This is a genomic window from Vibrio sp. 10N.247.311.47, from assembly GCF_041467535.1.
GTDB classification, from domain to species: Bacteria; Pseudomonadota; Gammaproteobacteria; order Enterobacterales; family Vibrionaceae; genus Vibrio; species Vibrio crassostreae_C.
The window spans coordinates 1-47795 of sequence record NZ_JBFSUR010000037.1 but is presented as its reverse complement, the minus strand read 5'-3'; the positions used below and the strand labels follow the sequence as shown (position 1 = coordinate 47795).

Here is a 47795-nt window from a genome sequence, read left to right as displayed (position 1 = left end):
ACGCTTACCTTTCGCAAGTCCTTGCAGGGCAAGGGGCTTCGTAATCTTGCCCTGAGGTCGAGCTTAGACAATGTCGGGTCGGCCTCAAGCAGTAACTCAAGCATCTCCTGCTGTGTTAAACCTCGCTCCTTTCTGGCTTGTTCTAAGAAGTGTGCAAACGTGAGTGGCATTCTTTGTCCTCGATAATCTCTATTATGGTAAGTATTGTTCGATTGCTTATGTAATTCAATCTTCTTTTATTAGAATTTAAACTATAGCTTATCGGGCAGGTTTTTATTATAGATGTAGATAAAACGAAGGTAGGTATTACTAGCTTTACTGTTGATGGTTTTATCGAATCGGCATTTTCGGCAAATGGAATTTTCAAATGCCCAATATTTCTTTTCCAGTGTTCCGCATAATTTATTTCGTCCTGTCACCGATGAGCGTTAACAAATTTAAACGCAGGAGCGGGATTACTAATTTATGAAATATTTAATCTTTAAAGGAAAGTAAAATGTTTAACTTCAAAAAAAGCGCACTAGCATCAGTTCTTCTTATGGGTATGGCAGTAAGTGCAGGTGCTAACGCATCTTCAAATGCTACTGTTGTATGGAGTGGCACTGTTCCAGTAACTAACGCATCAGATGCACTTATCATCACTGGCCTAGGAGGTGATACAACAGCGCTTAACGGTACTATCACTCCAAGCACAGACGGTGTGTTTGAATCAGATACTATCGTACTTGAGTCTCACTTAAATGATGGTGATGCTGTTACTCCTGTTGTTGGTGCATTAGCTTCAGCTAACTGGACTCTAGTTGATGCATCAGTAGCTTTTGACGGTGTGGCAAACCCATCTCAAGCTGTTGAGATTAATGTAAATGGTGCACCAGTAGCCGTTGGTGATGTTGTTTCTGGTGAAGAAACTATTTCAACTAAAGTTAAGCAGACTGCTGTATTACCTGAATCTGAAGTAGGTGGAACTACTGTTCAAGCATCAGTAACGGTTATGGCTGACCTTGTTTAATTTGTAGAAAATTCCCGATTCAAAGGCTCGTAGTAATTACGAGCCTTATTTCTCTACGATGGCAGTCAATATGAAAAAAGTTTTAATACTATTGGCTTTCATGAGTATGAATGCCAACGCCGATTTCAAAGTGCTTTACATTACTACGAGCCTCGATGTAGGCAAACTTTATACAAATTCAATTAATTCTGTTGAATTTATTCCGGCAGTTCTGGAGTTGACGTCAAATCAAGACAAAACAAAATTTGATGATGTTAATACCACATTAAGAATTGAAACAGATATACCTTTTGAGTCTTCGGATATTCCTTATATTTCAACGTTAACAAAAAATACGTCAATTTGTACGGACTACTCTGGAGTGAGCAATGTTCAGGATGATTTCGTTACATTAACGATTGACGGGATAAGTTTGTCAGAGGGTGAATCCGTCTCTTTTTCAAATTTCAATTTAAATGATGGCGACAATAAGTATAGTGAGCATGACATTATATTAAGTTTTCAGTCATTTAAAGATATCATCACAGCGGGCCAAGCGGAGAGGTGTAATGGTGAGATAGAGTTCAATATAGAGGTAGATATATAATGTTCAGGTTCAAACTCATAACAATGGCAATTTTAGTGTTATTGCCTGTGTATTCGTATTCAAGTTATAGTCAAAATGTTCTTGAAGGTTTTGAAGAACTGTTTGAATTGAAAGAGTCAACAGTCCGTATACGTAACTTAGATGGTTCCCTTACTTCACCGATCCCATTTTTAACGTCGTTTAACACGTTAAAATTAGACTCGAATAATAAAAAAGCGATCGCACAGGTATCTGACTATTTAAATGATAATACAGTGTCGGCTGAGTACCAGCAGAAGATCATAGATCAATTAATGGTTGGCATACAAGATCAGTCTGAGTGTTTAGGTAAGCTCGATGAGTGTGAGTTGTACCCAGAAACGTTTGAGATCGTTCATAACTATAACGATCAAGAAGTCTATCTTTTTGTATCTCCACAGGTGTTGTCATACTCGAATCTCGATAAAGAACTGGTATACCACTCGTCTCTGAGTCAACACAATGGGTTAATCAATTCATTTGATCTGTACGTGAGTGAATATCAAGATCAAGACTCAATCGTTTCTTTAAATAATGAAACGACACTGGGGCTACCTTACGGATACCTCAAAACTGATTTCAATGCCAACAACAGTGATAACGGTTCTGAATTGTATGAAGCGGCATATCATTTAGATATCGATTCTTACTCAATAAAAGCGGGTCATTTTGAATTTGAGCCAGAGGTTAACTCAACTGACTTCCTGAATAACACCGCTCGAGTTGCTCAAAACTCGCTCACGGTAGGTACCTCTAAAAAGTTGCTCGTAGGCGGACATAATAACGACAAAGTATTGAGCTTTTATGCGCCAACAAGTGGCGGTGTACAAGTTCTTCGTGATGGTCGATTGATTTTTCAAGATAACGTACCAGAAGGGCAGAACTCAATTCCTTACAGCAAGTTACCATCTGGTCGCTATGAAGCTGTACTTGAGGTGACAAGTGGTGGGCAAGTTGTTAATACCCAGACTTATCAAGTATATAACACCAAAGGTGACTCTCTGACTCAGGGGGAAGTGGATTTCGTTGCCACTGCGGGTATGTTTTCAGGAAGCCATTACGACTACACGGAACATGGCATTAAAAATATTGAAGACGATGTTTATGGCAAGGCATTAGCTAACTACCAACTCACCCGTTCGTTGCAAGTAGGCTTGGGCGGCTTGGTCACGGACAGTGGCACTATGTACACCGTTGGTGGTGCATACAATCTGATTGATTGGGATTTGAGTACTGAAGCTGTGTACAGCCAATTCGAAGACGCATCTCACTTTAATGCTAATATCGGTATCCCTTATTTAAGTCTATCTTATGAGTCTCTCGATAATGAACTTGGTGATCCAGTTGCTTCTTATATGTACGGATATGCCGATTATTCACGTCTATCGTTGAATTCTTCGTACAGCTTCCGCGGTGGACAATCTATGTATGCGGTTTACTCGCTTAATAACGACAAGCAGTTAGACAATTTAGGTAACTCGGATGAACAGGAACAGCAGTTTATTTCCGTTGGTTACAGCACGCCCACAGTTTTAGATTCTCGAGTTAATATTAACGTCGATTACTCTGAGGCGACGGACGACATATCAGTTAATTTGTTATGGAGTGTCCCGTTGTCAGACACAGTAGAAACTATCGTGGGCCTGACGAGTGATAGTGATGACATTAATCAATTTAAAACAACAGTAAGACGAAATCAGTTAATTGACTCAGACTCCTTTAATACGTCGCTTGAGGTGAGTAACACCTACGATCGACAACAGGATGATATGTATCAAGATGCGTTATTGGCGACCAGTGGCACGACTAAATACGCTCGAATGAATGCCTCCGCCCATACGTCCACCAATGGCACGAGTGGTATCAATGCTGGCTTGTCTAGCACTCAAATCGTGACGACAGACGGCGTTTATATTACCGATAAAGCGGCAACGTCTTATACGCTTGTCGATATTCATCAGTCGCAGAATACAGAGCAGACGTTTGATGAAAAAGGTTACTTCTCTCTTAAAAAAGAAGGGCGAAACAACAGTAAGTTCATCGTATATAACGATGAAACCGTTGTGCCTTTGGAAGACTATAGTCAATATCGTGCGAAATTTGATTCAGAGAGCGTTGATCTTTACAACTCTGGTGATAGTAACGTAACCGTGTTTACACACCCAGGTACGGTTGCTTCTATTGAGCCAAGAGTTAGTCGCGTCGTTTCGTTTGTTAGCGCCTTTAATGACATATCAGAACAGCCGATTACAGAAGTGAAGTGTCATGGAGAAGGTTGTATTGAAGTCAATGAAATGGCCGACGGTGTTTATAGAGTAACCGTATTGGAAGGCATGAACTTTGAATTGTCAGCGAAAGAAAGCCAATGCTTACTGCCTTATGAATTTACTTCAACAAATCAGATGAACTTTGGTCAAAACTATTGTTTGCCAATAGCTCAAGAAAAGCAGATAGATTTGATTGATGCAGGTGAACGACTACAAGCGATGTATTTAGGTGCATACGAAAGCTCGATTGAACTGAATAAAGCGCTTAAAAAGCTCGAATTACACGGTTATCGAATTATTCAGAAAGAAGTGGGTTCGTTTAAGGCAATTTATATAGCGCATGAATCTATAAACATGGCGGAAACAATAGCGCTTCATAAAAGAGATATCGATCAGTTAAAACTGTTGGCAAAACGACTTTATCGCACCAACGCCATTACATACCCAGTCGCACAAGTTAATTAAGGAGTGGGAAATGAAATCCAATAAAGTTCTACTAAATTTAGTATCACTCACCGCTATATTGTTATCTATAAGTGTACAAGCTTTTACGGTAGATAAAATGGTTATTGTCTCTGATGATAAAGGGAACGGTATCGTTACGTTAACCAACGACGAGTCTCACCCAATTTTTATCCAAGCAAAGGTGGATGAAATAAATATTATTGATGGAGAACAGGTAGAAAAAAAACAATATACAAGAGACAACTTAAACGATTGGAAGGTGTCATTAACGCACCAGAAGGTAGTTTTGAACCCTGGTGAAGAGAAAGACATTGGCATACGTAGTTTATGCCACAACGCTGCATGCGATAATTCAAAAGATTTGATGTTTATGCTGTCTTTTTCTCCAAGTAAATACAGACCTGGTGAAGTAGTGAGTGGTGTGGAAATTAATTACGGATTCGCACCTGTTTATATTATTCCTACAACACAACCGAATTATTCTTACGAATTAACCAACAACGGTGATAGCCTTAGAGTCGAAAATAAAAGTAATACCATGCTCAATTTTTTTGTAGATGCATGTGTTGCTGAAAACAAAGCCCAATGCAAACAAAAATTTACGGTTGTATCGGGAAGGAATAAGACGTTCCCTTTAACCGAAACTATGCGAAATAACGAGTTGACCATTACCGTGACATCTCACGACAGAAGCTATTCAAAGAAAGAAATGGTGACGAGAGGTAAAATATAATGCCTAGACCTATCCTATATATTGTAGCGTTTATTGCATTAATGACGACAAGCATGGCTCAAGCTGCGTTTGAAGTTCGCGCGGAAGTGAAGGCTGGTGGTGTTCGTTGGGACAATGTGACACGTTACAATGGCAAAATGCTGCCAAGTACGTGGGAAACTCCTCCTATGTTGCAGGCTTCAGAAGCTTGGGCGGCCGCGACATTTTCGGGTACACCTCCAACAGAGATGACTTTAATTGGGGGAAATGGGAATACTTCACCGTCAATATCGATCGATATATCGGGCGTTCAATACAATACTACTGGAATTGAATTTGCCCAGTCAGCGAATACGGTAGGTGGTGGGTGCTCATTTGATGAAGTGTCACTACCGATTGTGACTGTTGAAGGTCCAAACTGTGTTTCGTCTGTTCGATTAATTAATAAACAAAAATCGAGCCCATTTATTTTCCTGAGACCTATTTTCGATATTAACGAAAGTGAAATAGTGTCGGCATTAAGTGGGCTACCAGAGGGGCAATATTCAGCTTCAGTGCCGGTAAATATTCGTTACTACTATGAAAATGACGGCATTATGACTTATCGCAACATCAATGAAGTGATGTTGTTTTCATTTGATTATCAGCCTGTTCAACTCGACAGTGTTTTTGTAAGTGGAGATGGTGTCATGACGCCAGTCTACGACACAATTGGCAAAAGAATAACATCGACAACGTCATTTGATATTACAGCGAACGGCTATTTTAATGACGGAATTGTTTTAACAATGCCCTTACAGTCATACGAATTGGTTAATTCAAGTAACCCTGGTGTGGTTATTCCTTACAGCATTCATTGCGATCAGTGCAGCTCTGGTAACTTAGTTGATGAAGGACAATTAATGCATCAAACAACGGCTATTTCAGAAGGAGCTGGAGTGCAAACAAGTATTAACTTTACTTTAGACTTTGATTACGATATTGAGGGCAGTTCTGCTGTTTCCGGAGATTATTTTGATGAAGTAACGATCATGTTGGAGCCTGGTATTTAAGATGAAAAAAATGAACTTAATGTCATCGATTATCGCTGTGTTCTTATCCATAAGTGTATCAGCAGAGGAGCTGCCTATCCAGATGAGTGGTGGCATGACGTTTTCTGCATTTGATGACAACATGGGACAGACTGAAGCACTTGGTTATAAGGCGGCGGTTGGATATAACATTAGTGAAAACGTACTATTTGAACTTGGCTATGCTGATTATTCTGCTTTTTCTGATTCGGAAATAGATAGTTTACGTGCGGTAATGGTTGAAACCGACTTATTGCTACCCGTCAGTGAATTTGCCTCCTTGTATGCAGGAGTCGGGGGCGCGTTTTCTAGTGACGACACCAATTTTACGGCATCGCTTGGTCTTAAATACCAATTGAGTAAAAATTGGAGCGCCGACCTTGGTTACCAAGGCGTCTTTGATTTAGCTCGTCAACAAGACGATCTATACGCATTTAATGCACTGTTGGTTTATCGTTTTTCAAGCAATGAAGCCGCAGAAGGCCTTTCAGATATTAACCCAAGGCCCAATGTTGACCAGCTTGTTGAAGAGTCGACCCAAGTATCAAGGCCGAAAACCCAATTGGCGTCTATTGTCCCAATTAAGAAGGCGCCATCGTGTCAGCAGCGTTTAGTTGAATACCGAGTGGTTCCTGGCGACTATTTGCTCCGAATTGCAAGAGCATTTGATAGCTCACTTGATGAATTAGTCGAAGCAAATCCAAATCTTAATAATCGTGATTTGAATTTGATTTACCCTGAAGAGAAAATACTTTACCCGAAAGTTAGCTGTTTAGATTAAATTGCCTTCCTTGAAACAGAAACACTGCCAATTTTTTGGCAGTGTTTCTTTGTTTGTAGCAGAGAGTATCTCGCCAATGTAAATGATATCTACACTTGTTTAGCTATCTCGCATCTTGCGTTTTTGAAATTCAAGAGTGCCCAATACCTTCAAACCTGAACGCGCGATACTGTTCACCAATCGAGCTACTCACCTTTATCGTTTGGGCTCGTAAATATGAAAACTAATACCTCAATTATATGCATGAAGGTCAAATATAAGAGAGCGGAGTAATGATCGGACCAAATATTTTAAACATGTATGTACTCATTCTTTTCGCGCTTGGTGTTATATACGCGCTGAGCAAAATAGACGAGTAGTATCCTAAAATTTATTATTTTTAGTAGAGAGAAATATGAAAATTAAATATAATCTATTAACAGTATTCGCAATTTGTTCAGCAATGACTTCTACTGCTGCCAATGCTTTTAATGTCGACAAGATGATTGTCGTCGCGGATAAAAAGGGCAATGGTGTCGTGACACTTATTAATGATGAGTCTCACCCGATTTTTGTTAATGGAAAAGTACAAGAAATTCAGTTTATTGATGGCGACAAAATCGTTCGTAATAGTTATACAAGAAACAATCTAGATGCTTGGAAAATATCTCTTACGCACCCAAGATTAGTTTTAAGACCTGGTGAAGAGAAAGACGTGGGTGTTCGTAGCTTATGTCACAACACGTCTTGCGATAACAGCAAAGATTTGATGTTTATGCTGCCATTTACTCCTAGTCGTTATAAAGAAGAGGGAGAGAAAATTCACGGTGTCGAGATAAACTATGGTTTTTCACCGGTTTATATTCTGCCTACGACAAAGCCAAGTTTTGATTATAAGATTTACAATCAGGGCGAGAATTTACGCATCGATAATAATAGTAATACGCTAATTGATGTTTATGTTAACTCATGTACAACAGAAAAAAATACGCAATGCAAACAAAAGTTCACTGTTGTATCTGGTCGGGATAAAACGTTTTCTCTTGCGGAATATACGCAAAGTGAACAACTTAATGTAACCGTAACATCTTACGATAAAAAATACTCTAAAGAGATGCAACTGCCTATTCAGTAATAGGAACGCTGAAAATAGACATAATTATAGGCCTTCAATGATTAATGCTAATCAAGGACGATCAGCATTCATTACCCATGTTCAGTGCTAATTTTAGCCTACATGGCATCACTGTTATCAGCAAAGTGTAAATGCCCAATACAACATTAAATACAAATCATAAAATCAATTTTGAAATCAATAAAAAGTAAAGAGAAGTAATATGAACCTTTTAAGCAATAAGCCAGGAGGAAGCATTCCCCTGGGTTTTGTCGTCGCTACTACGCTTACCCTTTTTGGGTGTGGTGGAGAGGGCAGTGAAGGAAGCTCAGCAAGTGTTTCCCCTAATACTCAAAGCGCGACGCTTTCCGCTCAAAATGCTACCTACTCGACTGGCTATGCTGAATCGTTCGAGGTTGACCTGTCGTCAAAGGTATTTTCATCAACGGGTGGTGGCTTTGCGCTGAGTGAAGTCGAGGTCTTGTCTAATGATGATAGCTGCCAAGTAGAAAGTATGACGGAAACAGGGTTTGTAATTCAGGCCTTTGATACCAAGGTGTGTGACTATCGATATCATGTGACTCCTAAAACATTGTCGCCAATGAGCCGTATGGCTGAAGCGCCAATGAGTGATAGTAGTAGCTCAGAAGGTTCGAGTTCTGCGGTTACGCGCATTGCGGTAAGTAGTAATCCTAGCTCAACCGAACTGGTTCCAGTAAGTGCAACAACACTGATTAATGAAGATGTGAGTGTTTTACTGAAGGACGAATTGGAGAAAGTCGGCTTTACGTTAGGTGACGAGTTTGTATTAACGGAGCTTACACTACCGTACGGTCGCTCGAGCTCAGTTCAAATAAATAGTACAGATGACCAGACTATGGATTATACCCCGCCGTCAGGTTTTACCGGCATTGACCGTGTTCTTTATACGTTAGAAGACTCGGTTAATGGCCTTGTGCTGATGGGGGTTTTAGATGTTGCGGTGGGCTACGAAGCTAACCAAGGTTTTACGATTGACGATAATATTGTATATCCAGTTGTTGTCTACGTATTGACCGATGAAGAAATCGACATCAGCGGCTTTGTTTCCTCGGACGATAGTGATGATTATCAATTGGTGTATGTTGAATCGTTTAACGCAAAAGCGGTACCTAAAGATCCACTGGACACTCAGAATAAAACGATCGTCTTTCAAGCGTCACAACCAGGTTACCACTATATTAGTTTTGCGGTTAGTGATCATAATGGAGTGTATGACATGGGTTTGATTCGTGTTGAAGTGACCGATCCTAATCAGTCATCAAAATGGGACGACATTTCTCATTTGTTGGATCTCTATATTGGACCACCCACCGCACTTGATGCAGCCGGGCAAGGCTCGCCTTATGATATAAAACTGAACGATGATGGCTACAGCCCAGCGATTGATATGGCTGGTTTTCGTTATCCGTCGGCCGTAGCATACTGCGACACCATCGGTGGTTCAGTGCCGACGTTTGATCAACTTAAGCTGATGGCCACTGATACCGATGTTCAGGCGTTACATAACTGGCCTGTTAAAGCGCAATACCTCGCTTATGATGACGGAGCAGATCTGGTTAAGTGGGTGGATCTTAAAGATGGCAGCACCCTTACAGGCGATGTCGATCCAACATCGGCTTATTATGTGACATGTGTTAAGCAAGGTTTAATTACTGTATTGCCTACCTCAAGCACGGAAGTTGTCGCGGATGGAGTTGATGTTGGTTCTGTATTTGTTGAGTTAAAACTCGGTCAAGAAGTAAGACCAGATACCCTTGTGACGGCTTCTGTCTCTAGCCCAAATGTGACATTGGACAGCGATAACGTTACCACAGACAGCTATGGTATTGCCGAGTTTCGCTTAACCAGTTTAAAAGCGGAAACCGTCACATTAACCCTTGATGTGGGTGGCATTACTCAAGACTATGAAGTTAAGTTTATTGGTGATGAAAAGACGGCTGCAGTGTCATCAGAAGCAACGATTGACACGGTACCTTATACGTCAGTGGAAGGTGGCCAGGTTACTGCGACCTTGACCGATCAAAATAGCAACCCAGTAGAAGGTTACTCAGTCATTTCAGTGGTAAGTACAGAACAGCACCCAGACACCGCAGAAATGGTTACTCCTATCCTTGAAGCGGAAACGACTCAAACCGATGAATCAGGTGAGCAAAAAGTGCGGGTAAAGTGGGATACAAACTATCAAACCCCAACAACGACCATGACCTTTGATGTGGCGTCATCTTACACCACAACAACCAATACACAGACTAATGCGATTAGCCAAGTTACCTTTCATGCCTTATTGTGTGGTGGCCAAGTTGGGGATGATGATCAACAAAACGCCGCGGGTGCCTGTGTTAAAATTGCGGAAAGCGATGGAAAGTTGTTTACCGGTACTCCAAGTGAGAGCTTTTTAAACGCTGTTGGCTATAGTAATTACAACGGTAGTCATGTTGAAATTAGCCCTGATGATGGTCCTTCAGGATCGTTTGCAATGTTTAGTTTTACTGAAGCACATAGCCTTTGTGAACATTATAATACACTTGAGCTTAACGGGAGAGATGATTGGGCTTTAGCAAATATGGATGAGTTGATGAGTCTTTCTAATAACTTTGGTCACATGTACACCGCGAAGGGTTGGGCGACCGGCAGCTTCTACTGGTCGTCGACGGCTAGTGGTTCCGTCTACTACCGCGTGAACCTCCGCTCTGGCACCGTCAGCAGCAGCGGCCCATCCAATCTGTTCTACGTCTCGTGCGTATCAGGTTCTTAGGGTTCAACGTTCAGAGTTTGCGGCCCGCAGGGCCGTTTTTTCTTTTTATAGAGGGTAGCGGTTTATTTTCTAAACTCAGTAAGGATTAATATGGATATTGAAACAAAACTCAAGCTTAGTCAGCAACAAGGCTTTGTTTCCTAAATCAGGGAACTAATGCTTAAAGCTACGATCAGATCATCTAAGTTCACTCACATACTTAGAGCAATGCCAAAGCCTCGCTACAGAACAACTAACTGGAAACAATATAACCAAGCCCTAATCAATCGTGGTTCACTGACATTCTGGATTGATGAGGAAGCGATTCAACAGTGGAAGCAACTCAAGCAAGGTAAACGAGGTCGACCTCGATTGTTTAGTGACTTAGCCATTACGACCGCCCTCATGGTTAAACGAGTATTCGCGATGCCGTTGAGAGCGTTACAAGGATTCATCGATTCTGTTTTCAAACTCGCTCAACTCCCGTTGTCATGTCCTCATTATTCATGCATCAGTAAACGAGCCAAAACGGTTAATGTGTCATTCAAGACAAAGACCCGAGGCGCAATACAGCATTTAGCCATTGATGCAACAGGGCTAAAGGTCTACGGTGAAGGTGAATGGAAAGTAAAAAACATGGTACTGACGGGAAGCGTCGAGTTTGGCGTAAGCTCCATTTAGCCGTAGACACTGGCACTCATGAAATCATTGCGGCTGAGTTAAGTTTATCGAATGTCACTGACGGTGAAGCTCTTCCTAATTTACTGAATCAAACTCGTCGTAGAATCAATGAGATATCTGGTGATGGAGCTTACGATACAAGACAATGCTACGAAGCAATACGTATTAAACAAGCTGTTCCACTTATTCCACCGAGAGAAGGTGCTGCTTTTTGGTTACGAGGTCACCCCCGTAATCTGGCGGTAGCTTGCCAGAAATTATACGGCTCAAATAAACATTGGAAAAAGAAGTACGGTTACCATAAACGGTCACTTTCAGAGACGGCTATGTTCCGTGTAAAGACACTGTTTGGTGGGCGATTAAGTTTAAGAAACTATAATGCTCAGGTTGGTGAAACCTACGCCATGATTAAAGCGTTGAATAAGCTCACAGGGTTAGGTATGCCTAAAACGATAGAAATAGCCTAATAATCACCCATACTGGCCGTTTCTATCTGAGATCCAATTAGGAAACAAAGCGACGGGAGTGTTTAAATTCACTGCAAAACACATATTTTGTCAGTTTTATTTAAACTATAACCTATCTTGTAAATGGTATTGATTTCTATCCATCCACCGAGCCTAAGAAGCTTCTTTCTTAAAGACATGATCACCATATTCAATGCATTGTCACAGACGAATGAATTGGGCCATCCCATTTTTAGTAGATGGTGTTTGGTTAAATGCTCCCCTTGATGAGTGAGTAACTCTTTTAGAACTAAAAATTCACTGAGTGTGAGCTGGATGGGTTTTATCGTTGGGTGGTCGGCTAGCGAAATTCTTAGCGACCCTTTATGTAAGATTAAGTGCATAAACAAACAGCCAGTTTAATTATCATACCCGTATTATTTATTTGCTGCGATTACATGCAAGGTCAGGTTGAATATTAATCTGGCTATTATGCCTACTTAATGGGTTTTCCTTTCATATTACACATCAAACGAAACCATTTTATTTGCTGTTTTTGTATTAGTTATTTCAGTTTGTTTAAGTTCAACCTTACAACGTTCGCTTTGTGAGTTGAACGCGACTTGATTGCTAATAGGGTTTGAAGCGCAGTCAGAAGTCGGTACTTTCCCTGTCCAACGCACAGTGACATTTGCGGCCGCCGACTGAAAAGAGATAAGAGTTGCTAATACTGCTGTTGAAATAAAGATTAATGAACGCATATTTAGGCACCTTTTATTAGTGTTGTGTTGATATGCCTAGTTTGGTAGCGATAGGGCAGGTTGTAAAATAAATAGTTATAAATTCAGTTGCATTAAAACTTGAATGGTAATTTGTAGCAGAGGGAATAGTAGGAAACCAAAATAAAGGCTGGCAGTGAAAATTAAAACGGAGTGGGCGATCAAATGAAAGGGGAGGCTAATTTAAAGACGTTAAACTTGAGTGAAATCACTTAAGGACAGCGGGTTAGCCTAATGAGCCGTAGCTAGGAATAGCCACGGCATCAAATTGACCGCATTTGGATTTAACAAGAATCTAAGCTTCGTTAAAACAATATAGGCTAACAATAACTTTGAGCTTGGGTGCGCAATGCATTTTTTAGGTTCGTCGGCAGTTGTGAACGGTGTATACCCTGGATTGCACCCTCTAACGACCAAACTAACTCGATGGTTGGTTTATGGTGGGTATGCTGTTGGATAGCCTCTACAGCACCAATCGTGCCCAGGTTTTTGAGTTTCTCAATGGAGTTTATACCCGCTTTCTCAAGAAGTTGCTCAGTTGAGAATCGCATGTTGGGTAAGTCTTTGAGCCTTTCGGGAGCAGAAATATAACTGCTTCGTGATCTCTTTATTTGCTCTAGTGCGATTTCTGCTTCACATAGAGTCAAAGAATACTTGCTCCAAGGGTTTGCTGGCAACTTGTAATAATCCGCATTCTGACTTACTCCAAGTACGCTCGCATTCACCTTGGGGTAGCCCTTGTTAATAAAGTAGCCTTTTTGTGCCGGTGTTCCTCTGAGGTACAGCTCCCCACTTTTATGTAGAACGAGCAAAACGTGATCTACATAGAAGGCCGTTACGCCAAATATTTGTTTTATAGACACTCGACCTAATTGTTCCAAGCGTCTAAAAGTATGTCTGAAAAGTTGAGCCATTATTTTCACTCGATAATCATAAAAAGTGTGATCTATTGTCCAAATGTAGCCAGCAGTGAATATGGCATAAGCCAAGTTAAAAAACAGACAATGCCATTGGGCATTCCGGTTATTTAAATTCTCGATCTGCCATATCAGTTTTGTAACAGACGGTCAAAATTAAGGGGGGTCACGAAGGCGGGAGAAATTGGTATGTATAGCATCGACACAAATGTATTTTTAATGGCGACGGGTTGTAACTTTCAATCGGATATTGGCGTTCGATTTCGTCAGATTGCTATTAGAAGTTTGCACAAGGTTAATGATGATATTCTTCAAGGAGGTGAGTCCAATCGAGCGCTCGCCCATAAAGTGAAAGGCATTGCGTTATCTTGCGGGGCTACAGAGGTTGCAAGAATTTGTCTTAAATTGGAGCACTACGACGCGGTAATCAATGAAAGTGCCGGAAAAAAGATTTTGATGGATGTGTCTAACGCCATGATTCAACTTTTTGACGCTTAAGTTGGAGGATATGAACGTGTCTTTTAAAAATAAAATCATTTTCACCAACGCAACAATACTGGTTCTATTTGTGGTGTTGCTTACGTACTCCGCTATCGAAATCGTTCAGGTTTCTTCACAAAACCAATTTGAAGAGATAAAGGAGAGCATTACGGGAAATAACAAAAAGCTTCTACTTACCTTTGTGAAAGCTCAAAGTGTAACCCTTGATAAAGAGGTCGAGCTGATCACTGAGGAAGTGGAGCATGTAGCGATTGATTTTGCTCATGATTTTGTTAATGAATCGAAAAACGAGGCACTTCGTAATAAACAACTGGCTTATATCAACACAGAGCGTAAGCCTTTTATCAAAAAGGTGCTTTTTATTGACACTGAACGCAACCAAGAAGTCTCTATCACCGAAAATGGTATTGTAAGCCGCTCTATTTCTGTCGATTTTAGTCGCATGATCCACTACAAGAATTTCTATATAGGGAAAGAAGTTAAAGTGGGGCACGTCACTAAGTTTGCCATTTATATCCGTCCAGAGCACTGGGATAACGCGTTACTCAAATTTGATTTAGATTTAGAGTATTTTTCTCGTTCACTGACTTTTGAAAATATGATCGATGAATTCCAATACCGTTATTTCTTAGTAGACGACAGCGGCAAGCTTATCGCGTCGAATCTACAACAGAATGTCGACCAATTGATGTCTGAAAGTGTTTTTGATGAACAAATTCAAAAGAGTGTCGGAAGCCATATCATGTCACATTACTTGGGTAGTTTTGTGGTAAGTGGCGAAAAAGGTGTTTTCAATGTCACTTTTGTTCAGAACCGTCAAACCGGTTGGAGGTTGATTTTAGTCACGCCAGAGCATGTGATTCGTTCCAGTTATGCGACCACCAAAGAGCTGGTTTTATCTGGTGATAACTCGTTGATCAAACGCCTGTTCTTTGCTTATATCCTTTTGCTTGGTCTGTTTTTAGCTATTAACTCAATCGCGGTGAATAAGATGCTGATACCTATTTCTAAATTGATCGCACAAGCTAAATATCTAAAGCAGCGTGATTTTAATAAATCCAGACATACTGTTTATAGTAATGGAGACGAAATTGAACAGCTTTCAAAGGCTTATTCTGAGGCTGGGATCCAGATTCAAAATTTGATTGAAGGGCTTGAATATGAAGTTGAAGAGCGAACGAAGCTGTACGAGATAGCAGCGCAAGAGGCGAGTGAGGCCAATAAACAGAAATCGGTGCTGCTTTCAAATGTGTCCCATGAGGTTCGCACGCCACTGAACGCGATTATTGGTTATACACATATGCTAAGCCATAGCAAAAACTTTGACGAATATCGCCATCAGCTGAACGGTATTTCGAGTGCGAGCAATACTATTTTAGGCATTGTGAATGACCTATTGGATTTTGAAAGAGTAAAAGCAGCAAGCTATTCATTAAACCCTAAATGCCTGTCAGTAATGAGTTTGATGCGCGAAATTGAAAATACGTTTTTTCCGCTTAGCGAGTCTAAACAATTGTCGCTTGATATTATATGCAATGTCGATGCTTCGACAACATTGATGATTGATGAGCTTCGTATTAAGCAAGCAATCAATAATATAGTTTCGAACGCATTGAAGTTTACAAACAAGGGAGGGGTGACAATAGAAGTTTCAACCGACGATAGAGCATTCAATATCTCCGTAAGCGATACTGGAGTCGGTATTCCCCAAGATAAATTGGATGCGGTGTTTAACGGCTTTGAACAGGTTAATCAAGAAGACCAACAGTTTGGTTTTGGCTTGGGCTTGGCGATAACTAAAACCATCGTAGAGTTAATGAAGGGTTCGTTGCGTGTTGAGAGTGTGCTCGGCACCGGTAGTACTTTTGTTATCTCACTCCCAGCTCAAGAAATTATGAATGTTCTTGAGTGTTCTAACGGTGTTGCTGAACAGGTATATAACGTTAGAGAGCGCTTAGACTGCACAAGTAAAAAAGCCTTGATCGTTGATGATGTTGAGTTCAACCGAGAAATTCTAGAGTTCCACTTAAACGAGCTAGGTTGTGAATGCATGACCGCGAATGATGGTTTGGAGGCTTTAGCACTCGCTTCTGAACATGACTTTGATGTTGTACTGACGGATATTTCAATGCCGGTTATGGATGGCATTGAGCTTGCTTCTGAGTTGGGAAAGCGTAAGCCATCGTTACCTATAATTGCCGTTACGGCACGAGCTACCATTCAAGAAGAGGCTCGAATGGACCAATACTTTTCGTGTTATCTAACCAAACCGCTCAACCCGAGCGATCTAAAGCTAAAGCTTCATTGCGCTTTATCAGGTGGTACTTGCTAACTTAGTTAAATACTCCTACCTATAACCTGAGGGTAAGCCATCTTCGGATCTTCATGTATTATTTTCATCTGTTTTTCTGAGAGTTATGGGCATTGTCATCAAGATAATGCCCAAACTGTTATGAAAATAACTATCATCCAATAAGTGTTGAGAGTAGCTGGGCATTTTCAAATTATTCAATCACAGCTTGCCCTTAGCTTTTGTTCGTATTTAATTAAAAATAAGCTAAATCACAATAACGAATAAGAAAATAAAGCTATGTTTGGAAATATTATACGTACGTTTCGTGTTAATAATGGTTTGTCTCAAACTAATTTTGTTGATGCGATTCAAAGAAGTAACTCTAACTTTAACAACCTGGACGTTGTGACACTAAGCCGTTGGGAAAGAGGAGTAACAACTCCCCACTTAAAACGTCAAAACGAGTTACTGGACCTTATTGGAGTCAACATATTTGATGTTTGGGAGGCAAACGACTCACAAACAGTTCTCACAGGGTTAACGAATAAATTTAATAATAACGGTTATATTGATATGAACATGCACGTCCAAACAGAAGTTACGGTGATTAACTCAAATAATTCATTCCTTCTTGGGAAGATTACCAAGTTAATTGATGTCATCTTTGAATATGAGGATAACGTTATGCTCAGTAATTTAGAAGATTTAGGTCTGAGTAGAAAGGTAATTATTGAAAAAATAATAAATCAATATTCTGGAGAGTTAACGCTCGTCACGGTTAATGGGCAATTAATCGGACACTTATTAAGTGCTAACTATAATCTTGCAGCAGATTTTTTGGAGCAAGTCTTAGTATCTAAAGAAGATAGAGCACATTTAGTTGTTACTTTTAACTGCACTCATTATTCGTCATTTACAGACACAATGGGCAGAGAGGCGTACAAGTATCTACAAAGCTTAAATCCAGATAAAGAGCTTTATATACTACTGAAAAGCAAAAGGATTTTTGATCTGTTTTTTTCATTGGGCTGCGAGTATCGAAGTGTAAGAAGTAACGATAGATCAATGAAGGTCATGAACTTGGATTCAAAGAAAATGAAATCACAACGCACTTGGATGGATATTATTGCAAACTATAAAGGTGAAGAGAATGAATAACACAGTATTGATTGTTGACGATGTTGAACTATCGAGAGAGGTCATTAAAAATGCGGTCTCTTTATCTAATAAAAAAACATCTGTACAGTTTGCAGAAAATGCGTTCGATGCAATGAGCAAAATGCAAAACGCATCATTTGATTTGGTGATTATGGACATCATGATGCCCAATGGCGATGGATTTGAACTCTTGAGTATGATGTCGCAACAAAATGTTGAGTCTAAAATAATCATTATTTCAGGTTTGGATAAATCCATTGTTAGCTCGGTGAGTATGCTTGGAAAGCTCTATGAGTTAAATGTTGTCGCTTCACTAGAAAAGCCTATTTGGGCTAACCAAATAAGTGAGTTGGTTGATAAAGCACTTGAAGTTGAAACCATAACCAAAAGCGAGCTTGGCTTTGGTAACCGTGCAACAATCATCGATGACGATTTTCCCATCAATCTGGTTTATCAGCCGCAAGTTGTTTCGGATATAAATGTTATTTCGGGGTTTGAAGTGTTGTCACGATGGTCTGATGAAAACGGGACCTTACTTCCACCGAGCTATTTTTTGCCAGTAATTGAAGAGCTAGGAAAGCAAAAGGTTTTTACCAATATCGTGATAAATAAATTCATTCAGGATTATCATCTCCACTTCAGTGAACTTGATAAATCGTTGAGGTTCTCAATTAATATCGATCCTAATTTACTGACTGATGAATCTGTTGTCGATAATCTACTCGAGATCTATAAGCAAGGTATTGAGCATACTATCGTTGTAGAGCTGACTGAAAAGGGGCTTTCAGGCAATATTGAAAAAGAATTGTTGGCAAATATTTTACGGCTAAGGTTGAATGGTTTTGAGATCTCTATAGATGACTTTGGGATGGAAGCATCGAATATTGAACGTATTGTCAAACTGCCTATTAGTGAGATAAAAATAGATAAAACCATTACATGGGGACTTTGCCATAACATTGATTACATGCAAAAAATCGATGAAGTTAAGAAGCTCGTTTCGGTAAAAAACGCACGTATTATCTATGAGGGTGTTGAAAATAAAGACACCTGTGCATTTCTGGAAACTCTAGGCGGCTTTAACCAACAAGGTTTTCTTCATGGGGTTCCATCACTACCTGAAATTGCAGTTGAGATGCTCGCAGAGCAAAAGGAGCTAGATTACGTCGCTTCTGAATATACTTCTAATCATTAACAACGTATTAGGGTAACGAGCCAAAGCCAACTCAATGGGCTTTGGCTCTTTTTATTACTTACCACACACCGAACAATTAGGCATCTTTATTAAATTCATTTCACGCCAGCTGTGAGACATGGCATCGAGAATCAAAAGTTTGCCTTGCTTTGGTTGTCCAAACTTGGCAATAACCTTGATAGCTTCCAAAGCCTGAGCCGCGCCTACCATGCCTACAACAGGTGCCATCACACCGGCTTCAACACAGCTTAGAGCAGCGTTGCCGAATAGAGCACTCAAGCACTGGTAACAAGGTGCATTTTCATCTTGATAAGTGAATACGCTAATCTGACCTTCCATGCGAATCGCAGCGCCCGATACTAGAGGCGTTATTGATGCGTAACACAAACGGTTAAGTTGATTGCGCGTTTCAACGTTGTCACTGGCATCAAGAACAAGAGAGTGTGCTTCGATCAAACTTGCTAGCGCTTCGTCATCAAGCCTGTGATCGACAGTTGCAATCGTCAGATGAGGGTTCAATACCTGCAAAGACTCAGCGGCAGAATCGACCTTCTTCTTACCAATGTCAGCATCGGTGTGAAGCACTTGTCGCTGCAAGTTTGAAAGCTCGACAATATCATCGTCGATCAGTGTTAGCTTACCAATTCCCGCAGTCGCGAGGTATTGAGCAGAGGCACAGCCTAAACCACCCGCACCTAACACCAAAATCGAGCTCTGTTTCAGCGCTTCTTGACCCTCAAAATCAAACTGCTTGAGAATGATCTGGCGGTTATAGCGAAGCATCTCTGCGTCAGACAGTATTTCCATCAGCAAGCCTCGTTAGTAAAGCGTGGAGTTAAACAGTTGAATCTGAACCGTTTCACCGACTTCAACACGGCCACGTTCGCGCTCTAGTACCACAAAGCAGTTTGCTAAGCTCATTGAGCGGAAAGCGCCAGAGCTTTGGTTACCTGTTGTTTCTACTACAAACTTACCGTTTTCAATCGAGTAGATGCCACGTTGGTAATCAGTACGGCCTGGGCCTTTTTTGAATGCAGATTTAGTGATAGCAGGAATCGACTCTGGTGCTGTCCATGCTGTGTGACCAGCTAATTTAGCCAGCATAGGCTGAACTAACACATACATAGTCATCATTGCAGACACTGGGTTACCCGGTAGGCCACAGAACCAAGCGTTGTCTAGCTCACCAAATGCGAATGGTTTACCTGGTTTGATTGCTAGTTTCCAAAAGCCGATTTCGCCAAGCTCTTCAAGAATGTCTTTGGTGTAATCAGCTTCGCCGACACTTACGCCACCAGAAGTGACAACTACGTCTGCCAGTTCTTGCGCTTTTACAAAGGTTTCTTTAAGCGTTGCAGGGCAATCAGGAATAATACCTAGGTCAATTGCTTCGCAACCAAACGCTTCAATCAGTGGTTTGATACCGTAGCGGTTGCTGTCGTAGATCTGACCATCTTCAAGAGGCTGACCTAATGGCTTGAGCTCATCGCCAGTAGAGAAGAAAGCGACTTTAGGTTTGTGTGCCACAGTTACATGACTCACACCGAGCGAAGCAATCATTGGAATGTCACGAGGTGTTAAACGTTCGCCACGGCTAAGAACGATATCGCCTTGCTTGATGTCGTCACCGGTAGGGCGAATGTTATTGTTCAGCTTGATGTCGTCTTGCTGAATCTCAATGCCAGCGTCAGTTTCAGCAGTGTTTTCTTGCATGATTACGACGTCACAACCTTCCGGGATCTTTGCGCCAGTCATAATGCGAATACAGGTGTTTGCTGGCCATTCACCTTCAAAAGGCTGACCCGCAAAAGATTTACCCGCTAATGGCAGTACTTTACCGTTCTCTAGGTCTGCTAAACGCAGCGCGTAACCGTCCATTGCTGAGTTATCAAAAGGAGGTACAAAAATAGGGGAGAGTATGTCTTCAGCAAGAACGTAGCCCAAAGCATCTGCCAATGGCAGAGTTAGAGTCGTTTGAATAGGTTTGATTGGTGACAGCAGCTTATCTAGTGCTTCTTCAATTGGCATTAAGCCCGGAGCGTCGCAACAGCCCATAATTGAAATCCTTTGATCGTTATTGTTTTGATTTTGTGGTTGGCAATGGTGGTTCAATAATGATTAAAACACGCTTTTCGTCAACGAAATTGAAGCCACTTTAGCACAGTTTAGCCCCCGTAAATAATGACCTCCCTTAAAATATGGGTGTATTTATTCAAAATTCCGAGTATCCTTGTTTGCCATCCAGAAGGGGTAACAAAAGAGGAAGTTCAATGTCAGGTCTTAGCGAATCAGCGAAGTTGGTTAAAGATGCGCTAGCAAGCCGCGGTCTAGAGACGCCAATGAGTCCTAACCAGGTTAGCCGAGAAGAGAAAAAGGAACGAATCGAGCACCATATGCGTGAGATTCTCACTCTACTCGAACTTGATCTTACGGATGATAGTCTGGAAGAAACACCGCAACGTATTGCTAAAATGTACGTGGATGAAATTTTCTCTGGTTTGGATTACGCCAATTTCCCTAAAATTACGGTAATCGAAAACAAGATGGGCGTTCGTGAGATGGTACGAGTAAAAGACATTACCGTGACCAGTACTTGTGAGCACCACTTAGTGACGATTGATGGTAAGACTGCGGTCGCTTATATCCCTCGTGGGAAAATCATCGGCCTTTCAAAGATTAACCGTATTGTTCGATTCTTTGCTCAGCGCCCACAAGTTCAAGAACGTATGACGCAGCAGATCCTTGTTGCACTGCAAACGCTACTCGAAACTGATGACGTTGCTGTCACCATGGATGCGGTTCACTACTGCGTGAAATCACGCGGTGTAATGGACGCGACTAGCGAAACGACAACAACAGCTCTGGGCGGTATCTTCAGATCAAACCCAGCAACGCGCCACGAATTCTTACACGGCCTGCGTTAATACGTTTCGTTATTGGATGCACGTCATTTAGCCTTTGTAAATTGAAGTTCGTTGAAAATATTCTAAGCCTCGCTTTATGCGGGGCTTTTTTACGCCTGCAATGAAGTCAACTGTAATGGCTGAGAATGCTGTTATTCCCTAAAGTGAAGAATGAGCGACTTATTCACTTTCGCCATTCCCTAAAGTGAGGAATGAACGTAATAGGGAATCTGTTGCGGCCAAGCAGAAAAAGCACGCTCTATATCTTAACGTTTGTTGAAAGCATATAGAGCGTAACTAGAATCAGTCGCTGGTGGAGTGCTTAAGAAAGGTTAAACAAACGCTTTAAGTGGTGAACAATACCGGATGGCTTGTTCTCGGCTTGATAGATGCTCAAACCATCGTAAAAACTCGCCATGAACTCTACGCGAATCTCATCATCACTGCTTCTCGATATACGAGACAGTAGCGTAGCGGCTACAGCTGCGTGATCATTGGCTAGGCTGTAATCCATTCCTAGTCGTCCTTGAATGAACAACCACAAATGCGTGACTAGTTTTAACTGTTGAGCGTTAGAGTTTTGAAACTTGTCGCTGTGCTCAGTTCCCACTGTATTATCGAATACATTTTGCATCGCCTCATTCGCTTCTTTATTGCTTTCAAAGCGATAGCTTGCATCGATATGTTCCTTGGTTAGCAAGCCAAGCAACGTCTGACGTGCAGAGTTCTCCGGCTTGTTCTCGCAAGCGTGTTTAAACAAAGCGTGGTTTTCATCAATAAATGACGACAGCTCTTTCTCGTAGCCTGTCGAGAGCGCTTTGACTGAACCTAAACCTGCTTCTTTTAAACACTGGTGAAGCTTGGTTCTAGCTTGTTGTTTAGCTTTGATTTCTTGCTGCGCGTCGGCTTGTTGCTTGGCTTCTTCTAGCTGGCTAGCTGCTGTTTGCGAACTATTCGGGGTTGGACGCTCAGTCATTACTCTGTAGCTCTTCCCACGTTACTTCTGCCGATTGAGTATCGCTGTTAATGAAAGCAGAGTTACCCGTCAGCATGACTGAAAGATCCATCGTACGTTGTGTCATCGCCGCTAGCTGCTCAATACCATCGTTGTCTAGACGAACGATCTGAGCTTTTAGGTAGCCGAATTTACCTTTGTTCTGCTCCCACCAAACGTTTGATTTAGTGTTGAAGCTGAATACGCGTACTGATTTAGATAGGCGAGTTGCCTTCTTAACACGCTCTGGATCGGGTTCGCCCACATCGACCCATTCTAGGATTTGATCGTCTAACGACTTCTGCCATAAATCGGGTTCTTCAATGCTAGACAATCCTTTAGTGAACTCAAGTTCAGGAGATGCATTGATACAGAAAGCCATGATTCGAGCCATCATTCGCTGTTCTGTTTCAGAAGGGTGTTGTGCAACCGTTAGATTGAAAGAGTCGTAATAGTCGCGATTCATATCGGTTAAAGAGATACGAAACTTGTAGATTGTCGGTTTAAGAGCCATTGAGAGGGTGTCTTAGGTAGAAATAGTGAAGGGGAATATTACCTTAAATCTCTGAATAGCGGGTAAAAAAATAGCCAGCAGAGGCTGGCTATTTTTAGAAAGCTTTAAAATACTAAATTAAAGTACTTTGATGCTGTCAGCTTGTGGGCCTTTTTGACCTTGAGATACTACGAACTCAACTTTTTGGCCTTCAGCAAGAGTTTTGAAACCGTCGCCAGTGATAGCAGAGAAGTGTGCGAATACGTCTGGGCCGTTTTCTTGTTGAATGAAGCCGAAGCCTTTAGTTTCGTTGAACCATTTTACTGTACCAGTAACTGTGTTAGACATGATGATATCCTAAAATTAAATTTTTATTTTGAGCCAATTGTGGCACTGATAGCGCGGAAAAGTTTATTGCTATTGCGTACAACACAACGGGGTTACTAGTAATCCAACGAAATGTTTATATACAAAGAACTTTCTTTCTAGCCGGGAACGAGTCTAAATCAAATCAGGGGATAGTCAATCGAATACATAGGGAAAGGTTGCAGAAACTTGGGGGTAGTCAAACTTTGCATTCCTTAAATATCATGGAGTTACAGTTGTATGGTGATTTGTTGTAGTTTTTGTGAAAAAGGTGGTCGAAATTGATGACGAATTTGGAGTAAATGCACTGTTTTAGCGCATTCATTTTTGCAAATTTAAAGCCGCTAACTGGGCGTTGAGCCCACTTTTAACGGCTTATATTTATAAATGTCGTTGTAAGGTAAGTGCCTTTACTTGAACGAGGTCTCGGCTACTTTTTCAAGCGGTACAGGTTGCCATTATCAGTGCTGAAGAAGATGTCTCCGTTTGGTGAAGTTTCGATGTCTCTTACCCTTTCGCCCAAGTCCTCTAAAATGCGTTCTTCCTCGATTGCCTCACCTTGTTCATTGACTGTCACAATATTGATGTGAGTAAGTTTTAGTGCGCCAGCCAGCAGTTTGCCTTTCAGCTCTGGGTATTTGTCTCCTTGGTAAACAAGCAAACTGCCCGGAGCGATTGAAGGAACATAGACTTTTTTTGGCGCTTCAATACCATCTTTGGTTTCCGATTCGCCAACGCTGATAGGGCCCCAATACTCTTTTCCGTGTGAGGTGACAGGCCACCCATAGTTGGCACCCGCTTTTATTAGGTTAATTTCATCACCACCGCGAGGGCCGTGTTCAATCGACCAAAGCTTTTGAGTCGGGAAATCGTAATACAGACCTTGTGGATTACGATGGCCAAAGCTCCAAATTTCATTGAGCACTTTGTTGTTATCCGTGAATGGGTTATCGCTTGGTGTGCTTCCATCGGCATTCAGTCGTAATATTGATCCGGCGTGAGTCATGGTGTCTTGGCCGTTGTCTCGATCACCACGGTCGCCGATTGAAAAATACAGGTGGCTATCATCAAAGGTGATACGGCTACCAAAGTGACGTCCGGTGTCCGTTCTAGATTTAGATACAAACACGTCTGTCCAATTGATGACTTCATTATTGCTGTAATTAGCAGAAGCCAGTGTTGTTACGCCTTCATCATCGATGTCTTTACTGTAAGTGACGTAGAACTTTCCGTTTTCAAAAGGGGAAAGTGCGATATCTAATAATCCACCTTGGCCTTTCGCCCATACATTGGGCAGCCTGAAGAGTGTGTGTTGATCGCCAGTTTTTAAATCGACATGTTTAATGACGCCTGATTTTTCTGTGACTAGCATGGACTTATCGTTGACATAAGCCAGTCCCCAAGGGATCACGAGTCCGTCGGTGATCTTCTCTGCCTGCCAAGCAAAGGCTGACGTTACAGGACCTGAGGCAAGCAGCGCCAAAGCACATGAAAAAATACGGTGATGAGTGTTCATTGAAGTCCCTTGATTATGAGCATCTAGTGTTAGTCTAGCGCTTGTGGCCGATAGGCGGAAAGCCGAGGTTGCTGAAAAGTGACTATTCACATATTTAGTTGAACGCCTATTGTATGATTATACAAGCTCACGTATGTTTACTCTGCCTTTCTCTATTTGATCCTGTCGGAGCATTATGAACAACTCACCAGCAGCATTTTCGCTATTTTCTCTGTTTTTATGTTGTGAGTTAGATACGCACGATTTTTCTTCGAACGGACCTATTAAACGATGAGTCGTGGATTTGATTTTAAATCGATCTTACTTGCGTGCTTGGTCATCAGTATCGGTCAGCTCAGTATGGGACTGGTGTTTCCATCACTACCTTGGATCGCCAAAGACTTCGATGTATCACTAGAGCAAGCCCAGCTATTGGTAAGCGTGTACCTATTAGGTTTTGGGCCTTCCCAGTTTATTTATGGCCCTATTTCCGATGCTCTTGGGCGCAAGAAAGTGCTGCTGAGCGGATTATTAATCGCCATGCTGGGACTATTGATGATCATTTTCTTCAGCCACTCGTTTACCAATATGGTGATGGGGCGATTTCTACAAGGCCTAGGAACCGGCTGTTGCGCTGTACTTGCTCGTGCCTCGACGCGCGATAGATTCAACGGCGCAGACTTGCCTTTGGCTATGTCTTATATTGCGATGGTTGCCTCTATAACACCTTTGATCGCGCCTGTTATCGGTGGGTTTATTAACTTCCACTTTGGCTGGAGTATGGTGTTTATCTCACTACTTGGCTATGTCTCATTGGCTTGGGTGGTATTGGCGTTCAAGTTTAAGGAAACCGTCACTAAGGTTTCGGCTATCCCTTCACCGAAGAAAATGATTTCTCAATACAAAGAGCTACTCACTTCTCGTTATTTTATGAGCTTTGCGAGTATTGGCTGGCTTAACTTTAGCTTGATGATCACCACCGTATCAGTGATGCCATTTATCATGCAAAATCAGATTGGCATGACGTCAGATGAATACGCGATGTGGGCGGTGATTCCTGCATTAGGCATGCTCGGCGGAACAAGCTTATGTAACCGTATTCGCCCTATGCTGGGCAACAAGAAAACTCTGTTATGCACACCTGTATTACATGTGGCTGCGGCGTTGTGGCTTTTCTTTTGTCCACTTGAGCCACTTTATTTAATGCTTGGCCAGTTCTTGATGATTCTTGGCAATGGTATAGCGTTACCTTGTGCTCAGGCGTTGGTGATGTCGCCTTATAAGAAGAACGCTGGCGCGGCTGCTGCGATGTCTGGCGGAGGGCAGATGGTGGTGTCTTCAATGGTGAGCATGGGGCTGGTTCAGTTAGGACTAGGAGAAGCGTGGCATCTATCGCTTGTCATCATGTTGTTCACACTGATTACCCTGTTTAATATTTTACGTGGTTTCAGTAGTCAAGAAGCGAGAGAGTCCCAGCTTAGCTAGTTATTTAATTATTTAGCTAGCTAGTGAGTGAAAAACGAAAAGGCCATTGAAGTTTATGATTTCAATGGCCTTTATTATGCTTAGAGCTTAGAGCTTAGAGCTTAGAGCTTAGAGCTTAGAGCTTAGAGCTTAGACTGAAATGCCCGAACTATTCACAGACGACTGCAACCTTCTCACTTGCTGCAGTATTGGCTGGCGCTGGATGATCGATCAGTCGGATAGGGGACTCATACAGTGCTGACAAAGCCTCTTCATCGAGTAACTTATCCGCGCTGCCTTCGAACGCAATCTGACCTTTTTTCAGGGCGACAATATGCGTCGCGTAACGAAGCGCTAGGTTCAAATCGTGTAAAATAACGATCACCCCAACATCTTCTTTTTTGTTGAGTTCAGACAGTAAGCCCATTAGCTGAAATTGATGATGAACATCCAGTGCAGAAGTCGGTTCATCAAGGATCAATACCGGTGACTGTTGAGCTAGTAACATAGAGACCCACGCTCGTTGACGTTCACCACCAGATAAGTCATCCGCTAATGCTTGTGAGAATTCAGTAACACCGGTTCTTTCCATTGCTTGCTGGATGATCGACTTATCTTCTGAATTCCAACGGCCTAGTGCGCCTCTCCATGGGAAACGCCCTAAACGAACCAGCTCTTCGACAGTTAAGCCAGCAGAAGCGGGGAGTTTTTGCGGTAAATAAGCAATCTGCTTGGCTAAGTCTTTGCTTTTGAATGAAGAGAGGGAAGCGCCGTCTAGTTCCACGCTGCCATGATCTGGTGACATCTGCCCTGAGAGTAAATTAACGAGTGTAGATTTACCCGAACCATTATGGCCAAGAACGACGGTCAGTTCGTTGGTCGGAATCGAGAGGTCTTCGATTGAGAGAATCGTTCGTTCATCACGAACAATTTTGATGTTTGAAAGCTGAAACATGTCAGTCCTGTGCCTAGACCAATAAAGCGCTTCAGTGAAATTAAACGAGCTTTATTGGCTTTTAAAAATAGAGGGTGTTATTGAGCTGTTTTTTTGTTGTCGGGATGTCTTGGGCAATCGTCGCAATACTTTCTAGAGTCGCACTTATAAACTAAGCAGCAGCTGATTCTGATCAGTTTTAGCATCCCCGAATCAGCGTCTATTTTAAGGCTGTTTAAATGATTTTCAGGTAACTGGCATGCTTCTAACCAAAGCTTAGCTTGTTCAGTGATATAATCGTTGGTTAGGCTCGGTTCGTGCTGCTGTAGTTTTATCAAGCTGCCTAATAATAGATCAGCAAGTAGATGATTGGTAAACCCCGGACGAATACGTGTCCACTCACTAATCTGGCTACGATAAAACTCTGTGAGTGCAAGAATAGCTTCGCCTGCTTGTGGAATCAGTTCTTCTGGTGAACCGTGTTGATGATCACCATTAAAGAAACGGTAGCCTGTGACAAATTCTTTGTACCTAAACTGGCCGATGTTCTTAATATCAGGCAGTGAGTGAAGGCCGTAGATAGATATAAAGGTCACGTAGATTGGTTGCCAGCAAACCAGATCCCACGTTCGGGTTAACCAATAGGCTTTGCCTGCTTCAGGGTGGCTCTGCGCAAGGCCATCGTAAACTCGTTTGATTTCTTTATGGCTATCATCATTCGTTATTGCAATGCTCTTGCTATGCAGAACACCAAAGCTTCCACTTAAATAAGGTGTCACTTGTTTTGAGTGAGCGAAGATTTTCTGATGTAGAGACGGGGCTCTCCGACGAGTGATAATATTGTGCAGCTGGGAAAGCATCATAAACCATTAAATGAGAATCAGTAGCGTTATCATAACGGACATAATCGAGGATAACCATACAAAATGGAGCATCTACTCGGTGCCTCTATCTTTTGGTCATTTTATAGAACACACATGAGCGCTTCTTTTTTTGAGTGATAAAAGCCGTTTTAAATGATAAAAGTATTGGTGAATCGAATATGTCGCTGTCAACTATAGAGAATATGAAAGCTTAAATATGAACACACCTGCATTTGGTCGTATCAGTCGCGTTTTAACCTATATCCATTCGAACCTTAGCTCCTCGCTATCGTTAGAAGATATTGCGACACAAAGCTGTTGGTCTCGTTGGCAGCTTCAGAGAGTGTTTCAAGCCGAAACAGGGCTTACTGTGGCTAACTATGTGAGAGAGCTAAAGTTAAGCCAAGCTGCAGAACACCTGCTTGATGGAAAAGATCGCGTGATAGATATTGCTCTTGGGCTCGGGTTCAATTCAGAAATAAGCTTTAGCCGCTCGTTTAAGCAGATGTTTGGGTCTAGCCCAAGTCAGTATAGAAAAGCAGGTAAAAGAGTCGGGCTAAGAAAGCCGATACAAGTATCTGAAACAGCGAGTACTTCTGAAAAAGGGGCGTTAAGCTTTGTGGAAGTGCGCATTGATGAAAGAGAGTCTTTCCTAGTGAAAGGCATGACATCAGAAATCAGTGGTCTGTTTTCACTCACGCAAGACTTCGCTCAGAAAGTCCCTCAGCTATGGTCACGTTTAGAAGGTGAAGTTGAGATCCCTGACGACAACGTGCTCCAGTTCATTGGCGTGGTTGACCTGACTCAGTCTTGCTTTGACGGGACTAATATTCACTATTGGGCAGGGGTAGAACTTCAGGAAGGAATTTCAATCCCGCAATTACCGAGTATTATCTCTGAAAGATTAGAGGTACTGACGGTTCCTAAGCAAACTTATGCTGTAGTGAAGCACTGTGGTCCAATTGAGAATTTACGACACACCTTGAGTTGGTTTGTGCTGAATTGGATGCCAAGTTCAGGTTATCGTGGCGTCGATGGATATGAGCTTGAAGTGTACCCGTTTGCCTATCAAGCACATGCCTCTGACGCTGAAATGGAGTACTGGGTTCCTATTATTAAATCGTAGTCATATTCCCGCTCACTCTCTTCTAGCAAAGCCTTCCTATCAATAGGGTCAATTGTCTTTTTAATCATCAATTGACCGTTTTCGACTAAAAATAGGTCAAGTTCTTTTTGAATTTGCACCAAATTGTTAATTATCCCACCTCTAGATACATACAATGCAAATGAGATTTATTATTATTTATATTAAGCATTGGTACCGAGGGAATTATGACCACTCACACTCGTTTTAAGTATTCATCATTGGCAGTAGCGTTGCTGACTGCGTTTTCAGCGCAAGCATTGGCGGAAGAAACCGTTACTGCGGCAGATTCGAATATAGAAACTGTCACTATTATGGGTAAAGCCTATCGTAATACAGCCACAAAATCGGCACTTGAGCCGGAAGAAACACCTCAAGGTATTACAGTCATTGATGAAGAACAGTTAGAGCAACGAGGTGTAAAGTCTCTTAACCAAGCGCTTAGATACGCGCCGGGTGTTGTGACTGAGCAAAAGGGCGCATCAGTAACCATGTACGATACGTTCTCGATTCGTGGGTTTAGTAACAATCAGAGTTACTACGATGGCTTGATTCTGCCGTTCCTGACTGGATGGAACCTGCAACCTCAGATCGACCCTATTGCGATTCAGCAAGTTGAGGTGTTTAAAGGCCCTACGTCTGTGTTGTATGGATCGATGCCGCCGGGTGGTATGGTCAACATGATCGCGAAGGCACCGCAAGAAGACGGGTCGACAAAAGTGGGTGTATCTACAGGCTCAAGAAACTTGATGGAAGCGTCAATTGATACTTCAGGTCAGTTAGGTGACAGTGACTTTTCATATCGTTTAGTTGCACTCGCTCGTAAACAAGACAGCCAAGTTGATAACGCTGAAGAAGAGCGTTATGTGATTGCTCCATCGCTAGATTGGCAGGTATCTGATCGAACACTTATTAACTTCAATCTTTACTATCAGAATGATCCGTCAATGGGTACTAACTCTGCAATGCCGCTCGAAGTATTGAAGGCAAGTGATCCATCTGTGTCGATGGGCGACAAGAACTGGAGTACTTTTGAACGTGAAGTCTTGATGTTAGGTTACAAAATTAACCACCAAATCAATGACAACTGGACTTTCCTTCAGAACGCTCGTTATTCCGATGCGTCGCTATATCAAGAAAACACCTACCATCGCGGTACGAATTTTAACGCCGCAACTGGTAGCTTAATTCGAAATGTGTATAGCACGGATGAAGACTCTCAAAGCTTTGTTATCGACAACCAAGTATCAGGTCGCGTCGAGGTTGCTGGGCTAGAGCATAACTTATTGTTTGGTCTCGATTACCTAAAACTGACGGGCGACTCTTTGTATCAAGAGTTCACCGCGAACGCTGGTTTCTACGGATTTAACGCATACAACCCAAATAATGACTTGCTTGATAAGAGTCAGCTACAAGAGAATTATCGTGAATCACATGACATCACGACCGAGCAACTGGGCTTGTATTTCCAAGATCAAGTTCGCTACGACGCGCTGGTTTTACTTGCTGGTGGACGTTACGACATGTTCAAAGCGAGTGACGAAAAAACGAGCATTTATCCAACAAGCGATGGCACAGAAAAAGCGGATCACAATCAGTTCTCTTACCGCGTAGGTGCTTTGTATGAGTTAGATAATGGCATCTCTCCATTTGTAAGTTACGCGACGAGTTTTGAACCAGCTGCTGGTACCGATATTAACGGTAACTCTTTAAAACCTCAGCTGGGTGAGCAAGTCGAACTAGGTGTGAAATACCTGTCTGCTGATATGGCACAGCAACTTACAGCATCATACTTTTACATTACTAAGAAAGATTCAATTGCTGCCGATCCATCGGATCCAACGTATCGCTCTAAGATTCAGTTAGGCGAAGTGCGTTCTCAAGGTGTCGAAGTCGAAGGCAGATGGTTTGTAACGGAAGATTGGGATGTGAACGCGAGCTATACATACGTCGATATGGAAGTAACGGAAGATGCAAACCCTGACCTTGAAGGAACGACACCAATCTATGTACCGACACATGCCGCTAATCTATGGAGCAATTACTATGTCTATGGTGGTGCTTTGTCGGGAACTCGCTTCAGTGCAGGTGCTCGTTACATGGGTGAAATGGAGATGGATGCAACGAATACTCAAGGAAAAGTACCATCATATACGGTTGTCGATTTATCCGTAGGTTATGACCTAGGGGAAGCAAGTGAAACTCTGTCAGGTGCAACGGCTAACTTGCTGGTTAACAACCTGTTTAATGAAGAGTACTACACCTGCTACGACCAATCGAACTGTTGGTTCGGTGCAGAGCAGTCAGTAGAACTCAGCGTGAACTACGAGTTCTAATTCATTTGAATACATAAATCTAAGCAGCCTGTGTAGGCTGCTTTTGTCGTTAAATAAACAATTAAAAAGTGACAGTGATTATATGAAAGCCAACTATTTTACTTCTCGTTTTCCTAAAGTGAGTTCGTTCATTGTCTCATTGAGCTTGTTGTTATCAGCTCAAGCGATGGCCAACTTTCAAGTTGAAGACAGTGAGGGTGTTAAAACCCTTGAAGCTCAGCCTGTTAGAGTGGCTGCGCTGAACTGGGACATAGCCGAACAAGTGATTGAACTCGGTGTTACACCAGTAGCGGTACCTGATATTGCAGGTTATACCGATTGGGTTGTTCAGCCTGCGATTCCAGAAGGCGTGGCGGATATTGGCACTCGAACTGAACCTAACTTTTCGGCGCTTAAAAAGCTAAACCCTGATGTGATTCTTATCGCTTCTCCTCAGAAAGATCTTCAGGAACGACTTTCTGAAATTGCGCCCGTGCTTTACTACCAAACGTACAGCGAACAACACAGCAATGCAGCGGCTGCTATTGAGAATTTCAAGAAGATCGGCCAGTTGCTTGGTAAAGAAGAACAAGCGAACCAAAAGCTGGCCGCAATGGATGAGCGTATCGCTGTTCTAAAAGCTGAGTTAGATAAAGCGTATCCGGGCGACAAACCGAAAGTCACTTCTTTCCGTTTTGCGAGTACTACATCGGTGTTCATTTATGGCGATAACTCGATTCCACAATACGCACTTGAGCAGCTTGGCTTTGACAATGCGATGGATCTTCCTGCAAGTCAGTGGGGCATCAGTCAAAAACGCATGACCGAGCTTAAGAACGTGAAGAACGGCATTGTGCTTTACTTTGAACCTTTCCCATATCAAGACAAGCTAAACCGTTCTCCGGTTTGGAAGAGCATGCCCTTTGTTCGCAATGGTCAATTTAGCCCAGTAGCGGCAAGTTGGAGCTACGGCGGTGCTATGTCGATCTTGTATAACGCAGAAGCCATGGCGCAATCGTTGTTGACGCTAGCGGAGCAGTAATGAAATCCAGTGGTTTTATGATGGGGGCTGCGCTGCTTTGTGCTGCCCTTGTTCATTTATGGTTAGGGCAGTCGGAATTTGGTCCTATTGGTGAGTTGCTTCAGCAAGTCTCACAGATCAGTGACATCGCGACATTCAACTCAATGGTTGATGATTCATTTGAGTTGATGGCGTTAGCCTATGTCAACTTACCTCGCTTGGTGATGGCGATCTTGGTTGGCGCAACACTTGGCACCATCGGCAGCTTGTTTCAACAACTGACACAGAATCGCATGATGTCCCCGTTAACCTTAGGTACATCGTCAGGTGCATGGCTTGGTCTGGTTATTCTGAATGTGGTGGCGCCGATGTTGGTCGCTCAGTATTCAGTTTGGTTTGCTTTGGTCGGTGCGCTGCTTGCGATGGGGCTGATTGTTTCGATTGTCGGAATCAAAAACATGAGCGGCTTGCCAATTGTATTGGCGGGTATGGCGGTCAACTTGTTATTAGGGGCATTTGCAACGGCGATTATTCTGCTCAACGATCAGTACGCACAAAATCTGTTTGTATGGGGAGCGGGCGACCTAGGGCAAAATGGCTGGGAACAAGTGCTTTGGTTGATGCCTAAGCTGTTGCCGATTTTTGCCATATTCTTCTTAGCTCCGCGAGTTCTGACTTTGCTTTCCATCGGCACTGAAGGGGCTGCGGCGCGCGGGCTCAATATTGGCACGACCTTCTTTGTGCTAATGGCAATCGGCGTTTGGTTGGTTTCAGTGTCGATTACCTCAGTGGGCGTGATCAGCTTTATCGGCTTGATTGCTCCGAACATCGCTAGGCATCTAGGTTTTCTAAAGGCTAAATCTGAACTCATCGCGAGTTGTGTATTAGGTGCGCTATTACTTTGTGTCACCGACAGCTTGGCGATCTTCTTGGCGCAATGGTCTTTGGACATGATTCCAACAGGGACGGCAACCGCAGTGATTGGTGCTCCTGCGTTGATCATTATTGCGAGAAAGCAAATGTCTGCTCAAGATCAGTTGTTTTTCTCAATGCCTAAAGGTCCGAAGTCTATTTCATCTTTGGCTTACTTCTTGTTGGGCTCGATGATCTTCGGGTTGTTGGCGTTGAGTACATTGTCACAGCCTTCTTCTGATATGAGCTACTTTGTTATCCCAGACGCATTTGAATGGTCTATTCGTTGGCCGAGAATGTTAACCGCGATATTCGCTGGTGGCGGTTTGGCGGTGGCTGGTGTGATTTTACAAAGACTGGTCTACAACCCGCTCGCAAGCCCAGACATTCTTGGTGTGTCGGCAGGTGCGGTTCTAGCTTTGATTTTCAGCAGCTTGTTTATGGGATATTCGATTCACTCATTGAGCCCTTGGATTGCTTTCTTAGGCAGTGCGATTGCACTGTGTTTATTGCTATTCCTTGGCAAGAAGCATCAGTTTGCGCCATCGATCTTGATTCTTACAGGTATTTCATTAACCGCAGTCTTGGAAGCTTTGGTGCAATTCTCTTTAACGCGAGTGGGTGAGGGGAAATACACATTATTGGCTTGGTTAGCCGGCTCTACTTACCGTGTGGAGCCTGAATCAGCCACTATAATGGCAGTAGTGATAACGGCTTGTATTGGTGTTGCTCTGTTACTGAGCCGTTGGGTGACCTTAATTGCGACTGGACGACAGTTCGCGAGTGCCAGAGGGTTGAATATCAATATCGCATACGTGGCACTGTTGTGTATTGTTGCGATCTTATGCTCGGTCGTGACAACAACCATGGGGCCTGTCGCGTTTGTCGGCTTGTTAGCTCCGCATATCGCTGCAATGGTGGGGGCTCGTTTGGTTCGAGAGCAGATCATCTTGTCGTTTTTAATTGGTGCAGCATTGATGCTATTCGCCGATTGGCTAGGGCAAGTGGTGGTGTTCCCAGCGCAGCTTGCAGCAGGGACGTTAGTTTCAATTATTGGTGGTAGCTACTTCATCTTCTTGCTACTGAAATCTCGAAGAACATAGGTTTTGCTCATGACCGAAAGCCATTGCTAATCAAAGCTACTGGCAATCAAAGCCATTGGCGATAAAAGCTACGGATGAAAAGCAGTGAATGGAGCGATCCATCACTGCTTTTTTGTTGATGTCGTTTGTGTAAAGGGAAAGACGTTAAGCAACACAGGTCTCGCTTCTTAATGTGCAAGTTTGGCATATGTTAATAAAATGTATAACCTAAAGGTCTGACCACTGATAAGGTAGCCACCATGCCAAACCTCGATCGTATTACTTGTTCTATCGATGAAAACCAAATTGCGACGGTTGTGTTGAATCGACCCGATAAGCTCAATGCTATTGATATGGCAATGTTTCAAGGCGTGAATAACATGGTGACTCAGCTGAAAAAGAACACCGAGATTCGTGCCGTAATAGTAAAAGGTGAGGGTTCTGATTTTTGTTCAGGGCTTGATGTTAAGTCCCTATTAACCAGTAAATCTGGGGCGATGAAGCTCTTGTTTAAATGGCTACCGACATTGCCTAACGCTGCACAACGCTTTTCATTGGGTTGGCGAGATATTCCATGCCCTGTCATTTTTGCGATTCATGGTCGTTGTTGGGGAGGCGGCCTGCAATTGGTCAGTGGGGGTGATTTTAGAATTGCTAGCCCGGATGCGAACTTCTCTATATTGGAAGCAAAGTGGGGTCTGATTCCAGACATGGGAGGCGCTATCGCTTTTAGAGAGCTGATGCGTAAAGATCACACCCTTGAAATGGCGATGACGGCCAAAGTGATCGACTGTGAAACCGCTAAAGAATATGGGTTGGTGACCAAGATTGCCGAAGATCCTTACGCTGAAGCCTATGCGTTGGCACTTGAGTGTGCGAATCGGTCGCCAGATGTCGTCGCTGCTAACAAGAAGCTCTACAACAAGACTTGGTGGTCAAGCCCGGGCATGGCTGTATTCTGCGAAACTTGGTATCAGATAAAGGTTGGGTTAGGTAAGAACAGGGCGATTGCTGCTCAACGTGAAATTCATCGAGACAAACCACGCCCTTACGTCGCCAGAAAGTTTAAATAGCGCTTGTACAGGAATAATGGATATTCCCTTTGTTTATTGAGCTTTGCGGTAACCTTAGAGCAATTTAATGTCTAAGGCTAAATGAGCGCTCTGATGAACAAAACTTTTACTTACTCTCTAGCTGCCACTGCAATTTTTACGAGCTTAAATGCATTCGCAAGTGGCCTGTTTTTGCAAGAAGCTGTCGTTGCCAACGCTGGTACTACTGGCGCTGGTGATGGTGTTTACACTCGATCTGCAGCGGCGATGTGGACAAACCCTGCCACTATGTCTCACATGGGCGAAAGCAAAACGACCATCAACACCATGGCATTCGATCTTGAAATGAAGTATCAAGATAACGGTGGTAATCCAGATGGTAAAGCTCATTCCGTAATGCCGTCATTTGGTGCCTTCCACGCTCATCAAGTCACAGACAAATTACACCTTGGTATCGCGCTTGGCGCTGTTGGCGGCTCTAGCCTTGATTACGGCAGTGATTGGGCGGGTGCTGCACTTCTAGAAGATATCACTCTTACTGCAATGCAAGTGAACCCATCACTGAGTTATAAGCTGAATGACCAATGGTCAGTAGGCGCGGGTGTGCAATTCAGTTGGGCTGCATTCCAACAAACAACGTCAATGCTTACTGCGAAGCAAGATACTGACTGGGCATACGGCTATAACCTTGGCGTAATGTACACACCGACAGATAAACTTAAGCTGGGCGCAAGTTACCGTTCTAAGCTAGAGCATAAGTTTAACAATGATGTAAATGGCGTTATTAACCAAGGCGTATTGAATTCATTATCAACTGATATTGCTTTACCTGAAATCATCGATGTCAGTGCGAGCTATGCTTTGAACTCTCAACTTGACCTGCTTGCTAGTATTCAGTTCCATCGTTGGAGTGAATGGGATACAACCGTTCTTGATTTTGGAATAGCAGGAAGTCCAATTAATGGTGTTCCGATTGAGCGTGACTGGGATGACGTTTGGAAATTTGCGGTAGGTGCGGATTATCAATTGAATTCAGACTGGCGTTTGAAAGCTGGCTTCTCTTACGAAACTTCTCCGCAAGACGATCCGTCAATGCAATGGGTTGACCTTCCTGTGGGTGAACAGTACCGCTACTCAGTTGGCGCATCTACCTACTGGGACGACATCTTAATTGATGTGTTCTATGAATACGCTGATTTGGGTTCAGTTGAGATGGATCGATATGGTCGATTTGGTCAAGTTAATCTGTTGAATGGTTCGTTCGATGGCCGTATCCACTTTGTTGGTGTTAGCGCGACCTTCTAATGACATTACGTAATCTACTAATCATTACTTTAGTGTCTTTATTTTCAACGGGTGCTTTTGCTGAAGAGAAGCACCCTGATGATCCGACTAAAATCGTGACAAAAGCTGGCGTTGCTTATAACGAAGATTTGCAGTTCTCAGGCTCTATTGGTTTAGATGAAGCGCGAATGATCAATGCTCGTGTCAATGCGGACGGTGAAGAGTGGCGATTAGGCGGTTCATGGCTGTTGCCTATGGGTATCGTGAATTTCAACTTTAGCCGTTCTGAATATGACAACGATGCTTATAAGAACAACTACAGTATTGGCACATTTATACCACTGAGCTATTTCGATATTGAGCCGTTCGGTTGGCAAATCTTCCCTATGGCTGGTTACAGCTATAATGACGGCGAAGTAGCTGTTTTCGATGACGATAATGTTGGTTCTGACTATGTGTTGATGCCGAGTTCAACACACGGTGGCTACATTGGTGCGTTTGGCTTAAAAACGATTACGGATGAATGGTCTATCATGGGCTTCGGTGGTGGTTCGATGGGGTCTGATGATTATTCAGGGTATTGGGCTGGCGTCGGCGCGAGCTACAAGTTGAGTGATGCTCAATCATTCAACTTCTTCACTATTTTTGCTGAGGACGATTTCGGTGAAAATAACAGTGTTGGCGCGTCTTACACCTATGAGTTCAAATAACTGTTAGCAGGCAGAAATTCGCAGGTGGACACCTCTCGTAAGAACCATTGACTTAGTCCAGATTAAATTGAACAAAGTCGCTTATTAAAACTTAGCGACTTTCTTTTGTTACCATTTCTCCAATCTTTTTTATCTCTTTTTGATGCTTTCTATATCTTTCTCACATGAGAGTGCCGCTCTCTTAATCTAGATTAAGTTTTCGCTGCCTTATTCTCTGTAGTATCCGCCTGAATCAGTGCCCATGCTTAATGGGTAACTTGCGTAACACGATTTTGAGAGGAAGACACTTGAGCACTTTGTTTACAGAAACCCACATTGGCAAGATGACACTAAAGAATCGCTTCATGAGAAGTGCAACGTGGGAAAATATGGCCACCGAAGATGGGCATATGACAGATAAACTGTACGCTATCTATGAAGAGTTGGCTCAAGGTGAAGTCGGCCTGATCGTGACGGGCTACGCGAACATTGTTGAAGAAGAAAAGCCGAATGCAGGCATGATGGGTATGTATAACGACTCATTCATTGAAGAGTATCAAAAGCTGACTCAACTGGTGCACGACAACGACTCTAAAATCGTGATGCAGTTGGCTTATGGTGGCACCAAAACCACGCATGACCTTGGCGAGCGAGTAATCTACGCACCAAGTGAGGTTCCAGAAAAAGGAACTCAAACTCTAGGCAAAGCGATGACCAAAGACGAGATCGACTACATTGTTGATGCGTTTGCTCAAGCGTCTTTGAGAGCACAGAAGTCAGGCTTTGATGGCGTTGAAATTCATGCCGCTCACACTTACCTGATTAACCAATTTCTAAGCCCTTATTACAACCAACGTGAAGATGAATACGGCGGTAGCTTAGAAAACCGCATGAGATTTTTGTTAGAGATCTATACCGCGACACGTAAGCTGGTGGGTGATGATTTCCCTATCTTGGTTAAGCTCACGGCATCCGAGTTTTTTGAAGGTGGCGTCACCTTTGAGGAAACACGTATTGTCTGTAAAAAGCTTGAACAAGTGGGTGTGGATGGCATTGTCGTGTCAGGCAATATTCATGGCAAAGCAGACACTATGATTGGCGAGTCGCACGATGGTTTTACCATTCAAGCTGAAGGCTACTTCCATGAGTATGGTCACGCGATTAGCCAAGACGTTAATATCCCAGTGATCACGGTTGGTGGTCTAACGGATTTTGATGCTATCGAAGCGATTGCAAACAACACGGGCATTGAGTACTTCGCGCTTTCAAGACCGCTGCTTTCTGAACCCCATTTAGTGAAGCGTTGGAAGGAAGGGGATAGAAGCCCTGTTGAATGCGAACGATGCTCTAAGTGTCGTACTAAGCGCGGTAACTTCTGCGTGGTGAATAAAGACAGAAAAGTACAGCTTGCACGCATGTAGTCGCTGAGCCCAGCTCCAAGCGAGCTCCGAAGTTTATAGCTGAGTCTAAGTTTGAGCCTGTGTAATCGCGCAGGCTCTTGTTCATTCCGTATTCCACGAAACGAAATTTGAAACCTTATTAATCACATCTTCCTGTCAAATTGGCGCGACTAAACAGTTACACTACGCCTGTAAATTATCCAACCAAGTTATCGATAAAAACTGAGCAAACTTTGAAACTACTTCCTCTTCTTAAGCAACCTCGAATCCACTGACGTCTCTTTAGTTTTAGCGATATTGCTATGATTTAAGCGTGATACTCACTATTCATCCCAGTGAACCCTGTGTTTATAGGGCGTTAGTTTGTGCACCTTGGATTTGCATCGTCGAACATTTTGATAGTTAACGAATAAAACTTAATAGATCATTCAGAGGTAAAAATGCAAAAGAAGCATTGGTCCAAATTCGAGTTGCTGCATGAAGTCGTAACCAACCCCAATATTCACGTAAAAGGTCAACACAGTTATTACAGCGATTGCTGGGATAATGGGTTCGAGCAATCTGTCGTCCGTTATTTACATGGCGACGACGTCAGCCGCCAGTGGGAGCCTCGATGGGAAATCGACGAACTCCATATCGGCGATTATGTCTGCATTGGCGCAGAGGTTGTGATTTTAATGGGTGGAAACCATACCCACAGAGTTGATTGGTTTTCGCTGTATCCATTTATGGATGTAATCGACGATGCCTACATTGGCAAAGGTGACACTCACATTGAAGATGGGGTGTGGTTAGGCATGAGAGCGATGGTGATGCCCGGTGTGACGATTGGCGAAGGCGCTGTGGTTGCAGCGAATAGTGTGGTGACTAAAGACGTCGCTCCATACAGCATTGTCGGTGGTTCTCCAGCTAAAGTCGTCAAATACCGCTTTGATGAGTCCGTTATTGACGAACTCATGTCATTCAAAATATACGAGTGGCCCTCAGATAAATTTGAAGCGCTGAAACCGTATTTATGTAACTCAGACTTTTCAAAGTTAAAGCAGGCGATAACGGATTACGACAATTGTTTGTAAGGAGCACTTGTAACGAGCGTTTTTAAGGTACGGGTATAGCCACAGATTTGTGTAGAAAGATCTGTGTCATATTTATATTGAAAAACACGTTAAATCAGTCCGTTACCTTGCAATACTCAACATGGTGTACCAATCTTATTTCATAAGCATGGATAAGGATTGTGTATGCCCGCAAGTTCAATGAAAAACAAAGGGGTGGTGGGGAAAGTCTTACTGCCTTCTTTACTCATAAATCTTCTCTCTCTCGCCGTTCCGTTAACGGTTTTGCAAATTTACGATCGTATTTTACCTAACCAAAGTTACGGTACTGCCACTTTGTTGTTGGCGGGTGCAGCGTTGGCTGTTGCCATGGAAGCATTGATCCGGTTTGTGCGTACTTGGCTTTTGTCAGCCGCGGCCAGCAATACCGAGAAAGCGACCTATCAAACTTTGGTTGAAAGAGTAACAACGGCTTCATCAGGCCATCTCCGCCACATTGGTGTTGGCGGCGTGGAAGAGGGGCTTGGTTCTGTATCCAAAGTCAAAGATTGGTATTCCGGTGGTGTGATTGCAGGCTTTATTGATTTGCCTTTTGCCTTGATCTTCTTGGGCTTGGTGGCTTACATCGGCGGTGAGCTGGTGGCGATACCTTTGGCAGTTTGGCTGATTACTCTCGGAATCGTTTGGTTATCTTCTATTCGCGTTAAAAGCTTAAGTGAAGAAGCTTCCCAAGATGAGCAGGAGCGAAAAGCGTTCTTGATTTTACTGAGCCAAACCATTCAAGGAATCAAACGTCAGGCTGTTGAGTCTCGAATCTTCAATCAGTTTAAATCCCTCAATAACGTTCGCTCTCAGTCTAAAGCGAGAGAAGAAGAACAGAACGCCTTTGCCCAAGAATGTATTCAGCTTGCCGCATTAGCCACGTCAGTTTTACTCGTAATTACGGGGAGCTTGTGGGTGTTGGATGGTCAGTTAACTACTGGTGGCTTGGCGGCATGTTCTATCTTATCTGGCAGAGCGGTTGCGCCTTTGAGTGCTCTGGTTGGGGTTAGAATCAAGCTTAATTCAATACACAGTGCCAATCAGGCAATAGAAAAATTGAGTGACTTATCATTATCGGAATCTTCAGATTCTGAGCAAGTTGAGAACCACTTATCTGACTTTGAGACGTTGGAAATCAAGCAAGCGACCGTTGAAAGATATGGTGAACTCTCTCATGCAGATGTCACACTGAATAAAGGTGAGTTGGTTTTGTTAGAGAGTGAGGATCGCCACACCAACAGTCATTTATTGTCGTCGATTGCAGGTATTGATGATCTAAAAGCGGGTGAGTGCTTCATTAACGGAGCTGCAGTTTCAATCGCATCCGTAACCAATATTGCTGCCTACTGTGGCGTTAAAGGGCTGTTGGTGTCGGGTACTATTCTCGACAACTTGTGCGGGTTTGACCCTGAGAAAACGCAAAGCGCCAGTGACTATGCAAAGCGTTTGGGTTTAACCAAAGAGATTACTCGATTACCCGATGGACTAGAGACACAAATTGGCCATACGAGTGCTTCTTTGTTGAGTATGGGTAACGTGAAAATGCTCAATATCGCGGCTCAATTGGCAAGTGATAAACCCATAATCATGTTGGAAAGGCCGGATTCTTCACTTGATTTAGACGCCCTTGGGAATCTAGCTAAGGTGTTGGAAGAAGAAGTAACGGCAGGACGCACGATACTGATGGTGAGCTACCATTCGAAGCTTCGCGAATTTGCTAATCGAATCATTACAGTGGAAAGTCGAGCTATTACGGTCGACAGCGAGAGCAATCAGGAGGCCGTCGTATGAATCGTTTAGATATTGGTAACCCTTCAGGTACGAACAACCGTGCAGATACCAGCGGTCGACAAGAGGTGATGAATCATTTAGAAACCGAGAGCCTTTCCGTTCTTAAGCTGTTGGAAGTTAATGCTAATATCCAGTTGTTCGCACATCAATGGGTCGATGAAAATGGCATTGAATCAATCGACGATATGTTTGCCTTGTTCGACAGGCTTGCACTGCCTTATCGCTTGGTTGCCAACCTAGATGAAGTTGGTGAACATAAATTGGTCTTACTGGTACTTGGTGAACATGAGCTGGTCTCTGGTCATTTGGAATCCAAGCAATTTGTTGCCTTTAATGCCAATGACGACATTACCGATGTCCCTCAGTTTTGTATTGTTATCGAAGGTCCACCACTAGAGAAGGCTTCTCCTGATTGGGTTGGCGAACGACTACATGCGTTTCGCCCCATTATTCCTAAATTGCTGCTAGTCAGCTTTATCACTAACTTATTTGCGCTTGCCGTTCCTTTCATCACGATGTCGATTTATGACCATGTGATTGGTGGTGATGCAGGGCATGAGTTGCAAGGTATCGCCATTGGCGCGGCGTTGTTGTTTGTGATGATGGGTTGGTTGAGAACATTACGTAGCCGCGTGTTTGCTTCAGTTTCGAACCGAGTAAGTCGTGAGATTTCTCAATCCCTCGTGCAGCGTCTGCTTCGTAATAGCTATGCTCAAAATCAGCAAACAGCTTCTTCTAGTCAGCAAAACCAAGTGATGTTGTCAGAGCGTATTTCAGGTGTGCTATCGGGGCCATTAGGAAATGCGCTGTTTGATCTGCCATTCATTCTAATTTTTGTACTAGCGATAGGAGTTTTAGGCGGATGGTTGGTACTGGTTCCAGTCGTTTCTTTAATCCTTTATTACTTGCTAGCAAAACGCTCGATACGCTCTAGCAGCAAGCGCTCGATGCAATCGACAGTCGCAGGTACGAATCGTCAAAACATGACTAATGAGCTGTCATCCAAGCTTGCCTTTATTCGCAGTGCTGGATTCTCAGAGCACTGGATTCAACGTTTCAAAAAAGCCAATCTTCTTGCTTCAACAGTGACCTTTAATCAATCGGTTCTCCAGAGTCGGTACACCTCGATTTACTATTTCATTGGTGTGGGCTCGACACTCGCCGTGATGGGGTTAGGCATAGGACTTATTTTTGAACAAGTGATGACCCCTGGTGGTTTGATTGCTTCAATGATGTTGATATCTAAGGTGACGGGTCCTGCTCAGGTGTTGGCAAACAGTGCGATGCGTTTTAATAGCTTTAATCAATCCAAGCTGCAAGTGAACCGTATTTTGTCTCAGCCGTCTGAGCGTGAATTCAGTTACCAGCATCACCCGTTACCTGTGGTAGCGCCTAACTTGAAATTAGACCAAGTGACGCTGCGCTATCCCAAACAGAGTCGCCCCGCTTTGAATGGTGTGAGTTTTGATATTGAAGCCGGTGAAGTTGTCGCGATTACCGGCCCTTCTGGGAGCGGTAAATCAACATTAATTGAAGTGCTGTCTGGCTTGCAGCCTATCCAAAATGGCATGGTCGAGCTTGAAGGCGTTAACCTCGTTCAATACGACCCGCAGCTTTATCGCCACTGGTGTTTCATTCGAGCCGCATATCCTGATTTGCTTACGCTGAGTATTCGAGAGTGGCTAAACGACGGTCACAAAGTCGAAGATCAGAAAATGATCTCTGCAATTGAAATGGTCGGCGGAAAGCGTTGGTTCGAGACATTATCAGGTGGGCTCGATACTTCCATCAGCAGTATTCAGCCGGACAGCCTTTTTGACATGTTGTCTGGCAGCGTCGCGCAGATCCTAATTGATGCAAAAGCGCTGGTTTATGACTACCCAATGTTCTTAATGGATAATCCTGTGCCTGATGCTCACCCAAATGCTAAACGTATATTTGGTGAGTTTGTGCAGTCGAAAAAAGGAAAAGCAACGGTGATTTACACGTCCCACGATCCGGATTTAATCAAGCTTGCCGATAAAGTGGTGGTATTAAATGAAGGTGCAGTGGTTTATGCCGGTCCATTAGAGCCGGAGCAGTCTTCGAAGCAGGAACAGCCTTCAGAGCCTCAAGCTTCTCAAGAACCGCAGTTATCTGAGCAACCGTTATCTCAAGAGCTACAGCCGTCAACTCAAGAGGCGTCTGCTCAACAAAATGCAGCCCAACAAGAACAATCAGAGTCTAAGCAAGGAGTCGCTAATGACTAAACAATCTATCGAGAAGGGCAAGCGCTACGGTGAGCTTGTTGAATCACAAAATACGGCTCGTACATTGGCGCTGGCCACATGGTCGGTTGCCTTATGTGTTATTGCTTTTGCCACTTGGTCTGTAGTCACTCAAGTTGATGAAATCGCCAAAGCCAAAGGTGCTGTGATTCCGGAAGGCGAGAAGCAAGTATTACAAAGTGCGATTGGCGGTAAGTTAAAGCAAATTCTTGTTAAAGAAGGCCAGTTGGTAGAGAAAGGCCAGCCGCTTGTTGAGTTTGATGCCACTTTCCAGCGTACCGCCCTTGAAGAGCTAAAGTCCCAACAAGTGACGCTTCTAGCCAGTGTGGAACGTATGAATGCGTTGCTTGAGCAACGTGAGCCTAACCTTGCTGAGTTTGAGGTCGATTACCCAGAGATCGTCAGCCAGCAAAAAGCTCAGCTGAACGCGCAAAAAGCCCTCTACTTCCAAAAGCGTGTGGTGCTTGAGAAAGAGAGCGAGCAAATTGCAGAGCAGCTTCGTAGCGTAGAAAAGGCCTTGCCGAGTTATGAGAAAGAGTTAAATGCGACTAAGCAAGAGTTGAACATACTGGAGAAGGGTTATAAAGCGGGTAACATTTCACGTTTACGTGTGCTTGAAATGCGACAAAAATTGGCCAGTATCGAACAGAAAATCGAAGAAGCTCGTGGTAAGAAGTCGGTATTGATTAGACAAGCTGACAGTAATGACCAAAAAATCATACAGCTTCTGGCGGAAGCGAAAGCTAAAGTGAGCGATGATCGTTCTAAAGCCGTATCTGACTTATCAGCATTGAATGCTAGAGTTCGTTCAAGCCAAGCTAAATTGACGAACACTATGTTAGTGTCACCGCTACAAGGCTTGGTGCAAAGCATACCAAGCACGCAGGATGGTGGTGTTATTCAGCCGGGTGGCACGGTAGTTGAAATTGTGCCTGTCGGAGGGAACGCTGACTTCAAAGCACGTTTGTCCCCAAGAGATATTGGTTTTGTGAGTGTTGGGCAGCCCACTCGAGTCAAGATTGATGCGTTTGATTACAGCCGCTTTGGGGCTTTAAAAGGGGCGGTAGAGAGTATTTCACCGACCACAAGTCAAAGCGAACGTGGCGAGATCTATTATGAAGTTGTAGTGTCGGTTGATACGCCTTACTTCCGTGATAACCCTGAAAGCTTTTCCATACTGCCGGGTATGACGGGTGAAGTAGACATCACAACTGGCGAGAAGTCGGTGTTCCAATACTTATGGAAACCGATTTATACCAATGTTAGCGTGGCGTTTGGAGAGAGGTAAAGTCCTCCACTCTGGCTTGCATAAAAAAGGAGCACATGCCGTGCTCCTTTTTTTATCTAACCGAAGGGGTGATGTTCTAGTTATTTGGGTCTATGTCAGGCAGTCCGTCAACGTCATTATGATGGTGTAAAGAATCATCAATAGATGGGTTATCGGTATGGTGAGACAGCCCATCACTCATACCATCGTCAGTTTGCTCAGCCCCATAAGCACTCTCGGCATCACTGAAAATGATATCGATATCATGCGCTACTGGTACATTGTGTGACGGTGAATCTATAGACGGCGAGTCAGCATTAATACCCAGAGCGTCTAGGTAAGCATGGGCACCAGAACGCTGTTCGTGTTCGCCTATCGCTGTATGTTCTAGGTTTGCCGTCACCTCATCAAAATTAAGAGTAACTTCATCAGGGGTGCTGAAAGAGGCATCCGGTTCATCCGCTTGGCTCATGCCGGGTGCTGGAGGAGGTGATGGAGCGATTGGCGATAAATCCATGCCAGTTAGTGTGGTTTGGTCAATGTGATGTCCGCTGTTTCCATGGACGGATTGCGAGTGCAAATGTAGGTGCACCGCGACTTGTGAGTTTTGATCGCCTCCTAGGGTTAAAACAAACGAGTCGGTTTCGTCTGTACCACTACCGTAAGAGCCTCCTGTATGTGTCTTAACGACGCCTGATGAAGTTTGTTGGTAATCGTAACTCAACTCTCCGGTTGCAGGATTGACATGCAAAGTACCAAATTGACCGTGTAATGCAGTGAGAGAGTGTCCGTGGTGATCTGATATTCCCCAGCCTGTCATTGGCGTAGGCGTTCCTTGGTGAATAATTGGAGGAATTCCGATTGAGGCATGCAGGTCCTGATTGCCTGCACTGCCGGTAATTTTTGCAGGGGCAACTAGGGTTGGCATTGGTGGAACATCGCTGTGTCCATCAATGCGCATTTCAACTTCTTGAGTTGTAATGCCCCCGTGTCCATCATCGACTAATAGAGAAAACTTATCGGTCAATTGTTCACCATTATTTAAAGCATTAACATGGCTATTGCTGTTATTAAGTGTGTAGACCCAAGTTTGTGTATTGCTATTATAGGTAACAGAACCATACTGTGGCTGATGTTGGCTATCAATACTGACAGAATGTTGATCGCTATGATCAACATCGCTGATAATAATTTGCCCAGAGGTCGCATTTGCAGCATCTTCATCAATGTTATGTGCACCTGCGATAACTTCAGAAACTGTTGGTTTATCATTAGTGCCATGCACATTGATGGTAATAATTTGTTTATCACCACCAGCGGTCGTTACTTCATATTGAACCTGCTCGACTTGCCCTGCCGCTAAGTGCTGAATATTGGCATTGGGAACCGAATAAGCCCAATCACCGGCTTTTCCAATGGTCAGATGACCGCCATAGGGATCACTGACCGCATGGGCATTACGAGTGGCGTAAAAATGATCTTCACTGGCATCAGGATCGATAACATTCAACACGCCAGTGACAAATATCGTATGTTGAGCATCACCTTGTACATGGCGATCTTCTGTAATTTGACCGCTTTTATCTCCGGTGAAGATCGCAGCATCGCCAGCTGCCGAGAGCGTCGTTGATGCGCCAGTGTGGGTCACACCACCGTGAGCATCTTTAACATCATAGCTAAAATGCACTTGGCCGTTATAGTCTTTATCTGGGGTAAACGTGAAGGTACCATCGGCATTTAATACAATAGCACCGTGGTCAGCCTGTAGGTTTTCAATGGATAATTTGCCAATATCGTTGTCGTCAACATCGCTAGAATTGGCCAGTAGCTGTGCTGAGGTGAGGACAATTTTATTATCTTCTAAGCCATTCGCTAAACGTACTTCAGCTGATGCGACGGGCGCATCATTGGTGCCGTGAACGGTCACTGTGATATCTTTTTTAGCACTGCCATCGATAGATTCAACGGTAAAGGTTTGCTGGAAGCTTTCCCCTGCGCCTAAATGTTGGACTTTATCATTGTCAATATCGTATGACCATTGGCCCTGTGCGTTGATATTGAACCGACCACCTTCGGCGGTAGTGATGGTTTGTGCGATAAAACCGGCTTGATCGTGATCCGGGTCAATGACCTGTAACGTGCCACCACTGCTGAGTTGACTGGTGGTATTGCCAAAGGAAGTATGATCTTCGTAAACATGATTATTTAGGCTGGA

The 47795-nt window shown here is 43.2% G+C and carries 38 protein-coding genes and 1 pseudogene; 27 read left to right on the top strand and 12 right to left on the bottom strand.

Translation table 11 applies throughout. The features are described 5' to 3' along the window. Nucleotides 1-496 precede the first annotated feature (496 nt). From AB6E51_RS20385 to AB6E51_RS20345, 9 genes and pseudogenes are all read left to right on the top strand, one after another. Nucleotides 497-1009 (top strand): hypothetical protein, encoded by a 513-nt coding sequence (locus AB6E51_RS20385; protein WP_065583733.1) that lies wholly within the window; start codon nt 497-499, stop codon nt 1007-1009. Nucleotides 1010-1079: 70 nt separating this feature from the next. Then, nucleotides 1080-1595 carry a hypothetical protein gene (locus tag AB6E51_RS20380; protein ID WP_065583732.1) on the top strand — a complete coding sequence of 172 codons (516 nt, stop codon included), beginning with the start codon at nt 1080-1082 and terminating at the stop codon, nt 1593-1595. Beyond that, a complete protein-coding gene (locus AB6E51_RS20375) occupies nt 1595-4345 on the top strand; it encodes a TcfC E-set like domain-containing protein (protein WP_102332845.1) in 2751 nt (916 codons plus the stop codon). Before AB6E51_RS20380 ends, AB6E51_RS20375 begins: the two co-directional genes overlap by 1 nt. Nucleotides 4346-4355: 10 nt before the next feature. Further along, complete coding sequence (locus AB6E51_RS20370; RefSeq protein WP_102321099.1) at nt 4356-5078, top strand: hypothetical protein; 723 nt, start codon at nt 4356-4358, stop codon at nt 5076-5078. Further along, the gene (locus AB6E51_RS20365; protein WP_102428213.1) at nt 5078-6109 is read left to right on the top strand and encodes a hypothetical protein; all 1032 of its coding nucleotides are present in this window, start codon (nt 5078-5080) and stop codon (nt 6107-6109) included. Before AB6E51_RS20370 ends, AB6E51_RS20365 begins: the two co-directional genes overlap by 1 nt. A gap of 1 nt (nt 6110) precedes the next feature. Next, complete coding sequence (locus AB6E51_RS20360; RefSeq protein ID WP_102332842.1) at nt 6111-6908, top strand: outer membrane beta-barrel protein; 798 nt, start codon at nt 6111-6113, stop codon at nt 6906-6908. 394 nt (nt 6909-7302) lie between these two features. Continuing rightward, a complete protein-coding gene (locus tag AB6E51_RS20355) occupies nt 7303-8022 on the top strand; it encodes a hypothetical protein (protein WP_372058420.1) in 720 nt (239 codons plus the stop codon). Between the two features lie 202 nt (nt 8023-8224). Then, nucleotides 8225-10798, top strand: coding sequence for an Ig-like domain-containing protein (locus AB6E51_RS20350; protein ID WP_102332841.1), 2574 nt, complete (start codon nt 8225-8227; stop codon nt 10796-10798). Nucleotides 10799-11005: 207 nt separating this feature from the next. Then, nucleotides 11006-11925: pseudogene (locus AB6E51_RS20345) on the top strand (IS5 family transposase). Nucleotides 11926-11993: 68 nt separating this feature from the next. Here AB6E51_RS20345 and AB6E51_RS20340 read toward each other — a convergent pair. The 3 genes from AB6E51_RS20340 to AB6E51_RS20330 all read right to left on the bottom strand — a co-directional run bounded on the left by AB6E51_RS20340 (nt 11994) and on the right by AB6E51_RS20330 (nt 13597). Next, complete coding sequence (locus AB6E51_RS20340; RefSeq protein ID WP_017061716.1) at nt 11994-12308, bottom strand: helix-turn-helix domain-containing protein; 315 nt, start codon at nt 12306-12308, stop codon at nt 11994-11996. Between the two features lie 117 nt (nt 12309-12425). Beyond that, nucleotides 12426-12665, bottom strand: coding sequence for a hypothetical protein (locus tag AB6E51_RS20335; RefSeq protein ID WP_017061717.1), 240 nt, complete (start codon nt 12663-12665; stop codon nt 12426-12428). Nucleotides 12666-13003: 338 nt separating this feature from the next. Then, nucleotides 13004-13597: a TfoX/Sxy family DNA transformation protein gene (locus tag AB6E51_RS20330; RefSeq protein WP_065583723.1), complete on the bottom strand. Its 594-nt coding sequence runs from the start codon at nt 13595-13597 to the stop codon at nt 13004-13006. A 192-nt stretch (nt 13598-13789) separates the two neighbouring features. Between AB6E51_RS20330 and AB6E51_RS20325 the strand changes: the two genes are divergently transcribed. The 4 genes from AB6E51_RS20325 to AB6E51_RS20310 all read left to right on the top strand — a co-directional run bounded on the left by AB6E51_RS20325 (nt 13790) and on the right by AB6E51_RS20310 (nt 18747). Beyond that, nucleotides 13790-14098 (top strand): Hpt domain-containing protein, encoded by a 309-nt coding sequence (locus AB6E51_RS20325; RefSeq protein ID WP_017061719.1) that lies wholly within the window; start codon nt 13790-13792, stop codon nt 14096-14098. 10 nt (nt 14099-14108) lie between these two features. Beyond that, nucleotides 14109-16433, top strand: coding sequence for an ATP-binding protein (locus tag AB6E51_RS20320; RefSeq protein WP_372058422.1), 2325 nt, complete (start codon nt 14109-14111; stop codon nt 16431-16433). Nucleotides 16434-16691: 258 nt separating this feature from the next. Then, nucleotides 16692-17552: a helix-turn-helix transcriptional regulator gene (locus AB6E51_RS20315; RefSeq protein ID WP_372058423.1), complete on the top strand. Its 861-nt coding sequence runs from the start codon at nt 16692-16694 to the stop codon at nt 17550-17552. Beyond that, entirely contained in the window at nt 17545-18747 is a 1203-nt protein-coding gene (locus tag AB6E51_RS20310) for an EAL domain-containing protein (protein ID WP_372058424.1), read from the top strand. Before AB6E51_RS20315 ends, AB6E51_RS20310 begins: the two co-directional genes overlap by 8 nt. 54 nt (nt 18748-18801) lie before the next feature. Here AB6E51_RS20310 and moeB read toward each other — a convergent pair whose 3' ends face one another. Together moeB and moeA are read right to left on the bottom strand one after the other, a co-directional pair. Next, nucleotides 18802-19554 carry a molybdopterin-synthase adenylyltransferase MoeB gene (gene moeB / locus AB6E51_RS20305; RefSeq protein ID WP_102333682.1) on the bottom strand — a complete coding sequence of 251 codons (753 nt, stop codon included), beginning with the start codon at nt 19552-19554 and terminating at the stop codon, nt 18802-18804. Between the two features lie 12 nt (nt 19555-19566). Continuing rightward, nucleotides 19567-20802, bottom strand: a complete 1236-nt coding sequence (moeA, locus tag AB6E51_RS20300) for a molybdopterin molybdotransferase MoeA (RefSeq protein WP_102333681.1) — start codon at nt 20800-20802, stop codon at nt 19567-19569. Nucleotides 20803-21017: 215 nt separating this feature from the next. On the opposite strand from moeA, the gene folE reads away from it, so the two are divergent. Then, entirely contained in the window at nt 21018-21671 is a 654-nt protein-coding gene (gene folE, locus AB6E51_RS20295; protein ID WP_017061725.1) for a GTP cyclohydrolase I FolE, read from the top strand. A 301-nt stretch (nt 21672-21972) separates the two neighbouring features. On the opposite strand, the gene AB6E51_RS20290 is transcribed toward folE, so the two are convergent. The 4 genes from AB6E51_RS20290 to AB6E51_RS20275 all read right to left on the bottom strand — a co-directional run bounded on the left by AB6E51_RS20290 (nt 21973) and on the right by AB6E51_RS20275 (nt 25019). After that, nucleotides 21973-22626, bottom strand: a complete 654-nt coding sequence (locus AB6E51_RS20290) for a hypothetical protein (protein WP_017061726.1) — start codon at nt 22624-22626, stop codon at nt 21973-21975. Next, nucleotides 22619-23158 carry a YaeQ family protein gene (locus AB6E51_RS20285; RefSeq protein WP_017061727.1) on the bottom strand — a complete coding sequence of 180 codons (540 nt, stop codon included), beginning with the start codon at nt 23156-23158 and terminating at the stop codon, nt 22619-22621. The genes AB6E51_RS20290 and AB6E51_RS20285 overlap by 8 nt, the downstream gene beginning before the upstream one ends. A gap of 117 nt (nt 23159-23275) precedes the next feature. Beyond that, nucleotides 23276-23485: a cold-shock protein gene (locus AB6E51_RS20280; RefSeq protein ID WP_010430417.1), complete on the bottom strand. Its 210-nt coding sequence runs from the start codon at nt 23483-23485 to the stop codon at nt 23276-23278. Nucleotides 23486-23933: 448 nt separating this feature from the next. Next, the gene (locus tag AB6E51_RS20275; protein WP_372058425.1) at nt 23934-25019 is read right to left on the bottom strand and encodes a PQQ-dependent sugar dehydrogenase; all 1086 of its coding nucleotides are present in this window, start codon (nt 25017-25019) and stop codon (nt 23934-23936) included. A gap of 270 nt (nt 25020-25289) precedes the next feature. Between AB6E51_RS20275 and AB6E51_RS20270 the strand changes: the two genes are divergently transcribed. Beyond that, a complete protein-coding gene (locus tag AB6E51_RS20270; RefSeq protein ID WP_372058426.1) occupies nt 25290-26483 on the top strand; it encodes a multidrug effflux MFS transporter in 1194 nt (397 codons plus the stop codon). 148 nt (nt 26484-26631) lie between these two features. Here AB6E51_RS20270 and AB6E51_RS20265 read toward each other — a convergent pair whose 3' ends face one another. Together AB6E51_RS20265 and AB6E51_RS20260 are read right to left on the bottom strand one after the other, a co-directional pair. Continuing rightward, complete coding sequence (locus tag AB6E51_RS20265) at nt 26632-27417, bottom strand: ABC transporter ATP-binding protein (RefSeq protein ID WP_372058427.1); 786 nt, start codon at nt 27415-27417, stop codon at nt 26632-26634. Between the two features lie 77 nt (nt 27418-27494). Continuing rightward, on the bottom strand, nt 27495-28256 hold the full coding sequence (locus AB6E51_RS20260) for a siderophore ferric iron reductase (RefSeq protein WP_102333677.1): 762 nt from the start codon (nt 28254-28256) through the stop codon (nt 27495-27497). A gap of 220 nt (nt 28257-28476) precedes the next feature. Between AB6E51_RS20260 and AB6E51_RS20255 the strand changes: the two genes are divergently transcribed. The 12 genes from AB6E51_RS20255 (at nt 28477) to AB6E51_RS20200 (ending at nt 45601) form a co-directional block, all read left to right on the top strand. After that, a complete protein-coding gene (locus AB6E51_RS20255) occupies nt 28477-29385 on the top strand; it encodes an AraC family transcriptional regulator (protein WP_017086415.1) in 909 nt (302 codons plus the stop codon). Nucleotides 29386-29591: 206 nt separating this feature from the next. Next, complete coding sequence (locus AB6E51_RS20250) at nt 29592-31739, top strand: TonB-dependent siderophore receptor (RefSeq protein ID WP_102333676.1); 2148 nt, start codon at nt 29592-29594, stop codon at nt 31737-31739. 82 nt (nt 31740-31821) lie between these two features. After that, nucleotides 31822-32760, top strand: coding sequence for an iron-siderophore ABC transporter substrate-binding protein (locus tag AB6E51_RS20245; RefSeq protein WP_372058428.1), 939 nt, complete (start codon nt 31822-31824; stop codon nt 32758-32760). Next, nucleotides 32760-34754 (top strand): Fe(3+)-hydroxamate ABC transporter permease FhuB, encoded by a 1995-nt coding sequence (gene fhuB, locus AB6E51_RS20240; RefSeq protein WP_102428220.1) that lies wholly within the window; start codon nt 32760-32762, stop codon nt 34752-34754. The genes AB6E51_RS20245 and fhuB overlap by 1 nt, the downstream gene beginning before the upstream one ends. Nucleotides 34755-34993: 239 nt before the next feature. Next, complete coding sequence (locus AB6E51_RS20235) at nt 34994-35806, top strand: crotonase/enoyl-CoA hydratase family protein (protein WP_017064440.1); 813 nt, start codon at nt 34994-34996, stop codon at nt 35804-35806. A 93-nt stretch (nt 35807-35899) separates the two neighbouring features. Beyond that, nucleotides 35900-37090 (top strand): OmpP1/FadL family transporter, encoded by a 1191-nt coding sequence (locus AB6E51_RS20230; RefSeq protein ID WP_017070530.1) that lies wholly within the window; start codon nt 35900-35902, stop codon nt 37088-37090. Next, the gene (locus AB6E51_RS20225) at nt 37090-37779 is read left to right on the top strand and encodes a hypothetical protein (protein ID WP_372058430.1); all 690 of its coding nucleotides are present in this window, start codon (nt 37090-37092) and stop codon (nt 37777-37779) included. The genes AB6E51_RS20230 and AB6E51_RS20225 overlap by 1 nt, the downstream gene beginning before the upstream one ends. 287 nt (nt 37780-38066) lie before the next feature. Next, nucleotides 38067-39179, top strand: a complete 1113-nt coding sequence (locus AB6E51_RS20220) for an NADH:flavin oxidoreductase (RefSeq protein ID WP_032546839.1) — start codon at nt 38067-38069, stop codon at nt 39177-39179. Nucleotides 39180-39598: 419 nt separating this feature from the next. Beyond that, nucleotides 39599-40234 carry a CatB-related O-acetyltransferase gene (locus AB6E51_RS20215; protein WP_108152110.1) on the top strand — a complete coding sequence of 212 codons (636 nt, stop codon included), beginning with the start codon at nt 39599-39601 and terminating at the stop codon, nt 40232-40234. A gap of 165 nt (nt 40235-40399) precedes the next feature. Continuing rightward, nucleotides 40400-42046 (top strand): ABC transporter transmembrane domain-containing protein, encoded by a 1647-nt coding sequence (locus AB6E51_RS20210; RefSeq protein ID WP_372058431.1) that lies wholly within the window; start codon nt 40400-40402, stop codon nt 42044-42046. Further along, on the top strand, nt 42043-44295 hold the full coding sequence (locus tag AB6E51_RS20205; protein WP_372058433.1) for an ABC transporter transmembrane domain-containing protein: 2253 nt from the start codon (nt 42043-42045) through the stop codon (nt 44293-44295). Before AB6E51_RS20210 ends, AB6E51_RS20205 begins: the two co-directional genes overlap by 4 nt. After that, a complete protein-coding gene (locus tag AB6E51_RS20200) occupies nt 44288-45601 on the top strand; it encodes an HlyD family type I secretion periplasmic adaptor subunit (RefSeq protein ID WP_017061737.1) in 1314 nt (437 codons plus the stop codon). The genes AB6E51_RS20205 and AB6E51_RS20200 overlap by 8 nt, the downstream gene beginning before the upstream one ends. Nucleotides 45602-45677: 76 nt before the next feature. Here the strand turns inward: AB6E51_RS20200 and AB6E51_RS20195 are convergent. Further along, nucleotides 45678-47795 (bottom strand): VCBS domain-containing protein (locus tag AB6E51_RS20195; protein WP_372140078.1); only part of this gene is annotated, 2118 nt, incomplete at its 5' end.

What these genes read in the sequence shown, in the direction of transcription:
- AB6E51_RS20385 (WP_065583733.1), top strand. Translation starts at nt 497, where the DNA reads ATGTTTAACTTCAAAAAAAGCGCACTAGCATCAGTTCTTCTTATGGGT.
- AB6E51_RS20380 (WP_065583732.1), top strand. Translation starts at nt 1,080, where the DNA reads ATGAAAAAAGTTTTAATACTATTGGCTTTCATGAGTATGAATGCCAAC.
- AB6E51_RS20375 (WP_102332845.1), top strand. Translation starts at nt 1,595, where the DNA reads ATGTTCAGGTTCAAACTCATAACAATGGCAATTTTAGTGTTATTGCCT.
- AB6E51_RS20370 (WP_102321099.1), top strand. Translation starts at nt 4,356, where the DNA reads ATGAAATCCAATAAAGTTCTACTAAATTTAGTATCACTCACCGCTATA.
- AB6E51_RS20365 (WP_102428213.1), top strand. Translation starts at nt 5,078, where the DNA reads ATGCCTAGACCTATCCTATATATTGTAGCGTTTATTGCATTAATGACG.
- AB6E51_RS20360 (WP_102332842.1), top strand. Translation starts at nt 6,111, where the DNA reads ATGAAAAAAATGAACTTAATGTCATCGATTATCGCTGTGTTCTTATCC.
- AB6E51_RS20355 (WP_372058420.1), top strand. Translation starts at nt 7,303, where the DNA reads ATGAAAATTAAATATAATCTATTAACAGTATTCGCAATTTGTTCAGCA.
- AB6E51_RS20350 (WP_102332841.1), top strand. Translation starts at nt 8,225, where the DNA reads ATGAACCTTTTAAGCAATAAGCCAGGAGGAAGCATTCCCCTGGGTTTT.
- AB6E51_RS20340 (WP_017061716.1), bottom strand. Translation starts at nt 12,308, where the DNA reads ATGCACTTAATCTTACATAAAGGGTCGCTAAGAATTTCGCTAGCCGAC.
- AB6E51_RS20335 (WP_017061717.1), bottom strand. Translation starts at nt 12,665, where the DNA reads ATGCGTTCATTAATCTTTATTTCAACAGCAGTATTAGCAACTCTTATC.
- AB6E51_RS20330 (WP_065583723.1), bottom strand. Translation starts at nt 13,597, where the DNA reads ATGGCTCAACTTTTCAGACATACTTTTAGACGCTTGGAACAATTAGGT.
- AB6E51_RS20325 (WP_017061719.1), top strand. Translation starts at nt 13,790, where the DNA reads ATGTATAGCATCGACACAAATGTATTTTTAATGGCGACGGGTTGTAAC.
- AB6E51_RS20320 (WP_372058422.1), top strand. Translation starts at nt 14,109, where the DNA reads ATGAACGTGTCTTTTAAAAATAAAATCATTTTCACCAACGCAACAATA.
- AB6E51_RS20315 (WP_372058423.1), top strand. Translation starts at nt 16,692, where the DNA reads ATGTTTGGAAATATTATACGTACGTTTCGTGTTAATAATGGTTTGTCT.
- AB6E51_RS20310 (WP_372058424.1), top strand. Translation starts at nt 17,545, where the DNA reads ATGAATAACACAGTATTGATTGTTGACGATGTTGAACTATCGAGAGAG.
- moeB (WP_102333682.1), bottom strand. Translation starts at nt 19,554, where the DNA reads ATGGAAATACTGTCTGACGCAGAGATGCTTCGCTATAACCGCCAGATC.
- moeA (WP_102333681.1), bottom strand. Translation starts at nt 20,802, where the DNA reads ATGGGCTGTTGCGACGCTCCGGGCTTAATGCCAATTGAAGAAGCACTA.
- folE (WP_017061725.1), top strand. Translation starts at nt 21,018, where the DNA reads ATGTCAGGTCTTAGCGAATCAGCGAAGTTGGTTAAAGATGCGCTAGCA.
- AB6E51_RS20290 (WP_017061726.1), bottom strand. Translation starts at nt 22,626, where the DNA reads ATGACTGAGCGTCCAACCCCGAATAGTTCGCAAACAGCAGCTAGCCAG.
- AB6E51_RS20285 (WP_017061727.1), bottom strand. Translation starts at nt 23,158, where the DNA reads ATGGCTCTTAAACCGACAATCTACAAGTTTCGTATCTCTTTAACCGAT.
- AB6E51_RS20280 (WP_010430417.1), bottom strand. Translation starts at nt 23,485, where the DNA reads ATGTCTAACACAGTTACTGGTACAGTAAAATGGTTCAACGAAACTAAA.
- AB6E51_RS20275 (WP_372058425.1), bottom strand. Translation starts at nt 25,019, where the DNA reads ATGAACACTCATCACCGTATTTTTTCATGTGCTTTGGCGCTGCTTGCC.
- AB6E51_RS20270 (WP_372058426.1), top strand. Translation starts at nt 25,290, where the DNA reads ATGAGTCGTGGATTTGATTTTAAATCGATCTTACTTGCGTGCTTGGTC.
- AB6E51_RS20265 (WP_372058427.1), bottom strand. Translation starts at nt 27,417, where the DNA reads ATGTTTCAGCTTTCAAACATCAAAATTGTTCGTGATGAACGAACGATT.
- AB6E51_RS20260 (WP_102333677.1), bottom strand. Translation starts at nt 28,256, where the DNA reads ATGCTTTCCCAGCTGCACAATATTATCACTCGTCGGAGAGCCCCGTCT.
- AB6E51_RS20255 (WP_017086415.1), top strand. Translation starts at nt 28,477, where the DNA reads ATGAACACACCTGCATTTGGTCGTATCAGTCGCGTTTTAACCTATATC.
- AB6E51_RS20250 (WP_102333676.1), top strand. Translation starts at nt 29,592, where the DNA reads ATGACCACTCACACTCGTTTTAAGTATTCATCATTGGCAGTAGCGTTG.
- AB6E51_RS20245 (WP_372058428.1), top strand. Translation starts at nt 31,822, where the DNA reads ATGAAAGCCAACTATTTTACTTCTCGTTTTCCTAAAGTGAGTTCGTTC.
- fhuB (WP_102428220.1), top strand. Translation starts at nt 32,760, where the DNA reads ATGAAATCCAGTGGTTTTATGATGGGGGCTGCGCTGCTTTGTGCTGCC.
- AB6E51_RS20235 (WP_017064440.1), top strand. Translation starts at nt 34,994, where the DNA reads ATGCCAAACCTCGATCGTATTACTTGTTCTATCGATGAAAACCAAATT.
- AB6E51_RS20230 (WP_017070530.1), top strand. Translation starts at nt 35,900, where the DNA reads ATGAACAAAACTTTTACTTACTCTCTAGCTGCCACTGCAATTTTTACG.
- AB6E51_RS20225 (WP_372058430.1), top strand. Translation starts at nt 37,090, where the DNA reads ATGACATTACGTAATCTACTAATCATTACTTTAGTGTCTTTATTTTCA.
- AB6E51_RS20215 (WP_108152110.1), top strand. Translation starts at nt 39,599, where the DNA reads ATGCAAAAGAAGCATTGGTCCAAATTCGAGTTGCTGCATGAAGTCGTA.
- AB6E51_RS20210 (WP_372058431.1), top strand. Translation starts at nt 40,400, where the DNA reads ATGCCCGCAAGTTCAATGAAAAACAAAGGGGTGGTGGGGAAAGTCTTA.
- AB6E51_RS20205 (WP_372058433.1), top strand. Translation starts at nt 42,043, where the DNA reads ATGAATCGTTTAGATATTGGTAACCCTTCAGGTACGAACAACCGTGCA.
- AB6E51_RS20200 (WP_017061737.1), top strand. Translation starts at nt 44,288, where the DNA reads ATGACTAAACAATCTATCGAGAAGGGCAAGCGCTACGGTGAGCTTGTT.